This is a genomic window from Caldicoprobacter faecalis, from assembly GCF_900115765.1.
In the GTDB taxonomy this organism is placed as follows: Bacteria; Bacillota; Clostridia; order Caldicoprobacterales; family Caldicoprobacteraceae; genus Caldicoprobacter; species Caldicoprobacter oshimai.
In genome coordinates, this window is the sequence record NZ_FOXR01000005.1 from 57672 (window position 1) to 114671 (window position 57000).

A 57000-nucleotide genomic window follows, 5' to 3' on the forward strand; every position below is an offset into this window, starting at 1 on the left:
ATGTGTTCGGCTATCTTCTTGATCTTGCTCCCCTCAATCAATATATCTCCCTTATCATAGTTTTTATCGGCCATGGTAAGTATCCTGCCATTTTTGATGAGCACGTTCATTTTATCTCCTCCCCCAATTTATATGTCACATGGACGAATCTATATAAGCCCGTGATCAGCAAAGCTAAAGTACTTGCCATCGGCCACAATGATGTGGTCCAATACCTTTATAGATATGGTCTCAAGGGCAGCAACTATCTTTCGCGTCACGTTTAAGTCAGCCTGGGAAGGCTCCAGCGATCCACCGGGATGATTGTGAGCCAAGATGACGCTGTGCGCCTGATGCCGTAGTGCAGCCTCTACAATCAATCTGGGATATACCGGCGCTTGGTCAATGGTACCTTCGTGAACCAGGCAAGGGTGATTGACCCTGTTTTGGGCATCCAGGCACACCACATAGAAGGCCTCATACAGCCTGCCAGAAAACAGCGCGACCAAATACTCTCCCGCCTTGGCCGTGCTATTTAGCTGAGGTTTTTTGCCCCATTTATCTTTGAAATAAATCCTGGCCAGGGACGGTATAAGGGTCAACAGCACAGCGGAATTCTTGCCAATACCAGGCACAGACATCAAATCAGCCGGATCGGCTTCAAACACTGCCGACAGAGAACCATATCTCTTCAGCAAAGCATGGGCCAGTTCGTTGGTATCCTTTCTGGGCACCGAATAAAACAACAAGAGCTCTAAAATCTGATGAGGCTCAAAGCTGTCAAGCCCTTCCCTCAAAAATCTGTTTCTAACCCTCTCCCTGTGTCCCTCATGCACCGGTACCACCCGTCCAAAAAGTAATCGTGTAAAACGCCCGTCAACAGCCCCCTGCGGGCAAAAACTCAAGCAGCGCCAATCTAGACGGCATTAAGAAAATCATTTATAAACCCGGGCAATACAAAACAGGCATGAAACAAATCGCTTGTAAAATATCGCGTGTTTAATCCATTCGCTCGGCTCAAATCGGCTGTTAAATATTGATATGCATTGGAAGCCATTGTAAAGCTCCACAGCCCGCTTGGATACGTGGGAATACACGCCAAATAGGGATTGACATATTTAAACAGACTTCTCAATAGGTTTCTTACCCTTTTCATGACATCCTTGTTGTAAAAAGGAGATCCTGACTGGACGTTTAAAACCCCCTCCGGTTTTAAAGCCTTAAAGCAATCGCTGTAGAATTGATACTCAAACAGCTACCGCCGGCCCTATGGGATCCGACGAATCCACTATTATCACGTCGTATTCCTCTTTTTTGGATTTAATAAACTCAAGGCCGTCCTGAATGAACAATTTCAGACGTGGATTGTCAAAAACAGAGGCGCTTTCGGGGAAAAACTTGCATACAGCATCGATCACATCCCTATCGATCTCAACGAGATGCACCTCTTCAACCTCTTTGTGCTTGAGCACCTCTCGCGCTGCTCCCCCATCTCCTCCTCCTATTATTAACACCCTTTTGGGAGAAGGATGGGTCAGCAATGGAATATGGGAAATCATCTCATTATAGATGAATTCATCCTTCTCGGTAATCTGAATGGCGCTGTCCAAAATAAGCGCACGCCCATAATCCTCCAGTTCCAACACCTGCAACCTTTGATACTTGGTTTGTTGTTCATAAAGCACCTTCTTTACCTTCCAATGGAGCCTGTATCCTGGTGTTTCCTCTTCCACATACCAAATACTCACTCCCTCTCTCTCCTCCTTTCATCCTCCAACAATTTGGTTTGCATGCATTCCTTGCAAAATCCAAATATCTCAAAACTGTGGTCAGTTGGGACAAACCCCTCCTTTATTGGCATGTCCCTAAGCGGGCAATAGTCCACGCACTGTATTTTACCACAGCCTTTGCAAATCAAGTGATGGTGATGTTTCCCACCCATCAGCTCATAATAAGCGGCGCCCTGATCAAATGTTATCTTGCGTACTATGCCCTCCTGCACAAGCATATCCAGATTTCTGTATACGGTAGAGAAGTTGATGCCAGGGTTTATCTCCATGACCTTTTCAAAGATATGCTGTGCCGTGGCCAAAGGCCTTTCCATTTCCATGAACACATCCAGTATAGCCTGCCGCTGCTTAGTAAGCTTATACCCCCGCTGCTTCAGCTGTTCGGTAAATTCGTTTTTATTTCCCATCCACAAAACCCCTTTCCCCAATTTCCAAGCCGTCATAAATACAAAAGCCCTTATATGCTTATATACGCGACACTTCCGCACCATTCCTGCAAAAGTCAACCATTCGTATTTCCCATCTTTCCTGAAAAGCCGAAACCGCCTCCTTCATTCTATCGATAAAAGTCACGTTCCCTTCGTCCAAAATAGCAACAAGGGCAGGACCTGACCCGCTTAAAAACACGCCCTTTGCACCCCATTTCCCGGCATAAAAAAATATATCGTCCCAGTGTGGAATGAGGGCTTTTCTGTAAGGCTGATGCAACCTGTCCTGCGTAGCAACCGCAAGCATTTCTGACCTACCAGTTAAAAATGAGGCAACCAAAATTGCCGTACGGCTTATGTTAAACACAGCATCTTTAACCGGAATGGCGTCAGGAAGTACCTGCCTGGCTTGGACAGTGCTCAACTCAAAATCGGGTATCATCACCGCCAGCTTTATCCCTGGAGGTGGATCCATCTTTACATACAGAACCTCCTCACCTTCCAAACAAGCTGCCGTCATCCCCCCCACTAGGGCAGGAACCACGTTGTCAGGATGCCCGTCAGCCTGGACAGCCAGTTTCAACAGTTCATGCAAGCCCAGCCTAAACCCAGTCAAAGCATTGGCGGCAACCATACCACCTACAATACAGGCCGCACTACTGCCCAATCCCCGAGCAACAGGAATTTCGTTGATTAGGGTCATCCGTATACCTTTAGGGCGATAACCCACCACATCGAAAACCTTCTGCATAGAGGAATACACCAGATTGGTCTGGTCGCAGGGCACCTCATTGCAGCCTTCGCCCACCACCTTTATGTATAATTCTTCGCCGTATTCTTCCACTTCTATTGTGTTGTATATATCAATCGCTATCCCTAGACAATCAAAACCTGGTCCAATATTGGCTGTTGTAGCCGGTACCTTAACCCTTACCACATACTTTTCCTCCTGTTTGAATACTCCCACTTTTCTTTAGGAAATTGTACCACAATTTTAGCTATACTACAACCTTTATCGTCCATTTATACATTGCAAAATATTTTAAAAAGCGTTTTATCCGAAGCCACATCGTTTATATATTTATAGAGAATGATTACTATTCCCGGAGGGGAGTGGTGTGCCGTGTGGTATTACATCTTAGGCGCCATCGTAGTCATTCTCATAGTCGTCTATTTCGTCAAAAAGAAAAATTCTACTGTTATGCAGGAAAACCCATTAGAAAAATATCTGCATCAGGAAGCCATTGTAACCGAACCCATAAGCGACACTCTAGGAACAGGTAAAGTAAAAATTGACGGCATCGAAATCCAAGCCAGACGAAAAGGCCCAGGAGTCATAGACGTGGGTACAAAAGTTGAGATCATTGAAGTGGGCAACAGCACTTGTGTTGTAAAGGTAAAGGAAGAAAACTCACAGACCAACGCAAAAAATTGACAATATACAAAAGAAACTGGTCAATGTGTATAAAAGTCATTCAATAAAACAAAACGGGATGAACCAGGTAGGTATAGCTGGCCTCATCCCGTTTTCTCATTATTTGCAGCTCTCAAACGCATACGCTGTACAAAACACCCCACTTCATCAGGCATATTGAAGCTTACCAACGGCTGGCAGCTGCTTTACAAATTTATAAAAATCCTCATACGAACCCTTATAGGTAGACTCAATGGGTTCATCGGTCCTGTGTATCAGGTAATCGGTAATCAAAAAGGTCTTCATGCCAAGTGAAGCAGCCACAAGGTCTTCCTGAACATCATTCCCCACCATGATGCACTGGTGAGGTTGTTTGCCGATATCTTTTAAAACCTCCTGGTAAAAGGCTACATTGGGCTTGCAAAAGCGGTTATTTTCATAACACGAGATATATATAAAATCCTCTGGCTTAAAGCCTGCCCATTGAATTCGATGAACAATAGCCTTTCTGGGGAAGAGGGGGTTTGTGGCTATGGCCACGTCATACCCCTTTTCTTTCAATATGCGCACGCTCTCCCGCATGAAAGGCACATCCCCCACGCACTTTCGAGTGTTTAAAAAACCCTCATCATAAAAAGCGTCAAACCTGTCTTTATATATGTGAATCTTGTCCTCTCCCACCAGCTTTGCAAAGCTCTCCATAAACACCTCTTCATTGGTCCGCTGTCCGGTGTTGTTGATCATCTCCTTTGTAGCTGCCCATACATATTTGACCAGGCGTTCGGGCTCTATCAAATCGCTAAACACCTTTGACATTTCCTTAAAATACAGCACCGTAAACTCATCTATATCCATGGGAAGCAGGGTCCCATCAAGGTCAAACAGAAAAGTGTCGACCCCCCTCAAGTCCATCCCTCCTCTCACTTGGCCCTGGCCATCACTCCATCCACCAGCCTGTCCATCTTATCTTCAGCATCTTTGAGGCTTTTACCTACAGTGGAGAAATAAAACTTTATCTTGGGTTCGGTGCCAGAAGGCCTTACGGCAAACCACGAGCCATCGGCCAGGGTATAGCGCAACACGTCAGACGGCTGAGACATGGCTATGGGCAACACCTTACCCTCATCTACATGATAAGCCTTTAAATCCTTGTAATCCTTAATAACAGTAACCCTTACTCCTCCCACATCGAGGGGCGGATTGGCACGGAAGTCCTCCATGATGGCCTTTATCCTTTCCATGCCTTCCTTGCCTTCCAGATAGACAGATTTCTGCGTCTCATGATAATATCCAAACCTTTTCCACAGCTCTACCAAACCATCATACAGCGTCATACCCCTCGATTTATAATAAGCGGCCATCTCACAAGCCAGCATAGAGGCTATAATGCCGTCCTTGTCCCTCACAAAATCGCCTGCCAGGTAACCATAGCTCTCCTCGTATCCAAATAAAAACACCTTATCGCCCGTCTCTTCAAATTCCTTGATCTTCTCGCCTATAAACTTAAAGCCCGTATAGGTATCCACCGTCTCAATCCCATATGATTTGGCGATCTCCCGACCCATCTCGCTGGTCACAATGGTCTTGATTACGGCTCCATTGGACGGCAGCTTACCTGCCCTTTGCAGTGACCCAAGCACGTAGTTGACCAGCAATGCGCCCAACTGATTGCCGGTCAGCACCACATATTTGCCCTCTTTATCCTTCACCACAACCCCTAACCGGTCGCTATCCGGGTCAGTACCTATTATTATGTCAGCGTCGTGTTTTTTGGCAAGCTCTATAGCCAAAGCAAAAGCTTCCGGTTCCTCCGGGTTAGGATATTTTACGGTACGAAATTCAGGATCAGGCAACTCCTGCTCTGGAACCACTATGACGTTTTTAAACCCCAGCTCTCCAAGCACACGCCTTACCGGCTTGTTGCCGGTTCCATGCAATGGGGTATAAACGATCTTGAGCTCCTTTCCAACCTCTTTAACCAGCTCCTTATTTATGCAGAGCTGCTTTACCCTCTCGATATAGCGGCTTAGCACATTTTCTCCTATGATGTGGAAAAGCCCCCGGGCCTCAGCTTCTTCCCTGGTGATGGTTTTGATGTCCTCAAAGCGCTCTACGGCATAAACTTCTTTTATGATTTCCTCAGAACGGCTGGGAGGCACCTGTCCCCCATCCTCCCAGTATACCTTGTAGCCATTGTAAGCGGGAGGGTTGTGGCTGGCCGTTATGACCACCCCGGCAATGGCGCCCAGCTCCCTCACGCTAAACGACAGCACCGGAGTAGGCTGCAGCTCATCATATAGATAAGTTTTAATCCCATTGGCGTTCAAGACCAGCGCCGTCTCCAGCGCAAACTCCTTTGACATCCTCCTGGAGTCATAGGCAATCACGACGCCTCTGTTCATGGCTTGTGGCCCTTGTTTCTTTATATAATTGGCCAGACCCTGGGTGGCCCTGCCGACGGTATACTTGTTCATCCGGTTGGACCCCGCACCTATGATTCCACGGAGCCCGCCAGTGCCAAACTCCAAATCCTTGTAAAATCGATCCTCCAGCTCCTTTTCATCGTGGGCTATGGCCGCCAATTCTTCCTTTGTCGCTTTATCTATTACAGGGCTTTCCATCCATAACCTGTATCTCTCTCTGTAATCCATCCAAACTCCCTTCCTTTCTTCTAGCGTATTTCATAAGTTGCCGGTTTTATTGTTCAACAAGCAAGAAAGTTTTATTTATGTAAGCCATGCACATGGTTTAAATATCGCTTAACTCCTTTTCTACCAGACTCTTTAAATACCTTCCAAACTCTTCCTTGAGGTCCTCTCTGCGGAGAGCAAACTCCACTGTGGCCTGCAGATAGCCCAGCTTGTGTCCAACGTCATACCTTTTACCCTCAAACTCATAGGCATATATGGCTTCTTCCGAAGCCAGAGCCTGTAGCGCGTCGGTGAGCTGTATCTCCCCTCCGATCCCGGGCGGGGTATTGGCCAGGTGATAAAATATCCTGGGCGTGATGATATACCGCCCCAGAATCGCCAGTGTCGATGGCGCCTTATCGGGATCGGGCTTCTCAACAAGCCCCTTTACCTTATAAACCCTGTCTTCAATCGGTATGCCGTTGACGATGCCGTACTTGCTGACATCTTCCTTAGGCACATGCTGACATCCAAGCACGGTGGTCTTATATTCATTGTAAACCTCGATGAGCTGCTTTAAACAAGGGGTCTTAGAGTAGACGATATCATCGCCCAACAGCACCGCAAAGGGCTCGTCCCCTATAAAGGAACGGGCGCAGTATATGGCATGGCCCAAACCTTTGGGCTCCTTCTGGCGTATGTAGTGAATGTCCACCATGTTTGAAATATCATCTACCAGCTTGAGCAGGTCTTCCCTATTGCCCTTGCGAAGGGCCTCTTCCAGCTCCAGTGAACGGTCGAAGTGGTCCTCAATAGACCTCTTGTTTCTGCCGGTAACGATGAGAAACTCCTCTATTCCCGACTCAATAGCCTCCTCTATTATATACTGTATAGTGGGCTTGTCAACGATGGGCAACATCTCTTTGGGCTGGGCCTTTGTGGCCGGCAAAAACCTGGTTCCCAACCCGGCCGCCGGAATGATGGCTTTTCTTATCTTCATCCTACATCCCCCATTTCTCTACTACTTTAATCCGTTTTTGCCTTCTGTCCTTTCTGAAAATCATACCAAAGATGATCATCCATCATAATAATATTTTACATCTTATGTTAATTTTTCTCAATAACCAGCCTGTATCCAGTATAAGACTCAAACTCCTTTTTAACATCATCAAAAGCCTCACAATCCCAATCATCCACAGGTACAACCCTAACCTCCTTTTCCAGCTGAAAAAAGCCAGGGTTCTTTTTTAAACGCAATCCCTTTTGCTCCAGCAGCCGCCTTGCCAGCTTGATGATCTCGTTCTGGTTGGGATTAGGGTTGATCCTCATAGGCCATCCAGTCTTCTCCTCAAGCTGCAATATGATGTCCCGGTATCGCTCGCCTATCTCCGGAGAGATAAAGGACAGCTCTATGTAGGGCCCCTTTTCATCCCGCTTCAGCCCCTTTTTGTAAAGCCTGTGGGGCTTTCCTGCAAAGGTTTCTTCTATAAGCCTGAAAGCTCTGTTCTGCTCCATCTGGCCGGGCTGCGCAGCCACCGGCTCAGGTGCTTTTGGTTCTGTGTGCCCTTCAATGACCAGATCAAGGCCGGTTGCCTCGCTGAACCGTTTTCTTATATCCTCAATATCCACATCCCCTTCAATGGAGGCTTTAAAATACCCCTGAGCACGGTAATACGATAAACTTCCCGACAGATAAGCACCCTCAGGCAAAAGGCTTACAAGCAGGTCCTCTGCAGCCTCCAGATTGCACTCCCGGTTAAGCTCAACCCGCCAGCCGGTTAACTTCTCGAACTGCTCGATTTCGTCCCTGTACTTCTGGGCCGCAACCTTGGGAAATTTGAAGTAAAGCAGTGCAACCTTTTCATCAAACCTGGCCCCCTTTTTATACAATCCCGTCTCGGGCGGGAAAAACTCATCCACCAGTGCAAGCATACGGTTAACCTCCATCGGCCCTTGAAGCTCTTGTAACCGCTGGGCAACTTGCTCTTCAGACAGCGGCCGATACAAAAAAGGCCTCCAGCTATCGGATTCAAAATAGTCGGAATGCAACAGTACATCCACCAGCTTGCTTATCTGTTCCTGTGTCGGCTCCTTTCCTGACCAGATCTTGAGCAGCTCTTCGAGGCTGTAAGCCCTCTTTTGCCCGCCGTGCTCCATTATATGCCTCCACAGGATCTCTATATCCCCTTTTTCGGGGAAAGCCTCTCTATTGAGCGAAGGAATTAAAGCCCTTTCAAGCTGCTTTCTGGGGCGCCCGATGTGAAAATCATACGCTTCGCCATTCCTCGGCACATAAACCCTGCCCCAGAAATCGGCCTGTATCTCCTGGCCCAGGTGCTGTATGACCTCTTCCTGCCCGTGGACCAGGAAAATCTGGCGCGGAGACAGGGCATGTACCAACCCTATGAGCTCGGTCTTATCGGCATGGGCAGATAAGTTGTACCTGTCAACCTGGCACTTGACAGGGATCCGCCTTTCACCCAGTGCGAGAAACCTCTCCTCACAAGGAGCGTTTACCAGGTCAAGCAACTGACGGCCAGGGGCTTCCTCATCCTGATAACCCGTTATGGCGATGGAGTTTTTGTCATCCCCCACCAGCTTTTCGGCATACCACTGGCTTGGCCCACCGGTCAACATGCCGGAACTGGATATTATGCAGCATGGTTCCGAAAGCCCCGCTATCACTTCACGCTCTCTGGGGTCGGCTACGGGTTGTATCCAGTCATCAAAAAACACCTCTTTATCCTTCCATACCCTCTTGGCCAAACTGCTGCGGAGATAATTGGGATTCAAGCGGTACATCCTGCACACTTCTCGCACCATGCCGTCAACAAAAACCTTAAACCTAGGCAGCTTCCCCCTGTTCATGGCCCGCTTCAGCATGAGTATAACCTCTTGAGCGCGCCCTATTGCAAAAGCGGGTATCAGCACTTTTCCACCTCTATCTATGACCTCCCCCACCATCTGGATAAGGCGTTCCTCCTCCATCTGGCGGTTGGCATGGAGCTTGTCCCCGTAAGTGCCTTCCAATATGGCCACGTCGGGCCTAAGCTTAGGGATTGAAGCCCCGCTTACCGTATACTGGTTGACCAGCGAGATGTCCCCTGAATAGAACACGCTGCCTTCTTTGCCCTGTATGTAGATGCAGCTTGCACCAACGATGTGCCCTGCGTGATAGAAGGTAACCTTTAGCTCAGCATCCTTAAAGGGCTGTATTGCATATTCGGGCGAAAAACACAGTATCCTGTCCATCATCTGCTTTACGTGAACCTCTGCATAGATAGGGATCTCGCCTTCCTGCTGTTCCATAACCTTTAAGCTGTCATAAAGCAGGATACGTACCAGGTCCTTGGTGGCATGGGTCATATAGATGGGGGCATGAGGATACTCCCTGCTTATCACGGGAAGGGCTCCCGTATGGTCCAGATGGGCGTGGGTGACAAACACGGCATCCACACCGCCCTTTTCTTGAATAACGCGAAGATCAGGAAGACTATCCTTAGATGAGTCCATCCTGACCCCCGCATCTAGAAGAATATTCTTATTGTCTATGCGCAATAGATAGCAGCTGGCCCCCACTTCGGCAGCTCCACCGCAAAAGATCAATTCCATCCATCAACATCCTTCCGTAACGTCCTAGATTTCTTGCTATGATTTGCGCTGATTTACGCATCAAACCACTTCCCGGCTTTCGTTCAAATTATAGCACAATCAACAGGTAAAAACAAACCGCTAGAAAAGGCATAAAAACCTGCCTTGCCCTAAATCCGCCCTTTATACCAAATACTACCATCGAGCTGCTGTATGCCTTACAGAAATATTTTGCTGAACTAACCTGGGAAAATTCATACAAAACATAGCAGTACCAATTGTAAATTTACCCCACAACTGGTATAAATATACTTAACTTCGATCAGGAGGGCAAATCCATGCTCAGAATAAACAACCTGTCCAAGAGCTATAACAGAGGAGCCATCAAAGCCGTTGACAACCTCAACCTCCACATAAAACCTGGCGAGATATTCGGCTTTTTAGGTCCTAATGGTGCGGAAAAGACCACCACGATAAAGATGATAGTAGGCCTTTTAAACCCGGATGAGGGCAGCATAATCGTCAACGGTTATGATAACCAGAAATACTCAATAGAGGCCAAAAGATGCATTGGATACGTACCCGACAGTCCAACAGGATACGACCGCTTGACAGAAATAGAGTACCTCAACTTTATGGCTAATGTATACCAGGTACCATCCAGCCAGCGAAAAGAGAGGATCAATTATTTCTTGGAAATGTTCGACCTCACCGATGGCGCAGAGGACCTGATCAAGAGCCACTCCCATGGCATGAAGCAGAAAATCGCGCTGGCAGGTGCCCTTGTTCACAACCCGGCCCTTTGGATAATGGATGAGCCCATGGTGGGCTTGGATCCCAAGTCCTCCTATCTGCTCAAAGAACTCATGAGACAGCACTGTCAAAATGGCAACACCGTCTTTTTCTCCACCCACATACTGGAAGTGGCAGAAAGGCTGTGCGATAGGATAGGCATAGGCATAATCCACAGAGGTAAATTGATAACGGTGGGCACGCTGGACGAGCTGCGCCGCGGTGAGCAGGCTGAAACCTTGGAAAACATATTCCTGGAGTTGACAGAGCAGTGAAACCGTTTATCAGCTTACCAAAAACAAGCCTCAACGTTAACTTTGGCATTTCAGCTCTACGCTACAGGTTCACAAAGGAAAAGGACCGCCTGTGGGAACCGGTTTTAATAGGTTTGTCCATAATCCTGGGCGGAGGTTCTATAATATCCCTTTATACCATGTTTCTGTGGGGAGGGAGTATACATTGGCAGTAAACTATTTTGCGCAAAAAATGCCTGAAGACAACCCCGAACAATTCGTACGGGAATTGATAGTTTCCCAGGCCGGTGTCATCCAGTCCATAGGCAGAAGGTTCCCTCCCAGCCTGTGAGCCACTTATGGGCTGGTCAAGCAGGGATTAGATGGCTGGGCCTATTTCCTGCTGTACTGCCTGGTATCGGCATTGCTATTTGTGTTGCTGCTATGGTTGGGTAACGTGATATTTTACAAGGGGTTGCTGGCCGGTCAAGAGGTAAGCCGCAAAAGGAAGCACCTGTCAACGGAAAAGATAAGCGCAAAAGCCGACAAAGTCTCAACCCCTGTAGCGACACTGTTCTGGAAGGAATGGAAGCTGTTTATGAGGACGCCCGTCTATGCCATGAACGGGCTGGCAGGTATGGTGATGGTACCTTTTCTCATGTTTATGCCCTTTATAACCAGAGGCGAAGAAATGAAGGAAATACTGTTATATACAAGGCAACCGGAATACCTCATGTTAACCACCCTGGGCGGGGCCGCAGTCGCCTTGTTTACATCGAGCATCAACATCGTAGCGTGTACCTCCATTTCGAGGGAAGGCCGAACGTTTTGGATATCAAAGATAATCCCCGCACCGGCAAAGCAACAGGTTACCGCCAAGCTGCTGCACAGCATGGCCATATCATGCCTGGGCATACTGGTTACCGTCACAGCACTGGGAATGGTGTTCAAACTATCTCTGCTGAGGCTACTTGTAATATTTGTACTGTGCTTGCTGGGCAATCTGTTGCTCAACGCGCTCAACCTGCTCATCGACCTTTTGCGCCCAAAGCTTAAATGGAACGACCCTCAGGAAGCCGTAAAGCAAAACCTGAACGGGTTGTTCAGCATCCTGTTTACCTTTGCTGCTTTAGCGGTATTTGCCGTTCTAACAGTTCTTCTCGTCAAAGCAGGGATTTCGGAATGGTTGATATACGCCATACTGGGACTTGTGATGGGCTTGCTGGCCATTCCCAGCGCAGCATCCCTGTACGCCATGGCAGGAGCTCAGTACAAAAAAATAGAGATATAGTTTACATGATGGTCCTTTTACGGAGATAGCGGTGTATTTCCAACAAAAATTCATCGGCAAACAGCTCGACATTGCGCTGTTCTATCCCGGCACCAATTTTAAGCAGCTGCTTTCTGGTGACTGGCTTGATGGCCGCTATTCGTTCAAGGGTGCTGTCGTCAAAGACCGCCTGGCGCGGCACACCTGCTTTCTTGGCAATCCTTTCCCTCACCCTCTTTAGGACATCGAGAAGCGCCTCGTCTGCCTTGTCATCTCCTCCGGCGTCAGAGACATCCCCTTGAACATTCAGAATGCTCTTTAGCAGGTCATCTATGAACTTTCTCTTGGTCCCATCGGCAGCCGAACCGCACACGCTACAGTTGCCGCATTTAGTAAATGTAGGCTCTTCGTTAAAATACTGGAGAATATTGTACCGCAGACACCTTTTGCTCAAGCAGTATTCCACCATCTTATCCAGCTTTTCAAGCTCCACCTTTTTGTGCTGATCTATCTCTTCCTGAGTGAGCTCAAACTTCCTGCCATTCAAAAATGGATAGACCACTCCGCTTTTCAGCTTTACGTAGTTGTACTCGATCAACTTTCGCAATGCGCTGTGCAGAATTTGCTTTGATATATTGCCTTTAAGTAGCGCTTCAAGGCTGATCCCTTTGTCGCCCGCCTTAAGCACCCTGTTATAGACGCTTTCCACCAGGGTTACAGAGGGATAGTTTATATTTATAAGAGCCCGGTTGAGATGGTAATCGTCCTCAGAATACAAGAGTATACAGCAAGCAAGCTTGCCATCCCTCCCGGCCCGGCCTACTTCCTGATAATAATGTTCCAACGACCTGGGCATATTGTAATGTATTATATACCGTATGTCACTTTTGTCGATGCCCATTCCAAAAGCATTAGTAGCCACCATAACCAAGGTCTTGCCTTGGCTGAAGGCCTCCTGAGCCACAACCCTGTCTCGGCTGCTCAGCCCTGCGTGATACATGCCAGCCGGTACGCCCCTGCTGATCAGCAGCTCATAGACGTCCTCAACGGTTTTTCTGGTAGCGGCATAAATGATGCCCGCCTTGCCAAGATTCTTCTTAACATACCTCAGCACAAACTCCTGCTTGTCCCGTGGCCTCTCGACCCTGAACTCCAAATTTGGCCTGTCAAAACCGCTTACAAACAGCTTATACCTCTTTAAATCGAGTAACCTGATTATATCCTGCTGCACGCGCCGGTTGGCAGTAGCCGTAAAGGCAGCTACCACGGGATTACCCACCTGCTCAATTAAATCTTTAATTTTCAAATAGGCAGGACGAAAATTGTGCCCCCACTGGGATATGCAGTGTGCCTCGTCTACCGCCACAAACGATACGTCCACTTCTTTGAGTATATCCATAAACCCCTCTGAATAAAAGCGTTCGGGGGCAATATACACGATCTTGTACTTTCCCTGGCTTAAGCCATACATCCGCCTGGCAATCTCTTCTTCCGAGAGGATGCTGGTTATAAAAGTAGAAGGGATACCACGCTGGATCAGCTGATCCACCTGATCTTTCATCAAGGATATAAGGGGTGATATCACCAGGGTGGTACCTGGGAAGATGACAGCGGGCAGCTGGTAGCACAGCGATTTTCCGCTCCCGGTCGGAAATATCGCAATGGTATTTTCGCCTCGCAGTATGCTCTCCACCACTTGTCGCTGGCCGGGACGAAAATCATCATATCCAAAGTATTCCCGCAAACATTTGTATAACAATTCTGACTGACTCATCAGAGATTACACCCTTTTGATTCTTCGTTAGCTCGATAGTTGTCGGCTGCCATCCCCTCGCTGAAAACGAACTTTCACTGCTATGGCGAGATCGCTGTGCCATTGCCCCGTCGCCCAGCACAGGGGACCGCTATTAATAGTCTATATATAAACATTTACAAAATCAATAAGTTATCATAAAAATTGCCAATTTGCTGTTTCCTTGGCCAAAAATTTATTAAAATGTTACAAAAACCGATAAATCAAACGCCAACGAGAACTCTGCCCTTAAGGGGCAGCACATCCACTGTCAAGTATCCCTCTTCGATGAAGAACGCTGTCTCACCATTTATCACATCTATTAACTTGCTCACCCCCCATCTTTGCATATCGAGCTTTACAGTATAAGCCCTGTACCGACTGCGGTTTATAATTATAAGCGCAAAGCCATTGCTGCGCTGGCGTCCAAACACATCTTTGCCTTCTCTAATGCAGCGGACAAAAGCGTATACATCTCCCTCATAGTAAATCGGGATAAACTCCCCCGTCCTCAGGGCATCCATGCCGTTTCTCAGGGCAGCAACCCTTTTATACCACTCCACCAGTTCCCTATCCTCACGTCCCCAGGGATAAGTGCGCCTGTTGAAGGGATCGCTATAGCCCGACAGCCCCGCCTCGTCTCCGTAGTATATGCAGGGCACCCCGGGAAACGTCATCTGAAGCAGCGATACTAGCTTGAGCCTTTGGATGGCCAGCCTTTCCTGCTCCTCGGTCAAAACGTAATGGGCTTGTTGGTCCCGCGACAGGGTATGCTGGGGTGGCGCCTCCCCCAAAAGCGTCTTTATCCTAGGCACATCGTGTGATCCTACCAGGTTCATAAGCGAATAAAAGCATTCAACCGGATAATTTTCGTAAAGGCTCATGATGGCCCTGTTGAAATAGGCCGCATCCCACTCCCCTAAAAAAAATTTTAAAACCATATCCCTGAAGGGATAGTTCATCACCGAGTCCAGCTCCTCGCCCAGCAGATATTCCTTTCTCTTGTCATAGCTTACCTTTCTGGAGGCATCTTCCCATACTTCCCCGATTATAACAGCCTCCCGGTCCACCTCTTTTACGGCCTTTCTAAATGCTTTCAAAAACTCATCGGGCAGTTCGTCCACCACGTCCAGGCGCCAGCCTTTTGCGCCCTTCTTAAGCCAATACTTGGCCACAGCGTCTTCATCATGAATAATGTAATTTTGATACGATGGCTCCATCTCGTTTACGTTGGGTAGCGTGTCTATTCCCCACCAGCACTCATACACATCGGGATAGCGTATAAATCGGTACCAGGGGTAATAAGGTGAATCCTTGGACTGGTAAGCCCCCAGCGTGGGATACCTGCCGTTTTTATTAAAATACATGCTATCGCTGCCGGTATGGCTGAATACTCCATCCAGGATGATGTATATGCCTAACTCCTTGGCTTTTTGGCAAAGTTCTTGGAAGATTTCCTCATCCCCAAACATGGGGTCTATCTTTTTATAGTTCCCCACATCGTACTTGTGGTTGGAATAGGCCTCAAAAATGGGGTTGAGGTACAGGGCGCTGACCCCCAGCTCCTTAAGGTAAGGCAATTTCTTTATTATACCCAGCAGGTTTCCCCCAAAGAAATCGTTGCACAATATCTTCCCAGTAACCGGATCCGGCTTATAGTTGGGCACTTCATACCAGTCCTGGTGTATGATGCAATCGTCCCTATAAACGAGCGGTCGTCCGTCCTCGCTCCCGTTATAAAACCGGTCCACAAATATCTGATACATGATGCTGTCCTTGAACCAATCCGGGGTCTTAAAGCCCCGTTTATAGACCGTCACCTGATATGAATAAGGCGGGTAATCTGTGATCTGCCCTACCCCGCCCAGCCCATCAGATTTGCAGCCATAGTAATACACGCCCTTGTCGGTCTCGATTATGAAATAATACCATAGAAGCCCCGGAACTCCGGGGCTTCTGAATTGGCCTTCATACATATATTGATCTTCATACCGCGATATAAGCCACATGGGAATCCTGCTCTCCCCTACGCCGTCCTGCCACAACCTTAAGATAACAGACTTTATATCATTCTGCGAGCACACCTTTACCCGTACAGTGACAGTCTCCTCACAGGGCACTGCGCCAAACGGCTGCCTGTAAGCGGTATCATGGGAATTATGATAAATCCATATATATTCCATATCCGACCTTCCTTTCGACTTGACTTCATAGATATCCATGCCATCCATGCCTGCTTTATGTCCCGCAAATCGAACTTGTGACGGCATTTTCTGCTTATGACCAAATATCACCAGCAGGCCTATATCGATTACCGCCCAGATTTCAACCGGTTATACAGCTCTATATATTCCCTTGCAGAACGATTCCAGCTATAGTCGCATTGCATGGCCCTCCTCATCAGAGCATGCCACACCTCTTTATTGTGATAAAAATTCACAGCTCTCTTTATGGTGTACAGCATGTCATGCGCATTATAGTTGGTAAAGCTGAAACCATTTCCCTCGCCGGTAAATTCATTATACGGCTGCACAGTATCTTTGAGCCCTCCTGTCTCTCTTACAATGGGAATAGTACCATATCTCATGCTGAAGAGCTGCGCCAGCCCACAGGGTTCATACAGCGAGGGCATGAGAAACAGGTCCGAGGCCGCATATATGCGATGCGCCAGGGTATTGTCATAAAAGATGTTGGCTGAAACTTTTTTAGGATAACGGTTGGCAGCGTTTTTAAACATGTTTTCATACTGCCATTCCCCGCTTCCCAGCACCACCAGCTGTATGTCCATTGCAAGTATCTCGTCCAGCACATGAGCTATGAGGTCCAAGCCTTTTTGCGCCACCAGCCTCACTATGATGCTTATCATGGGTACATCCTCACGGACAGCCAGCCCCAGCTGCTCCTGAAGCTTTAACTTGTTCTCGACCTTGTTCTCCAGATGGTCCTGGTCATAGTTCCTGAATATGAGCGGATCAGTGGCGGGATTGTACTCATCGTAGTCCACACCGTTTAATATGCCAAACAGCTCATGACTCCTTGCTCGCAACAACCCATCCAACCTTTCGCCAAAAAAGGGCATCTGTATCTCTTGAGCATAGGTAGGGCTTACGGTATTTATGAGGTTGGCATACACCAGCCCGGCTTTCAGCATATTTACATTTCCATAAAACTCCAACTTATCCGGTGTAAAATACTCATCGCCCAAATCCAGCAAGTCGCCCAGTATTTTCCTATCATAAATGCCCTGGTATCTGAGGTTGTGAATGGTAAACAGTGTGCGGATGTTCTTATAAAAATCATTATGCCGATAATGGGCCTCCAGAAGCACAGGTATTGCCCCTGTCTGCCAGTCATGGCAGTGTATAACATCGGGCATAAAACCGATGTGTGGAAGCACTTCCAGCACGCTTCTACAGAAAAAAGCAAAGCGCTCCACCTCATCATCCGAATAGCCATAGATCCCATCGCGCCCGAAATAATACTCGTTATCGATAAAATACACTGGCACCCCTTTGCGTTCCGTCTCCTCGATACCGCAGTATTGGTTTCTCCAGCCCAGCTTAACGTATATGTGCTTTATATGCCTTATCCTCTCCTTCAGGTTTGCTGGAATCGCTTTATATTTAGGCAGGATAATCCTGGCATCGACTCCGTGACGGCGCAGGGCAACTGGCAAGGAGCCGATCACCTCACCCAATCCTCCTGTTTTTACAAATGGCGCTGCTTCCGAGGCGGCAAACAATACTTTCAGCAATCCTCCTGCCTCCTTTTATCCGTATACTTGAAAAACACTGCCGCAAGGGGTGGAACCGTGATGCTGATGGATTGGCTAAAGCCGTGCCACGGTATATCCTCCGACACAATGGCATAGAAATTGCCCTGCCCCGAACCACCGTAAGCCTGGTCATCGCTGTTAAACACCTCTCTATACTCTCCCAACAAAGGCACGCCTATCCTGTAGCCATGGCGAACCACCGGCGTAAAATTGCACACCACAATCAACCAGTCATCCTGTTCCTTTCCCTTTCTTATGAAGGATACAATGCTCTGGCTGTAGTCATGGTGGTCGATCCAGCGAAACCCCTCCCATCCGTGGTCACATTCCCATAGAGCCCTGTTTTCAAGATAAAAATGGTTGAGCATCTTGACATAATAATGCAGCTTTCTGTGCATCTCGTAATCAAGAAGGTGCCAGTCCAGGCTAGCACCAAAATTCCATTCGGCAAACTGGCCAAACTCCCCTCCCATAAACAATAGCTTCTTGCCCGGATGGGCCATCATATATCCGTACAACAACCTGAGGTTGGCAAACTTCTGCCAGTAATCCCCCGGCATCTTATCCAAAAGCGAACGCTTGCCGTGCACCACTTCATCGTGAGATAAGGGGAGGATGAAGTTTTCCGAAAATGCGTACACCATGGAAAAGGTAAGGTTTTCATGGTGCCATTTCCTGTATATGGGATCCAGCGACATATAACGGAGTATGTCATTCATCCAGCCCATATTCCATTTATAGTTAAATCCCAACCCACCTAAGTATACGGGCCGTGTAACCATGGGCCAGGCGGTGGATTCCTCGGCAATCATGAGCACATTGGGAAAATAGTGAAACACCACCTCGTTCATCTTTCTCATAAACTCGATGGCCTCCAAATTCTCCTTTCCGCCGTACCTGTTTGGAAGCCATTCGCCCCATGACTTACCATAGTCAAGGTAGAGCATTGATGCCACGGCATCCACGCGAAGCCCATCAACGTGGTACACATCAAACCAAAATACAGCATTGGAAATGAGGAAGCTCCTCACCTCATTACGCCCGTAGTTGAATATCAAAGTGCCCCAGTGGGGATGCTCCCCCCTTCGCGGGTCCTCATGCTCATAAAGAGCCGTACCATCAAACCGTATCAGTCCATGTCCGTCCTTTGGAAAATGAGCTGGCACCCAGTCCAGTATTACCCCTATACCGGCCAGATGGCACTCATCCACGAAAAACATGAAATCCTCGGGGGTGCCATACCGTGAAGTCACCGAATAATATCCCGTGGTTTGATAGCCCCACGAGCCATCATAAGGGTGCTCTGCTACAGGTAAAAGCTCTATATGGGTATATCCCATATCCTTCACATAGGGGATAAGCTCCTTCGCCAGTTCCCTGTAGCTTAAAAATCTGTTCCCTTCTTTTCTGCGCCACGACCCCAAATGCACCTCATAGATCAGCAGGGGTTTATCGTATATGGGCGTGGTCGCTCTCTGGCGCATCCACTCATCATCCCGCCACTTATACTTGTACAGGTTGTACACCACTGAGGCCGTACACGGCCTGAGCTCGCTGTAAAAGGCATAAGGATCGGCCTTCAAAACCACCTGGCCGTAAAAGTTTTCTATCTCATATTTGTACAGGTCAAATTCCTTGACTCCCGGAATAAAGAGCTCCCATACCCCCGAATCCCCCAGCCTGTTCATCACATGAGCCCTTCCATCCCAGCAGTTAAAGTCACCCACCACGCTGACCCTTCGAGCATTTGGCGCCCATACTGCAAAGCGTGTGCCCACAACGCCGTCTTTTTCAAGGAGGTGGGCCCCCAGCATCTTATAGCTGTGGTAGTTGGTCCCCTGGTTGAACAAATACAGCTGGTAATTGGTGATTCCAAAGCCGTTTGCTTCCATCCCATCCTCCCTGTACCTCTTGTACATCCTCTACATTTATAAACCCGCAAAAAGATTCCAAAATTTAAGCTATATTTTATGTGGCATTTAGTGCTTTCTTCTTTTTTATTATTTGCTCAAAACGCCGTTTTTTACCCAAAAAAAATAGCTACGCATCATGTGCCGATTAACAGTCACCAGAACCCCATGCGTAAGCCCAATGTGGCTGTGCTTTTCAGCCAAAAACCCGGCCAAAAACAAAAAAGCCAATCAGCAAATTCTGACATGCCCATCTGCTATAGCACAAGACGCGCATGCAGAAATGTGCCGCTGGCCCCTTTATTCATGCCTCTTCAAACCATTACTTACGAAAAGCGGAAACTCTTTTCCAAATCCCCCGGCCCTTTGAGCAGCTGTATCCTGCTCTCCTCAACATGGAGGTTTTCATCAGCCCTAATGCATATCCGCTTCTTCAAAGTAGTCTCAAGCTGCTCCAGAGCTTCTTTGTCCTCTTCCCACGCATGGGCTACGCTGGGATGGACCTCCACCAGCGCTCCCCAGGCTTCATTAGCGCTAAACAGCCTTTCCAGCTCCTTCTCTATCTTGGCGATGACCGTGGCTTCCGAATACACCCTTCCCGTTCCGTTGCAATAGGGGCAAGGCTTTAAAAAAGCCGTTGAAAGCCTGGGCCGCACTTTCTTACGGGTCAGCTCCACCAGCCCCAGGCCAGTCAGCCCTACCAGATTGGTCTTGGTACGATCCTTCTTCAAGGCCTGCTCCAGGACTTCCAGCACCTTTTTCTTGTGCTCCTCTTCGGCCATGTCGATAAAATCTATGATTATTATGCCCCCTATGTCGCGCAGCCGTATCTGGTGCGCGATCTCTTCGGCCGCTTCCAAATTCGTCCTGAAGGCGGTATCCTCCAAGCTGGCCTTGCCGACAAACTTGCCGGTGTTCACATCTATGACCGTCAGGGCTTCTGTTACATCTATTACGATGTACCCGCCGCTTTTGAGCCACACCTTCTTCTGTATGGCTTTTTCGATTTTGGAGTCAATGCCGTAAATCTCGAACAAATTCCTTTGAGCATCGGCGTATTCCACCCTGCCAACGAGCGATGGCGAAATCGTCTTGACCAGCTCAACTACCTTTTGGTAGTGATAGTAATCGTTTATGATCAACCTGTCCACATCTGGGCAGAAGATATCGCGTACGGTGCGATACAGCAGGCTCTCATCCTTATGCAGGAGCCGGGGCACCTGGCCCTCCTTCTCGCTTTCCTTGATCCTCGCCCACAGCCTGCACAACACCTGTATGTCGGGTACAAGGTCTTCCGGCTGCTTGCCCCTGGCCGCAGTTCTCACTATAATTCCCATATTTTCGGGCTTAATAGCTTCGGCAATCTTCCTCAAGCGCTGGCGCTCCTCTTCGTCGTCGATCCTTCTGGAGACGCCGACGTAGTTCAACGTGGGCATGAGCACAACATACCGGCCGGGCAAGGTGATGTGCGTGGTAACCCTGGCACCCTTGGTCCCCATGGACTCTTTTAAAATCTGTACTGTGATCTCCTGCCCTTCCCTGATGATATCCCTGAGCGAAATCTCCTTGATCTCCCTGCCATTGCCTTTGTCTCCAAAGTCGAACACCGTATTATCGGCGTTTATATCCCCCGCGTACAGAAAGGCATTCTTCTCCAATCCTATATCCACAAATGCGGCCTGCATGCCTGGCAGCACATTGACCACTCGCCCGCGGTATATGTTTCCAACCAGTCCTTGCTTTTCATCGTCCTCCATGTAGAACTCCACCAGCTCCCCGTCCTCGAGCACCGCCACCCGGGTCTGGTCATAGCGAATATCCACTACGATCAGCTTTCCCACATCCATCATCCTCTTCCCAGTTCCAATGGGGTTACCCATGCATTTCCCCTGTATAAAAACATGTCCAGCCTATGGATATCTGCAAAGCAACAAGGGTCACCTTCAATGCCAACAAATTCTAGCAACGAACGTATCATCTGCTCTGGGTTCAAGGATTCCTTGCTGCCGGCACTCAGCATAGCTTCCATGATTACTCTTCCTTCTTCCCGGCCGACTATCTCCAGGTGGTATATCATCGGCCGGATGTTGACAAGTCGCTCGCCCCTTTTGCCACTCTTTATAATCGTTATATCTGTCTGCGCCAGAAAATCCTTCAGCGCGTCTTCAAAGCCTTGGCCTGGATCTTTGAGGCTTATAGAATAAAGCGCCCTCTCAACCATGCTCATGAGCGAGGGAAGCGATTCATCGATTACCACCGCCTTCAGCATGGCTATGCCCTGAGGGAGGACGCTGTTCATCCTCAGGCAGAAATCTTCGGGGCCCATATCCGAAGCCAGCATCACATCCATGTATTCCCCCTGGCTGGTCATGCCAACCGGAAGCGGAGGTGCAAAGGCAACCCTGGGCTGCGGGTTATAACCCTGTGAAAAGGCAACGGGTATCTCTGCCCGCCTTAAGGCGCGGTGCAACGTCCTCATAAGGTCTAAATGGGATATATACTTAACCCTATCCTGCTTGGCGTACTTCACCACCATCCTCACTGGCACAACCCTCCCCCTAGCCTTGTTATGCCGCAGCCCCAGCACCTCTCCCTGCAATCAGGCGTCAGCTCGCCCTTTAACGCCTTTTGGTACTCCCTCCACAGGAAGGATGGCGTGACCCCCACATCGATGTGGCTCCAGGGCAATACCTCTTCCCTACTCCTTGCCCTATTGGCATAAAATTTAGGGTCCATGCCGGTATCATCAAAAGCTTTCAGCCAGGCATCGTATTTGAAGTGTTCGGCCCAGCCGTCAAACTTGCAGCCCATCTTCCAGGCTTTTAACAGTACCTTGCCCAGCCTGCGATCCCCCCGAGCAAACACCGCCTCCAAAAAGCTTAAACGCGGGTCATGCCAATCAAACTCCACCGATTTAATGCGAAGCTTGTCCTTGAGAAAGTCTAACTTTTGGTTCAAGCGCTCTACCGGGTCCTGTGCAACCCATTGAAATGGAGTAAAAGGCTTGGGGACAAACGACGCCGCGCTGACGGTTATCCTGAGCCTGCGAGACCTTTGCCCTCCGGTTACGTCAAAATAGCACTGTTTGACCTTTCTGGCCAGGTCTGCAATGCCTTCCAGGTCCTCTTGGGTCTCGGTGGGCAGCCCTATCATGAAGTACAGCTTTACCGTATCCCATCCCAGCTCAAAAGCCTGCCTTACGCTGTTTAAGAGGTCCTCTTCGGTAACTCCTTTGTTTATGACATCCCTCAGCCTCTGCGTTCCGGCCTCAGGAGCAAAAGTCAAACCCGCCTTGCGTACCTTTATCATCTCTTCGATGAGTTCCCGCGAAAACGAGTCGATGCGCAGCGACGGGAGGGAAAAAGACACCTTTTGCGGCCCAAAACGCTCCATGAGCTGCTTGACCAGGTTTTCTAAATCTGAGTAATCGCTGGTGCTCAAGGAAGAGAGCGAGAGCTCCTCATATCCCGTATTGCTGATCAGCTTAGCCGCCAAGTCCATAAGCCTGGAAACCGAGCGCTCCCTCACCGGGCGGTATATAATGCCGGCCTGGCAAAACCTGCAGCCGCGCGTGCAACCTCTGAACACCTCTAGCATAACGCGATCATGCACGATGTCCATATATGGCACTATCATGGTTTCGGGGTAATAAGCCTTATCAAGGTCCTTCACCACCCGCTTCTGAATGACGGAGGGTATCCCTTCACGGTTAGGCTTAATTGATCGGACGGTACCGTCGTCATTATATTCTACATCGTAAAAGCGCGGCACATAAACCCCTGGTATCTGGGCCGCTGCAACCAAAAAATCCTCACGTGTGCCGCCCTGTATTTTCCATTGGCGGTATGCGTCAAGCAGCTCGTTTATCACCTCTTCGCCATCGCCCATGACCACCAGGTCAAAAAAATCGGCCAGCGGCTCAACGTTATAAGCACAAGGCCCTCCCGCAATGATGAACGGATGGTTTTTCCCCCTTTCCCACCATCTAAGCGGAATCCCTGCCAGGTCAAGCATGTTTATGACGTTTGTGTAGCACATCTCATACTGAAGCGTGAACCCCACAAAGTCAAACTGGGCGATGGGATCCCGGGTTTCCAGTGCAAACAGCGGCAGCCCCTTCTCCCTCATCTTTTGCTCCATATCGGTCCATGGCGCAAACACGCGCTCACAGTAGGTGTCTTCCCTTTCGTTCATGAGGTGGTACAGTATCTTCATCCCCAGATGGGACATACCCACCTCGTAGACGTCTGGGAAAGCGAAAGCAAACCGTATCAGCACCTTTGAAGGGTCCTTTTCAACCATGTTGTACTCATTTCCCATATATCTAACAGGCTTGCTGACCTGCCTGAGTATCTCCTCCAGTACAGACTTGTCCATTTGCGATGCCTCCTATACCTCCTTATATATTGGTTATTTGGTTATTATGTTATTATAGTGTATATTTGCAGCTGTATATTGCAGTTTTAGTCGATTTGATCTATTCAAGAAAAACAACTTGTGCCCTGCCGACCAAATCCCTGCCGACCAAATACCACAGCATCTTTGCCCATTTAGCTTTATCACGTTATGGTTGTTCATATATATTTTAGCTTCCTAATCTGTTTCCATTCTTCAAACCACGTAAATTATACCAACATTTTTATTGGTTTCAATTTTCGCATATCCTCCCTTGCGGCAGCAAAATCTGCAAACCAATACAGCAGAAAAGCAGACTGCTGCAACGCTCAGCAGGCACTGTAAAAGGTATGCCAGCCCTATTCAGGATCTGCAGCCAACTAACAGCTAATCAGCCTCTCATGCGACTGGACTGTGCAAGTAGCCTGAATACTGGCACATTAAGCCCGTAATCCATAAGGCCGTTTACAATATCCTTTTCAGTCAAATAGCCCCTGGGCCTGAGCTGCTCGTCAACCAGAACGATGCTGTGATAGCGATGAGGCACAAACTTCTTTATCACTTCCTTCAACGGCAAATCATACAGTACCACCAGCTCCCTGGCTTGAATGGCCCCTTCCCTGATCAAAATATCCTTTTTATAAGTGAGGTCCCTCACCATTACATAGGTGGCCATCCTGTTTTCCTTTAGGGCGGAGTATGCCAGAAAACCTGCCATAATAAACAGGGTGGGGTTAAAGATGCCGTAATAGATGGCATACACTCCCGTCATAACAAGAAAGAGCGCCAGCGCAAACCCGCCTATGGTGGTAATCCTGGTCGCCCTTTTTATTCCCAGCTCCCGGGAAAGGATGGCACGCAAAATCCTGCCACCATCCAGCGGAAAAGCAGGTAAAAGATTAAATCCGGCCAGCATCAGATTGGCCTGAATGAAAAAATCGTAATCCTTTGAAGGAATCAGCCCCAGCTTTTCCAAAGCCATACAGCCCAGCACCAATATCGCGTTGGACAGGGGGCCAACGATGGCTATATATACCTCATCTCGAGGATTGACCTCCAAAAAGCTCTCGATTCTGGCTACCCCGCCAAAAGGCAACAATTCGATCTCGAGCACTCTCAAATGCAACGCCCTGGCCATGACTACATGCGCCATCTCATGTATGAACACCACCAAAAATACGACGGCCAGCCTCGTCCCCTCTCCCAAAATTATGGCTATAGCGATGAGTATGACGAGCAGCTTGTTTATATATATGTTTATGCCAAACAGTATACCTAACTTCATAGCCGATGCACTTATCCAGCTTCACTGAAACACTTTGCTCTCTTCTTGAATGAGCTGGAGGGGGTCCACTGGCTTATCGTCATGCCAAACCTCAAAATGCAGCCTGTATCCTCCTGAAGGGTTTTCGCCCATCTTACCTATCCTATCTCCCTGCTTAACCAATGCGCCCACCTGCACTTGTATATCTCCGCATCCTCCATATAAAGCCACCCAGCCTTCTCCATGGTCAATCTTTACATATTTGCCGTATATTTCATCTTCTCCCACGGCAACCACTTTTCCATCAGCAACCGTATAAACCCAACCCTGCTGCTCAGACAGAATATCTATTCCCTGGTTTGTGACCTTTTTACCCTCATCGTCGTAAACCTGTCCGAAAAAGCCTACCACTTTGCCTTCAGCGGGAGCAGCAAAAACAGGCTGATCCGCCTGGCCATTTCCTTGTTGGTTTCCGGCTCCTTCATCATCTTTTTTAGCATCGCGCTCATTAAATACTGCCTTGAGCCCCGGCAGGTAATCGCCCACAAATTTCAGTTTCCCCAATGACTCGTTTATGTCAAAATCATAGGTTATGGCTTCACGAATCCTGTCAACCGCCCACCTGGTAGCAGGGGTATCAATGCTCTTAAGGAGCATTACCACCACAATAATGACGGCTGCCACCGACATTTTCACCACTAAGACAGCCGACTTGTGCTCTTCATCCAAGGCATCCATTCTCCCGTACGAAGCCCGTCGGCGCACAGGGCGCGGAACAGGCAGATCTATTCTGCGCCGCCTGACCGGCCTGAGTCCCCTTTTTACGTATACCCCTTTGCCCGCTTCCAAACATCATCCCCTCCTCATCAATACAAGTATATTTGGAGGGGACCAAGTTTATGATTTTAAAATACATCGTCATCCTCTTGAGGGGGATTGACAATTAGCCTCCAGTCCAAATCGCCGCGCTCCAGAGCCTTGACCATCACCTCTGCCGTAGCCAGATTGGTGGCCAGAGGAATATTATGCACATCGCACAGCCTCAACAGCGCGTTGATATCCGGCTCATGGGGCTGCGCCGTCAGCGGGTCCCGCAAAAATATGACCAAATCGATCTTGTTGTAGGCCACCCTAGCGCCTATCTGCTGATCTCCTCCCAGAGGGCCCGAAAGGAAACGGTGTACCGGCAGGCCCGTCGCTTCTGCGATCAGCTTCCCTGTGGTACCGGTGGCACACAGCTTATGCTTTGCCAAAATGTGCTTATAGGCTACGCAAAAGTTGACCATGTCCTCTTTCTTTTTATCGTGGGCAATCAAGGCTATATTCACGTCCCTTACCCCCCGCTCAATCTTGCTTACCCCTTAGAAATTTATCTTTTGTCTGCGCATACCCACGTTGAGCACCAAACCGTATGCAATCATATTTGTAAGCATGGAACTTCCACCGTAGCTCATGAATGGAAGGGGTATTCCAGTGACGGGCATCAAGCCCATGGTCATGCCGATATTCTCAAATATATGGAATACCATCATGGATACCACGCCAATGACCAAAAAGCTGCCAAAGCTGTCCTTGGCCCTGGTGGCCAAATATATGGTCCTCAGAACGAGGCACAAGTACAGAAATATGATGGTAGCCCCTCCTATGAAGCCGAGGGCTTCTACAGTCACCGAAAAAATAAAGTCGGTGTTTTTAGCCGGAACGAAATTGAGCTGGCTTAACGTATTGTCGGTCAAAATCCCTTTGCCGTATATTCTACCGGACCCTATGGCGATTATCGACTGGATGACGTGATAGCCTGCGCCCAGGGGGTCCATACCGGGATTTAAAAACACCAGGATACGATTTTTCTGCACGTCCGACAGCAGGCCATACCACATAAGCGGCACAGCGGCAACCCCTGCTCCAATTATGCCCAGCAGGAGCTTATAGTTGATGCCTGCAACGAAAACCATCCCAAACAATATCGCTATAAACACCATGGCCGTACCAAAGTCAGGTTGATCTATGATCAGGGCCAGAGGAATGACAAGCCTGGCCAGCAACGGGAAAAAGTCCCTTAACCGATTTAAGCCCTCCCCTTCATCTTTCTTCTTGGCTATCACCTTGGCCAGAGATATAATTATGGCTATCTTGGCAAATTCTGAAGGCTGGACGTAAAACGACCCAAAGCTGATCCAGCTACGCGCATTGCCAGCGATATGCCCTCTGAAAGACACATAGAGCAGCATAGCCACTACTGTCCAGTATATATAGGGCGACATCTCGGCAAAAAGGTGATAATCGATGCTGATCACCACCAGCATGGCAATGAGTCCAATGCCAAACCACAGCAGGTGCAACTTCACATGATACAGGTTAAAATTTCCAATTATATCAAACAACTGTTGTTCGTCTCCCTCAACTGGCTCCTTCATGGCCACGCCGATGCCTATCAACCCAAAGCCTACCAGCAAGAATATCAAAATCAATATGGGAAAATCAAAATTCTTAATAAGCCTCTTATCAAACATCTGCGTCCCCCATTTACATGCCTTCAAAATTACCATTGTCAACATTATAACATATAGGCAGATATAAAAAAAGAGATTGCGCACCGCAACCTCTAACCCCTGTTGGGCCCCATATTTTTGACCCTTCTTATAGGGATATTTGCCACCAAGGCAGTACTGTATGTATCATCCTCTTGGGGTATACGGGACAACCGTATATCCAACCCCGCCTCCTCTATCTCCATATAATTGGATATGACCTTTATGATGTCATCCTTGATCATATCCAGAAACTTGGGCGAAATGTTGGCACGATCGTGTATCAGCACCAGTTTAAGCCGCTCTTTGGCGATATCCTTGCTCTTGCTTTCCTCTTTTCCAAAAAACTTAAACAAATCGATCATTTAAATCCCCCTCACTAATAGGACCTCTTCTTGCTCATGCTAAACCATCGTTTGAGCTTTGCCAAAAATCCCTCATCCATCTCCAAATCCATGATGGGTACATTTTCGCCCATCAACCTCCTGGCGATGTTTTTATAAGCCTGCCCCGCCAAAGAGCCCTCGTCCAATACCACCGGTTCACCCTTGTTGGTGGAGATGACAACTTTCTCATCGTCAGGCACTACCCCAAGCAGGTCTATTCCCAATATATCGATGGTATCGTCGATGTTCATCATGTCCCCCCGTTTCACCATGTCTATTCTGATACGGTTTATTATAAGCTTGGGGTCCATAAGCTCATTAGCAGCAAGCAAGCCTATTATGCGATCAGCATCCCTAACCGCCGATACCTCCGGCACGGTAACCACTATTGCGCTGTTAGCTCCAGCTATGGCGTTCTTGAATCCCTGTTCAATGCCAGCCGGACAATCGATAAGCACATAATCGAATTCCTCTTTTAGCTGCTGGCACAGCTCCTGCATCTGCTGTGGCGACACCGCCGTCTTATCCTTGGTTTGAGCAGCCGGCAACAGGTACAGCCCTTCAAAGCGCTTGTCCTTTATAAGGGCCTGCTTCAACCTACAAACCTTTTCCACCACATCCACCAGATCGTAAACAATCCTGTTTTCCAACCCCATAACCACGTCGAGGTTTCTAAGGCCTATATCGGCATCCACCAGCACTACCTTTTTGCCTGCCAGCGCCAGAGCCGCCCCTATATTGGCCGTTGTGGTGGTCTTGCCGACCCCTCCTTTCCCCGAAGTTATCACTATTACCTCTCCCATATATGTCCACTCCCCCTATACATCTTTATCCTGATACATGCCATTTTCTTTTTTCAATATACCAAGTTTACCATACCAGCGGTTATATAAAGTTCACATAGTTCAACAAAAATCACCGTCAACAAAAGATATCTCTTACATTATATACTATTTTCCTCTCCCGGGTAAATAAGGCTCTATTACTAGAGTATTATCCTTGACATAGGCTATCTCGGGATAAGAAGGTTTTACGGCGTCATCTTCCGGTGGCCTTGCAATGATCCCACCAATCCTTACCTGGGTGGGCTGAAGGCTGAAAGCCACCACCACCGCATTGTAGTTGCCAGTGGCGCCGGCATGGGCCACCCCTCTCAAAGTCCCCATCACTAGGATATTTCCACCGGCAATTATCTCCCCGCCTGGATTGACATCCCCGATCACCACCACATTACCCTCATAGTATATTCTCTGCCCATTTCGCACCGTACCTCTTACGAACCGCGTCATACCTTCCTCTATTCCGTCGAACGATTCAAAATGATCGGCGGAAGGAAGGTCAGTATTCGCCATCTCAAATGTAATACTTCCCACTTCGATTTCCCGGGAAATCAAATCGACAATATTCTGCTGCTGTTGTGGCGTCAACCTCCTGCCAGTAAATATCAAATTTATCTGCGAATTTCCAAAAAAATGCTTGCTGGATTTTATTTTTTTCTCCAGCTCATCCATGATTTGTTCCACATCGCTGTCAGCATTGATATAGACCTTCAAGCCCCCTTTTACCCCTTTGAATACCACCGGACTCTGGTTCATCTCCTGCGTTCCTCCACAGCCTTAAATGTTACATCCTCCAATATTCGCCAAACAAACCAAAAATCCTGCAAAAAATATAAAAATGTTTACTGCTTCAGCTGATTTACCTCGTCCACTGTGCTGAACTGGCTTTGCGTATTTTTCAATCTGTAGTATTCCTCGATTATCCGTCGTGCCACTATTGCCGCGTTACTGGAGGTACGCCCATTGGGTATCATCACAACTATAGCAATCTCGGGATTTTCATAAGGGGTATAAGCCCCAAACCAGGCCACATTTCTCATTTCCTGTTCAAGCCGTTTTTGTGGATCCTTATCGGCACCGCGAATTACTCTAGTTTGAGCAGTTCCCGTTTTACCAGCTACCACTATACTGGAGTCCATACCAGCAAAATAACTGACAGCCGTACCTGCTCCTCCTCCAGCAGATGACCTGTCATTTACCACCTTGTACATTCCCAGCCTTGCAGCCTCTAAATACTCAGGTTTTATATCCAGATCGTTTACCACCACCGGCTGTGTCTCGTGCAGCACATCGCCTTCCGGCGAAACTACCTTCTTGAAAACATGGGTCTCCAGCACCTTACCTCCATTGGCTATGGCAGCGATATACCTTGCTACTGCCAGAGGTGTGACCTGCACATCGGCTTGACCTATTCCGGTCCTCACAGTATCCTCTGGCGTCCATCGCTTATGCCACAGCGCCCCATACTTTATGTTATTTGCGAGATTATCGAGCTTTTTATTTTCATCTTTACTCTTAAAATAGCCCAGCTCATCCCGGAGAATCTTCTTTATCTCAGAAATCGGGGTTTCGTAAGGCAGGTCAGCCAGACGATCTACGTGTTCCTTCTGCGTTTCAGGGTCTACCCCCTTAAAACAGCCAGCACTTTTCATGAAAGCCTTTATATTGGATACGATCAGAGGTCTGCGGTTAATCGGCCTTTTTTCTGGCCCTCCTATCGAAGATTCCACATCCCCTATTTCCAGGCCAGTATGCCCTTCCAACCCAAATAAGCGCCCCCATTTATTTATTTTATCTATGCCCAATCGATCGGCCATTTCATAGAAATAATAGTCACACGAATGCTTCAAAGCATCTACAAAATTCTCATGACCATGTACTCCTGGCCTGGCCCAGCACCTAGGGCCACTGCCGCTGTATTTAGTATACCTATAAGCATCATATATCTGTTCATCTAGGCTAGTCTTACCTTCCATCAAAGCAGCAATTCCAATCATCATCTTTATGACTGACCCCGACGGGAACCTCTCCTGAAAAGCAACAGCCGTCAATGGTTTCCCCGGTGCATTCAGAATCCTCTGGTATTCCTCATTGGAGATAGCGGGAATAAACAGATTCAAATCAAATGAAGGATAGCTTGCCATGGCCAGTATTTCACCCGTATGCACATCCAATACCACAGCCGCCCCTCTATTGGCATAAGGCGCCTGTCTGTCTCCCTCATAGGGTGGCAGACCTGCCGCCATCTTGTGTATCTCTTCTCCTAAGATATCCTCCACAGCTTTTTGCAATCGGCTGTCAAGGGTAAGGACTACATCATTCCCATCCTGCGGTGGCGTCTCGCTCAGCACCCTGACCACCTTGCCTGCGGAATTGACCTCTGCCCACAGCATGCCGTGTTTGTCCCTGGTGCTAGCAGTAAGCCATTTCTCGGCGTACTTCTCTATGCCCATTTTACCAATGCGATCGACAGACAAGTCGTAACCCGCTTCTCTCAAATCAATACCTTTACTCTTGTATTCCTCGATATCCTCGTCGCTTATCCTGCCGACATATCCTATGATATGTGCCGCCACATCGCCCATTGGATAGTAGCGTCCCATCTCCACCGATATCTGCAGTCCCGGCAACTCACTGGCATAGGTCTCAAGCTGGGCCACCGTCTTTTGACTTACATCGGTGGCAATCCTGATGGGATTGGCGCGATACCTGTTCATGTAGATGTCCAATCTCACAGAAATTATATCCCTGGCGACATCATCCGGTAGATCATCATCGATCTCAAACCTTTCCCTCAGATGTTTAAGCATATCAGCAGCTGGTAGGTCAACTTTTATGCCGGCGTCAGACTTCCATCTTTCAAAATCCCTTTTTTGGCTCTCGGGCGATTTGTTTTCCCATATATAATATAGCCTTCCGTTTTTATCTATTTTTATGGGTATGTTATCCATCAGGCTGGTAGTATCCCCGTTTTGCTTTATTATGCTAACAACCCTGTAAATCAAATCATTGAGCTGTTTATCCCCTGTGGGCATCCTCTGTTTATCCAGCTCTACAACAAACATCTGCTTGTTCATGGCCATAGGAATGCCATTTCTATCCAAAATATTTCCTCTGCTACCTCTAAGTGGAATCTCAACCGATTTTCGCTCCATGGACAGCGCATAGTAAGTTTCCCCTAGTTCTACGGTGAGATAGGCAAGCCTGAGCAGAAGCGTACTGAACCCCAATATGCATATCAACCCAAACAAAAAAAAGCGGTTTTTAAACCATTTAAGCATTCCTTGACCCCCTCTGTGCCACAGTTCAGCTCGCAATCAAGCATAAATTCTCAGTAGATATTTTATCATGGTTCAAACAAACAAAAAAGAGGTAATATTTTACCCCTTTCAATCGAAATGCCAGCGCCGATTCATAAATTTATATTTATACAGCTTGTTCATGTAGTAATATACAACAGGCGTTATAGCCATGCTGTACACCATCTCTGGCAGGACAACCTTTAAAAACAGCCGCTGAAATGAAACATCCATTCCTGCAAAATACATCCATAAAAAGGCAAACAGCCCTCGAAAAATCGTCGCTACGCCCACAAAAAATACATGAATCAATGATTTGCCTGCAAAAACTTTTCCATAAATCAGGCCTACAAGGTATCCGATCAGCATATACTGCAAAGCATAAAAACCTATATTTTGACCAAATAGAATATCCTGTAACAACCCCCCGCACAGCCCTACCACGGCTGACGTAGGATTGCCTGTCAGAAGCGCAAACGAGATCACAAGCACCATTAACGAATCCGGCCTAACGCCATACACTTCGATAAAAGGAAATAACGATGATTGAACAATCAAATTACCCAACAGGATACCAGCTATAACCCAAACCTTCATATCACTGCTATCTCCAACTCCATAAAAACGATATTATGTTCCGCTCTTCTTTATTCAAAAGCACAGTAAAAAATCGTGAGAAAAATCATCACAACAAAAATCACTCATCAGACCTTGCCTTAATTATCAGTACCTCTTCCAAACGCTGAAAATCAACTCCCGGCTTTATAATAGCAGTTTTGTAAAGGTCTTTTTTATAACGCACCACTTCTATCACTTCGCCAATGTAAATCCCCTTGGGGAGAAAATCGCCCAGCCCCGATGTAATCACCTTATCCCCCTCGCTCACTTCTGAATCCAATGGAAGATATACCATACTGCAGGTGCCATCCTCTGCCCCAAAGGCATTGTTGCCCTTCACTATGCCATTGTCTCTGGTTCTCTCGACTATGCCGCTTATCGAACTTTGAGCATCCACGATCGAGCGCACCTTTGCCCAGTTAGGCCCCACTTCTATGATGCGCCCAACCAGCCCGCGCTCGGTTACAACTGCCATATTTACCGCTATACCCTGATTTCTACCCTTATCTATGGTAAATACATTAAACCAGTTGCCGGGGTCTTTACCCGTGACCCTAGCACCTGTAACAACCAGCTCCTCTCTTTCTACAGCAAAATCCAGCAGCTTCTTCAAGCGCTGATTTTGTCTTTCCAGCTCGTTCATCCTGAGCAGCTCCTTCTCCAGCTGCTCCACCCTTTCCTTAAGGCGCTCATAATTCTCTCTCAAATTACGCCTCTCTTTTATCTCCGCAAGGGAGCCATAAATAAAAGAGGCAGCCCTGTATATTACTTTTTGAACAGGTGAAATGACCTCTCCCACAAGCCCTTCTAGGAAGCTCGTGCTTCCCCGTGATTGAGAGGTAAAAATAGCCATGGCTAATAAAAAAACAGAGAGGGCCACTACAACAGCCAGCGAATGCCTCCGCAAAAATTGAAGCAAAACCATCACCATCCCATCTTTAAGCCAAATTCTTGGATGAGATGGTCACCCTTCTTAAAACCTCTAATTCTTCCAGTGCACGTCCAGTACCCACAGCTACACAGTCCAGAGGCGCCTCTGCAATATGGACTGGCATGCCGGTCTCCTGGGCTATGAGCTTATCGATGCCATCGAGGAGAGCTCCTCCCCCGGTTAGCATTATACCCTTGTCCATAATATCGGCAGCCAGTTCAGGCGGAGTCTTCTCCAGCGTGAGCTTAATGGCCTCCACGATCTGGCTTACGGGCTCCTTCAAAGCCTCAAGAATCTCAGAAGACGTAATCCTTAAGGTTTTCGGCAACCCGGTCACCAGGTCCCGACCTCTGACCTCCATATCCTGCTCTTCCTCTTTGGGATATGCAGAACCTATAGTGATCTTTATCTCCTCGGCCGTCCGCTCACCTATCATCAAATTGTATTCTTTTTTAATGTAGAATATAATGGCATCATCTATCTTGTTGCCACCTATCCTCAAAGACCTGCTGGTTACAATCCCGCCTAGCGAAATTACCGCTACCTCGCTGGTACCACCGCCAATGTCCACCACCATGCTGCCCGTGGGCTCATGCACCGGCAGCCCTGCACCTATGGCCGCGGCCATGGGCTCTTCAATCAGGTAAGCTTCACGAGCACCCGCCTGCCTTGCCGCTTCATACACAGCCCTCTTCTCAACCTCGGTAACACCAGACGGAACCGAGATGACTACTCTGGGGTGCACCACGAGAGGCCTCTTCATGGCCTTTCTTATGAAATACTTCAACATCTCCTGGGTGACATCGAAATCGGCTATAACGCCATCACGCATCGGCCTTATAGCAACGATGTTTCCAGGAGTTCTACCAATCATCCTCTTGGCTTCTTCACCAACAGCCAGTACCTCTCTGGTATCGCTGCGAATGGCCACCACAGAGGGTTCACGGATAACTATTCCCTTCCCTCGAATATATACCAGAGTATTGGCAGTTCCTAGATCAATTCCCAAATCCCTGCTGAATATGTTCAATACTCCCATACCATCCATTTCTCCTTCCAACCACATTGTTTTTTGAGCGCTAAATTAATTATTGCCAATAATTGCATTTTTGATAACTTGTGCTAAACAGCTCGCTCAGTAAACACCTCAACCTCAAACTCCTTGAGTATCACCCAAAGGCGATGGATGGGAAGCCCCACGACATTGTAGTAGCATCCCTCTATCCTCTTTATAAGCATACCACCAAGCCCCTGAATGCCGTAAGCGCCCGCCTTGTCCATGGGTTCTCCCGTTCGAATATAACCCTCAACATCTTGACGGGTCAGGGGAGCCATCTCAACCAACGTCTTCTCGTAAGCAGTCACACATCTACGGGTAGGCATCTCCATAACAGCCAGCCCTGTTATGACCTCATGAACCTGCCCCTGCAGCTCCATAAGCATCTGGAATGCCTCATCCTCATCTTTGGGCTTGCCCAACACCTTGTCGCCTTTGACCACAATGGTATCTGCGCCTATTATCAAGGCACAGCCTTGCACCCTTTTGGCAACACTTTCAGCCTTTTTAAGGGCTAACTCCACAGCCAGTTGATGAGGAGGAAGATTCTCAACTACTTTTTCCTCTTGGCCACTGGGAATAACTTCAAACTTTAACCCCATTTGTGCAAGCAAATCGCTCCTCCTAGGCGATGAAGAAGCTAGTATTATCCTCATCTGCTGCTTATTGCCTCCTGCTGTTTAAAGAATTCTCGATTTGAACATGGATGATATATACCATGATGTACTTTTAGGCATATTTACTTCAAGACTTAAAATAAAATAGAAGGCCCAGCAATACGCCCAGGATAGTGCCAAAATTGACGGTAAAGGTAACTCCCAGCACCAGATGTATTATCTCCAAATCAAGCACCAGGGGATTATCCTCAGTACCAATTTGAAGGGACTCTGTAAATAGGGGTATATCGAAATATGCAGCCAAAATCCTTCCTGCCACGCTGCCAATAATAATACCTGCTAGCAAAAACAAAAACAATACCCAGCCCCTTCTCGAGCTTCCCCTTCTCATCACCTGTAATTCCTCCTTTTAAGGGCAGCCATTTCCTACTCATCCTCATGATTAGTATAACATCTTCTCGATTGAATACAAGATGTTTATATAAAAAATTCCCCTTTAACACGACAAATTTCAACCCTTAATTCAACCGCTCTTCTATCAAACTCGCCAACCTCTTAGCGCTGTCCTCTATTTCCCTTTGGTCAGCCCCCTCGATCATAACTCTGATGAGAGGCTCTGTCCCCGACGGACGGATGAGCACCCTGCCTGCCCCCTTGAATTTAGCTTCAATTCGCGATATCTCCTCTGCTATGACCGGATCGTTCATGTAGCTGTTCTTCTTCTCGGGATTAACCTTTGCGTTCACTAGGACCTGAGGGAACCTTTGCATGATCGAAGCCAGTTCAGATGGTCTCCGGTTCTTTCTCTTAACAACTGACAACAACTGCAGCGCTGTTAAAATGCCGTCTCCCGTGGTACTGTGGTCCAAAAATATTATATGGCCTGACTGTTCGCCTCCAATATTGTATCCGTTTTTAAGCATCTCCTCCAGAACATACCTGTCCCCTACTTTAGTCTTTACAAAGCCACACCCCGCCTTTTCAAGGGCAATATCGAAACCTATGTTGCTCATGACGGTGGCCACCACCGTATTGCGCTTGAGCACGCCCCTTTCTTTCATATCAAGAGCGCAAATCACCATTATTTGATCCCCGTCCACCAGCTCTCCGTTCTCGTCCACGGCAATCAGCCTATCGGCATCACCATCAAATGCTAACCCTATATCCGCACCGGTCTTTACCACAAACTTCTGAAGCCCCTCGGGATGAGTGGAACCGCAATTGCAGTTTATGTTAACGCCGTTGGGAGTGTCGTTTATGACTTCCACTTCAGCGCCCAATTGCGAAAAGACCATGGGCGCCACTTTGTACGCAGCACCGTTGGCGCAATCCAGAGCCAGTTTCAAACCGCTCAAATCGACGTCTACGGTACTTTTTAGAAAATTTATATAATCCTGTATTGCATTGGGAACCGGCACCTTTCTGCCTATCTCGCTCCCTATAGGCGAAGGAATATCAACCTGTTTTTGCCCTTTGATGATAGCCTCTATCTCATCCTCCAACTCATCAGGGAGCTTGTATCCATTGCTATCAAAAAACTTGATGCCGTTATACTCCATTGGATTGTGAGAAGCGGAGATAACCACTCCGGCATCCACTCCGTAATGCCTTGCAAGGTAGGCAACACCAGGTGTGGGTATGACGCCCGCCACCAGAGCTTCACCGCCTGCCGAGCAAATACCGGCCACCAATGCCGCTTCCAGCATATCCCCGGACAGCCTGGTATCCTTTCCAATCAAAATTTTAGGCCTCTTTTTGCCCTTTGATAACACATACGCCCCTGCTTGCCCCAGCTTGAATGCCAGCTCACAGCTTAGATCCTTATTGGCCACTCCTCTTACTCCATCGGTACCAAACATCCTTGCCATATCCATGACCCCCTATCAAAAATAAAGATAAACATCACTCAAACTCTTCCATTATATATCTCTGAGCCGATACCGAAGCAACGGCCCCATCTGCTGCAGCCGTTATAATCTGCCACAACGGCTTTTGTCGCAAATCGCCGGCTGCAAAAACCCCCGGTATATTGGTAGCCATAGTCTCATCGGTTATCACAAACCCGGCTTCATTCATCTTTAGCTTACCCTGTATCAAAGCATTGTTTGGCTGTATCCCAATTGCAACAAACAGCCCATCCACCTTCAGCTCTTTCTTCGAACCGTCTTTTACGTTTCGCACCAGCAGCCCTTCTACTCCTTTTTCACCCAGTATCTCATCAACCACCGAATCCCACAGTATCTCAACTTTGGGATTTGCAAACAGCCTGTCCTGCAATATCTTCGAAGCCCTTAGCGCATTGCGCCTGTGTATGAGATAGACCTTTGTAGCGTGCTGTGCCAAGAAGAGTGCATCCTCCACCGCGGTATCGCCACCGCCTACAACCGCCACATATTTTTCCTTGTAAAAAGCGCCATCACAGGTAGCACAGTAGGACACCCCTCGGCCCCGGAACTCGTCCTCCTTGGGCAGGCCAAGCTTTTTAGGTTGCGCACCCATGCAGAGTATGAGCGCCTTGGCCTGATACTCCCCCTTGTCGGTCACCACCTTTTTAATTCTACCCTCCAGCTCAAGCTCCACTACCTCGTCATACAATATTTCCAGCCCGAATTTTCGGGCATGAGATTCCATTTTCATGGCGAGGTCCGGACCGCTGATTGGTTCATCAAACCCCGGGTAGTTTTCCACCAAATATGTAGTGGCCATCTGCCCACCCGAAAACATCTTCTCAAACAGCAGGGCATCCATCCCGCCTCTCTTGGCGTACAGCCCGGCAGTGAGACCAGCCACGCCACCCCCTACGATGATTATGTCCTTCAACATAATTTTAAACCTCCTTGTTCTTGGAGATCATACGTGAATATGCATCTCGTTCCATCTACAAGTCAATCTTTCAGCATCACACCGTCAAGAGTTTTTATTAATGACCGTAGACTTTGCGCAATAAACCGCTTTGATATATTCAAAGCATTAACAGAATTATTATAACCCAAAACCCACGCAATGTGAACCATCTTTGATTGCTGATAATGCCGAAGTTCAAGAAGAAGAAAGACAAGCAGTCATATACAAAGAACAATCAGATACTTCCAAATAGGAATGAGACGATAAGGGTGGATTTTGAAGAAGGATTTATTTATCTTCCGAAGATATCAGTTACAGTTGTTAAGACGAAATCGGGCAGGTACTATGTAAGCATACTTGTGGAGGTACAGGATCCGAGGAACGAAATAAAGGAGCCCAGTAATTTAGTTTGTAGAATAGATTTAGGCTTACAGCACTTTGCAGCGATTGCAAATGACGCAGGGGTATTCAAGGTTGAGTATCCAAAGTATCTTATTAAAGCCGAGAAGAGGCTTAAGAGGTTGCAGAGGCAGCTGTCAAGGAAGGAGAAGGAATCCAGGAACAGGGAGAAGGCGGTAAAGAGGCTAGCTAGGGAGCATGAATATGTAAAGAACAGCAAGGAAGATTTTTTGCACAAAATGCAGAAGCGTACATGACAGAAACGAGAATGCGGCCAAGAATTTGAGGGGATATGGTGCGGCTTTGATAAAAGGAGTAGGGTAGGGACTACCCGAATTTACGCCTGTGGAGATTGGACCTCTACTGCGGAAGAAGTTTTTCTTCTGCAGCAAGTCTGGTCAATGAAGCAGGAAGCCACCACCTCCATAGGTGGGCGGTATTTCAATAAGGTTGTACAGTCGTATTCCTCAAAAATATGCATAAAAAGGCCGCCACGAGAACAATCTCTGGCGGTCTGCTTTTGGTCCTATCTCTTGGAGAACTGAGGCGCTCTTCGCGCACCTTTCAAACCGTACTTCTTTCTCTCTTTCATTCGCGGATCGCGCGTCAGGAATCCGGCTTTCTTAAGTATCGGGCGGAAACCCTCGTCAACCTTCAACAATGCCCTGGAAATACCGTGCCTGATAGCACCGGCCTGTCCGCTAAAGCCGCCTCCTTCAACCTTTGCGATGACGTCAAACTTACCTAATGTGCCTGTCAATTCCAAAGGCTGCCTCACCATAATCCGCAGAGGTTCCATTCCAAAGTAATCTTTGATATCGCGGTCATTGATAATGATTTTGCCTTCTCCTGGGATAAGCCGTACCCTGGCTACAGAGGTCTTTCTTCTACCTGTTCCATAATACTGTATGTTAGCCAACGCATATCTCTCCTTTCCCGACCTTCATTACAGTTCAAGTATTTCGGGCTGTTGAGCCTCGTGCTTATGGTTGGGCCCTGCATACACCTTCAGCTTTTTAAGCATCTTCCGCCCCAGCCTGTTGTGGGGCAACATCCCTTTTACGGCATGATATATGACCAATGTAGGCTTACGCTCTAAAAGCTGTCTGTAGGGAATCTCTTTTAATCCTCCAGGGTACAGGGAATGGTGGCGGTACATCTTCTTATCGAGTTTTTTACCCGTAAGCTTAACTTTCTCGGCATTGATAACTATCACATAATCGCCAGTATCCACATGGGGAGTATAAATCGGCTTGTGTTTACCCCTCAATATTTTGGCTATTTGAGACGCCAGCCTACCCAACGGCTTATCGGTTGCATCCACAACATACCATTTCCTTGTAACTTTATCCGGTTTAGCTACAAAAGTCTTCATGGCTTTTCCTCCTATTCCACTCGATTATCTAATCTAGTATGTCACCATACAAATCTTCTAGTTAACCAACATCTTTTGGGGAAAAATCATCTTTCACTTCTTATCAAATTACCTCTCCTTCAAGCAGCCAATTTATTAAAAACGTACTATAAAATATAAGCATGCTATCACATTCAATTGCACTGCCCTACTGCAGATTTATCAGCAGCACAAAATACATGTACTTACCTTCACGCTCAATCATTTTTCATAAACAGCCAGGGCTAATAGAGCACATTAAAACTAGGTTATATTGTAATACAAGGCCTTCAGCCTGTCAAGGCCAAAATATCAATTGATTTTAAAGAGCCTTCAAAAATTTTCTAACAATTCAATCAACACCTTCAACCGCTCTAGCGTATCTATATAGGCATAACGCTTAATAGCGACTATCAATAATAGACCTTTTCAAGGCACAACCCGTGGGCAGGTACTGTTGGCCCCGCCTTGTCCCTATCCCCCGACTCCAGGATGCGCTTCATATCAGATTCCAACATCCTGTGCCGCCCTATCTCTATGAAGGTTCCTACAAGGATGCGCACCATGTTGTACAAAAACCCATTCCCTTTAATATGGAAATGGAGATAACAAGGCGGTTCCCAAACCCAGTAGGCCTCGTATACCGTTCTCACGGTGTTTTTCACGCCGCTGCCAGCACTCTGAAAAGCCTTGAAATCGTGAGTGCCTATAATATATTTTGCTGCGGCATTCATTGCTTCCACGTCTAAAATGTCAGGAACGTGATAGTAATAATTCCTGGCTATGGCAGGAGCGTGTGGACGCATGCATATCGAATACCTGTACTGCTTTGCCTTAGCCGAATACCTGGCATGAAATTCATGAGAAACTTCTTGCGACTCAAGCACGCGAATGTCGGGGGGCAGTACTGAATTCAAGGCAAAGCTGAAGCGCTCAGCAGGAATCCTCGAGGCTGTAAAAAAGTTGGCCACCTGCCCCCGTGCATGCACACCGCTATCGGTCCGCCCCGCACCTATAACCGTAATCCTTTCCTTGGTCAGCTTGTATAAAGCCTCCTCTACCACCTGTTGAATGGACAATGCATTCTTCTGCCTTTGCCAGCCAGCATAGTTGGTACCATCATACTCCAGCACGATTTTTATGTTCCTCATACTTTCATACTCCTGTATTCAGTACATCCCGCTGCAAGGCTGAATAACCAGCCAGCCCGCTACCATATCCAGAAAACTACCATGCGTCCTTGATCGTGGCAGGTCATTCAAACCGCCAAACTTTGTCAAAATTAAATTTCACTCATCACAGCGTTCCGATGTTCTCTGAAATTTATCTGAATCAATATATCTGATAAACATATCCGAGTCAATAGCCCATTTGACAGCCGCTTTAAGGCTCATTACAGTACATAGCTGTCCAAGAGTATGCCTACTACCAACAGCAGGGTCACGGCCACCGCCAGGTAATCCCTCCTGGCCGCTTTGAGCACCTTCATGCGTGTTCGATTTTTGCCACCGCGATAGCAGCGTGACTCCATCGCCATGGCCAATTCATCGGCCCTTCTAAAAGCGCTTATAAACAAAGGCACCAAAAGCGGTACCAAAGCTTTGGCCCTTTGGAATAGATTACCGCTCTCGAAATCCGCTCCCCTGGCCATTTGTGCCTTCATTATCTTATCGGTCTCCTCCAGCAAAGTGGGGATAAACCGTAGGGCAATGGTCATCATCATAGCTAGCTCATGAGCCGGGAAGCGAACGACCTGAAGCGGCTGCAACAAGCGCTCGATACCGTCGGTCAATGAAATAGGGGAGGTGGTCAGAGTAAGCAACGAGGTCCCAATGACCAGCAATATCAAGCGCAGAGCCATGAAGACCCCCTGCCTTAAACCCTCCTGGGTAAATTTAAGGACCCAAACCTGAAACAGCACCTTATTCCCGGGAGTGAAGAAGACGTTTATGAAAAACGTCAAAACTATTATGAACAGGAGAGGCTTGAGCCCTCTCAAAATATATCGGATTGGCACTTCTGAAAGCCACATTGCAAGTGCTATATACGCAAAAATCAGCGCATATCCCAGATAGGTTTTAGCAAAAAATATTATTACGATAAAAACAAAGGTCAGTATTATCTTAACCCGTGGATCAAGCTTATGTATGGGCGATTGGCCGGGGAAAAATTGACCTATGGTAATATCTTTAATCATTTTTTCTTCCCCCTCACCCTCTCTAAAATGACCTTGACAGCTTGCTCCACGGTGTAAATGTTGTCGGGTACATCCATGCCTCTGGCTTTCAAGCCCCTCATCACATGCGTTATTTGGGGAATCCCCAGCCCCATAGCATGAAGCTCATCCACATGTGAAAATACCTCTTCTGGCTTGCCCATCAAAGCTATTCTGCCCCTGTTCATCACTATAATCCTATCGACCAGCCTGGCGATGTCCTCCATGCTGTGCGAAACCAAGATGATGGTCATACCCCGCTGCGCGTGCAAATTCTTTATCTGGCCTAAAATCTCGTCCCTTCCTCTGGGGTCCAGACCGGCAGTAGGCTCATCTAGGATGAGGATTCTGGGCTCCATTGCGAGAACCCCTGCAATGGCAACTCGCCTTCTCTGTCCCCCACTTATCTCAAAAGGCGAGCGATCCTTCACGGCTTCAAAATCCAACCCCACCAGGGCCATGGCCTCTCTTACCCTTCTCTCCACTTCGTCCTCTGGAAGGTTCAAGTTTCTGGGACCAAAGGCAATATCCTGGTATACCGTTTCCTCAAACAGCTGATGCTCGGGATATTGAAACACCAGTCCCACATGCTGTCTGAGCCTCTTGGGTACCTTGCTCTCACTCGTGATCTCAATATCGTCCACCACAATTCTGCCCTTGGTTGGCTTTAAAAGCCCATTGAGGTGCTGTACCAATGTAGACTTTCCCGAACCTGTATGCCCAATAAGCCCCACAAACTCCCCATCCTGAATCTCAAAGCTCACGTCATCCAGAGCCAGCGACTCAAAAGGGCTACCCGGCATATATACGTGCGTTAAATGCTCAACTACAATCGGCATATGGCATCCACCATCTCTTCCACTTTTAAGACGTTCAAGGGTACATCCAGCCCTTCAGCCCTGAGCCTGTAAGCCAGCTCGGTCACCTGCGGCACATCCAGCCCTATCTCCTTTAAAACCTCAACTTGGGAGAATACTTCCTGTGGCGTCCCCTGCAGCACTATCTTACCCTGTTCCATTACGATAACTCTGTCAGCATCGACCGCTTCTTCCATATAATGGGTTATATGGACAACCGTGATGCCCTCATGCTTGTTCAAATACTTCACCGTTTCCATCACTTCACGCCGTCCCACCGGGTCCAGCATGGCGGTTGGCTCGTCCAGCACAATTATTTCAGGCTTCATGGCAAGGATGCCGGCTATGGCAACTCTTTGCTTCTGACCACCGGAGAGATAGTGCGGAGCCGCCTGGGCATACTCCTGCATTCCCACGGCCTTGAGAGCCTCGGCCACTCTCCTCTGTATCTCCTCCGGGGGCAGGCCCAGGTTTTCAGGCCCAAAGGCCACGTCCTCCTCTACTACTGTGGCCACCAGCTGATTATCGGGGTTTTGGAAGACCATGCCTGCCGTCTGCCGTATCTCCCACAGCTTATCCTCGTCTCTGGTATCCATTCCTTTTATCCAGACCACGCCACTGCTGGGACGCAGCAGCGCATTGAGATGCTTGGCCAGCGTGGATTTCCCTGAGCCATTGTGGCCAATGATTACCACAAACTCCCCCTTTTGGATGTCAAGAGTCACCCCATTTAGAGCCGCAATCTCCTCACCCTCAAAGCTCAAATATTCAAATTGTACATCCTGCAACCTAATGATGGGCTCCATAGCTTTCTCCTTAAAGATTTTAACTTCATGATAAAAATTATGGATTAAATGTAACACTTAATCCACCGTCAAAATCAATCTACCAGCTCTATGAGCACCTGTTCGGCGCCGTCCCCTCTTCTGGGACCTAGCTTGATAATCCTGGTATAACCTCCAGCACAGTTCTTTTCCTCATTTCTGGCCCTGTATTTAGGCCCATATTCATTAAACAGCTTCTCTATAAGAGGATGCTTTATCTCTCTCATGCGCTGCTTGTATTCCTTCTTGGTCTCCTCACGGGTCTTGGGTTCGCGCAAGTCATAGAGGAAAGCCATCATCTTTCTTCTAGCGTTCAATTTAGAAGGTGCATCGTTGGTAACCTCTATAGTAACGGTCTGGCCCTTTTCGTTGTTGACCTGTTTTTGTACCTTTACCGTCTTATCATACTCATTCACGGCAAGGTGAATGAGCTTTTCAGCAATGCGACGCACTTCCTTGGCCCTTGCCTCAGTAGTAACTATTTTTCCATGCCACAGCAATGCAGAAACCTGATTTCGAAGCAGTGCACGCCTTTGGTCGCTGGGCTTGCCCAACTTTCTCTGTTTGGCCATAGTATCGCCTCCTTTTCACGTGGTGTTTGCAATCTCGTAGGTCATTCTTCTTTCTTTTTCAGGCTCAATCCTAAAGCCTTTAATTTCTGTTGCACTTCTTCCAGGGATTTCTTACCCAGGTTCCTCACCTTCATCATGTCCTCTTCTGTCCTCTGAATAAGCTCCTGCACCGTGTTGATCCCGGCACGCTTCAAGCAGTTGTAAGAGCGAACAGAAAGGTCAAGCTCTTCTATGGTCATCTCAAGCACTTTTTCTTTCTTATCTTCTTCTTTTTCTACCATTATCTCGACATCATTTACATGGTCAGTTAAATTGACAAACAGAGCTAAATGTTCGCTCAATATCTTGGCAGCCAGGCTGGTTGCTTCGTCGGGCTTTATGGTACCGTTTGTCCAAACCTCCAGCGTCAGCTTGTCATAGTCGGTAACCTGCCCAACGCGAGTATCCTCCACCGTGAAATTTACCTTTCTGATGGGGGTAAATATCGAGTCAATAGGAATGATGCCAATGGGCTGCCCCGGCTTCTTATTCTTCTCTGCCGGCACATAACCCCTGCCTTTCTCAACGTTCATCTCCATATAGAGCTTTCCATCTTCGTTCAGAGTGGCTATGTGCAAGTCAGGGTTTACAATCTCCACATCGGCATCAGTAATGATATCACCCGCTTTTACTTCACAAGGCCCCTGGGCATTTATGGTCAAAACCCTCGGCTCATTGGTCTCCATCTTTATACACAGCTCTTTAAGGTTGAGAATTATCTCAACCAGGTCTTCCTTCACGCCCGGTATTGTGGAAAACTCATGGAGCACGCCATCTACTTTAATGAAAGTAACAGCGGCCCCTGGCAACGAAGACAGCAGCACCCTCCTTAAGGAATTGCCAAGGGTGATGCCAAACCCTCTTTCCAGGGGTTCCACCACGAATTTGCCGTAGCGGTTGTCTTCGCTCATTTCCACAATCTCTATTCTCGGCTTCTCAATTTCAATCATTCAAATAAACCCTCCTCATAACATTGTTGAACTATACCTATCCGAGGGTGAGACGCTTTTCAGCTTATGACAAATCATCACTTGGAGTACAGCTCAACGATCAGGTGCTCCTGAATAGGCACATCAATATCCTGGCGTGTAGGTAACGCTGTTACTGTCCCTTCCAATTTGTCAAAATCAACGGACAACCACGGAACTATATTACCAGCCGGGCCTTGCTCACGCAGGGCTTTAAAATGCTCCATTTTGGCAGCGCTCTTTTCGGCAACGGCAATTACATCACCTACATCCACAAGATAAGAAGGAATGTTCACCCTCTTACCGTTTACAGTAAAATGCCCATGACGTACCAGCTGGCGCGCCTGAGCACGGGAGCTTGCAAATCCCATACGGTATACTACGTTATCCAACCTTCTCTCCAGTATCTGCAGGAGATTTTCGCCCGTTACGCCCTTCATGCGCTCAGCCATCTCAAAATACCTTTCAAACTGCCTCTCCAATACGCCGTATATCCTCTTGACCTTCTGCTTTTCACGCAGCTGAAGCCCATATTCCGAAAGCTTTTTTCTATTCCTTCCGTGTTGCCCCGGAGGGAAAGGCCTTCTTTCGAAAGCGCATTTATCGGTATAGCAACGGCTTCCTTTCAAATAAAGCTTCATGCCCTCGCGCCTGCAAAGCCGGCATACAGGTCCTGTATATCTTGCCATTCACTTAACACCTCCAAACATTTTATTATACCCTTCTGCGTTTGGGCGGCCGGCAGCCATTATGTGGTATGGGAGTAACGTCCTTAATGAGGCTTACCTCTAACCCAGCAGCCTGCAGCGAACGAATAGCAGCTTCCCGTCCCGCTCCCGGGCCTTTTACGTGTACCTCCACCGTCTTTAATCCATGTTCCATGGCAGCCTTAGCGGCCGATTCAGCTGCTAACTGCGCCGCATAAGGAGTGCCTTTTTTGGTCCCACTAAACCCTATAGTACCACCGCTTGCCCACGTAATCGTATTCCCTGCAGTATCAGTTATGGTCACAATGGTGTTATTGAAAGTCGATTGAATATGGGCTATTCCTCGTTCTATATTTTTTCTCTCACGTCTCTTTTTAGTTTTACGTGCTTGCTTTGCCATTCCTCACACGCCTCCTTGCAGCTTCTTCTTCCTTGTGCCAATACCCGGTCTCGGACCTTTTCTCGTCCGTGCGTTGGAGCGCGTCCTCTGCCCGCGAACCGGCAAACCTCTCCTGTGCCTTATCCCTCTATAACAGCCAATTTCTATTAATCTCTTTATGTTGAGGGCAACTTCCCTACGAAGGTCGCCTTCGACCTTTACATTTTTGTCGATATAATCCCTTAACTTGGCTACTTCTTCTTCGGTTAAATCTTTTACCCTGGTATCGGGATTAACGCCAGTAGCGGCCAAAATCTCATTGGCTTTGGCTCTCCCAATGCCATAGATATATGTCAGAGCAATTTCTACCCTTTTGTCCCTGGGCAGATCAACACCGGCAATACGCGCCATTGTTACACCTCCGTACTCTAATTATTCCATTTTTTCATATTTCAAAACATCATGGGATTATCCCTGTCTTTGTTTGTGCTTGGGATTTTCACAAATCACCCTTATTTTACCTTTTCTCTTTATTATCTTGCATTTCTCGCATATGGCTTTAACCGATGGTCGCACTTTCATTGCTGTATCCCTCCTTTATTTAAGACGCCAAGTAATTCGGCCACGAGTGAGGTCATATGGCGATAGTTCGACCGTTACCCTGTCGCCGGGCAAAATGCGTATGAAGTTCATGCGAAGTTTCCCGGACAGGTGGGCTAAAACCCTGTGGCCGTTTTCCAGCTCCACCTGAAACATCGCATTAGGTAACGCTTCCACCACAGTGCCCTCAACCTCAATTACATCTTCCCTGGCCAAACAGCTCACCCTCCTATTGTTCATATCCCAACGCTTCCAAGCTCTTTCTGAGCTCAGCATCAAACACTTTTTTACCGCTTAAAATTTTTTCTCTCACATTATACACCACATGCGGCTTTGCTTCCAGATGCTTTATCTTTTTTTTCTTGGGTTTGTCTATTGACCTGGTTCTGCCATTTGCAATCCACACATAGTTTTCATCAATTCTGCCTATGATTATAAAATGTTTGCCTTTGTCCCGCCCCGCTTTGGCCAACACCACTCTCCCTATATCCATATCATCATGCATTACATTCACCCACTTTTACTGAGTTAATATTTCGGGGTCACCATCAGTGATAGCAATGGTGTGCTCATAGTGGGCTGACAGGCTTCCGTCCTGCGTCACGACGGTCCACCCGTCATCCAGTATGACCACCTGATCAGTCCCCTCATTGATCATGGGTTCGATAGCCAAAGTCATTCCCGGGCGTAGCCGCACGCCTCTACCTGGGGGGCCATAATTGGGCACTTGAGGGTCTTCATGCATGTTCTGACCTATCCCATGCCCCACAAAGGCCTTAACCACAGAATAACCTTTACTTTCTACAAAAATTTGAATGGCGTGGGATATGTCAGAGAGGCGGTATCCTGGCCGGGCATATTTCAATCCTTCATAGAATGCTTCTTCAACGGTTTTGATCAATTGTAGGGCACGAGGATGCACGTTCCCAACAGCATATGTCTTTGCCGCGTCTCCATGATAGCCTTTGTACATTACTCCTATATCTACACTGACAATATCCCCATCCTGTAGCTGAACAGGACCAGGAATACCATGAATCACCTGATTATTTATCGAGGTACATATGCTGGCTGGGAACCCATGATATCCTTTGAACGAAGGAATTGCATTGTGGCGGTATATATATTCCTCCACCAGTCTATTCAGCTGAGCCGTTGTCATCCCTACCTCAATGCTCTTTGCAACCAGCTCATGGGCCCCCGCTACAATCTTCCCAGCTTCACGCATGATCTCGAGTTCTTTTTTAGATTTTATGATGATCATATGGCAACCCTACTTTAAGAAACCTCGGTAATGCCTCATAAGCATCTGGGCTTCCAGCTGTTTCACTGTTTCAAGAGCCACACCTACCACGATGAGGATGGCCGTCCCACCAAAATACATAGGCATGTTAGTCGCTGCCGATGCAGCAATGGGAATTATGGCGACCGCTACCAGGAACAATGACCCCACGAGAGTAATGCGGTTGGATATACGTGCAAGGTAGTCAGCGGTTGGCTTGCCTGGCCTTATACCCTGGACAAAACCGCCATACTGCCTCAAGTTGTTTGCAATCTCAACGGGGTTAAAGGTAATCTGCGTATAGAAAAAGGTGAAGAATATGATAAACAGCGCATACAAAACCCCGTAGAGAGCGGTTCCCTGATGAAAATATTTTTCCACCCATGCGTTGAATCCACTGCCAGGGAAAAATTGCGCTATAATTTGGGGCAAAGATAATATCGACACCGCGAATATGATGGGGAGAACGCCAGAGGAATTAACCTTTAGCGGTATATGGGTGCTTTGCCCGCCGTATACCTTACGCCCAACAACGCGCTTGGCATACTGTACGGGTATTCTCCTTTCCCCGGAATCCACAAATATTACCGCGGCGACCAACAAGATAGCGAATACTACGACTATTGGCAAGCTCCAGGGGCTTATAGTCTTGGCCACAAAAGCCAGCTGCCACAGCGATACCGCTGCCACCGGAAGCCTAGATATGATGCTGGTAAATATAAGGAGAGATATCCCGTTGCCTATCCCCTTATCGGTAATCTGCTCACCCAGCCACATCAAAAAGGCCGTCCCAGCAGTCAGGGTCAAAGCTACAATGATATACCCCAGAAGATTTCTATTCTCCAGTGCTTCCCCTGCAAGTCCGTAGGTAATACCGATAGCCTGTATGAAAGCAAGAACCACGGTGGCGTAACGGGTATACTGCGCGATTTTCTTTTGCCCCTCCTGGCCCTCTTTGGCCAGCTGTTCAAGCCTGGGGATAGCGACCGTAAGCAGCTGCATTATGATGGACGCGTTAATGTATGGGGTTATACCCATAGCAAATATGGTGAAGTTGGCAAACGCTCCTCCCGAGATGATGTCCAGCAGCCCCAGGAGAGTATTTCCCTCCACCAAATCCCTTACATAGCTGCTGTCAATCCCGGGAACCGGTATGAAGCTCCCCACCCTGTAAACCAAGAGCATGAGGAGCGTATAGATAATCTTTTTCCTAAGGTCGTCTATCCGCCAGGCATTCTTCAAGGTTTCAAACACTTTAAATCACCTCTGCTTTACCTCCAACAGCTTCAATCTTCTGTTGGGCTGTTTTGCTGAACTTATGGGCCCTGACTATCAAGCTCTTGGTAAGCTCGCCGTCCCCTAAGATCTTAACACCATCCTTAATCTTCTTTATCAAACCTTTTTCCTTCAAAAGCTCGGGGGTGACCACTGTACCGGGTTCGAATATCTCCAGGTCGCCAACATTTACCTCGCTGTATACCTTGGCAAAGATGTTGGTAAACCCTCGCTTGGGAATGCGCCTGGTCAATGGCATCTGTCCGCCTTCAAAACCTGGTCGAACCCCTCCGCCGCTTCTGGCTTTCTGTCCCTTATGGCCGCGCCCGGCTGTCTTGCCATGTCCCGAACCGATTCCTCTACCCTTTCGCTTTGGCTTTTTGTTGCTGCCCTCTGGAGCCCTCAATTCATGCAGTTTCACCTGATACACCTCCCCGTTACTCCTCTATCTCTTCAACTTCTACTAGATGCTTGACTTTCTGTATCATTCCCCGAATAGTAGGGTTATCCTCATGAATCTTTTGACTCCTTATCTTCCTAAGGCCCAGAGCCCTAAGGGTTGCAATTTGATCCTGCGTGCAGCCAATAGTACTGCGCACCTGGGTTACTCTCAGTTTACCCATCGCTTACTACCTCCTTAACCTAGTATCTCCTCGACCGACTTACCACGGAGCCTGGCAATTTCCTCAGGCGTTCTCAACTTGGACAACCCTTCCATCACGGCATATGCCACGTTGATGGGATTGTTGGAGCCTATCGATTTTGTCAGAATATCGCGAATACCCGCCAGCTCCAACACAGCGCGCGCAGGACCACCTGCTATAACTCCCGTACCTTCACGGGCAGGTATCAAGATTACCTTGCCTGCACCAAACTCGCCTATCACCTCATGAGGAATGGTGGTATTGATAATGGGAACTTTAATCATGTTCTTCTTGGCCTTTTCAACAGCCTTCCTGATAGCATCAGGAATCTCGGCTGCTTTGCCAAGACCTATTCCCACATGTCCGTTTTCATCCCCCACAACCACAAGGGTGCTAAACCTAAAGTTTTTTCCGCCCTTCACAACCTTGGATACACGATTGATGCTCACAACCCGTTCTTTAAGATCCAACTTACTAGCATCTATCCGCTGCATGCGTTACCCTCCTTTAAAACTCCAGTCCGGCTTCTCGCGCACCAGCCGCTACTTCTTGTACTCTTCCATGATATTTATAACCTCCGCGATCAAATACAACTTTTTTTATCCCTTTCTCCAGGGCTCGTTTGGCGATCAACTGGCCAACCATTCTGGCAGCCTCTTTTTTGGTTTTGCCAACGATCTTGTCTCTCAACTCTGGATCAAGGGTGGAGGCTGATACCAGGGTATGCCCTATCTCATCGTTGATTATTTGCGCATAGGTATGCTTCAGGCTTCTAAAAACATTCAGGCGTGGTCTCTCTGCGGTGCCTTTGACTTTTTTTCTAATGCGCATATGCCGAACTTTCCTGGCTTCATTCCTGTCTACCTTTTTAATCACGCCGCGTCACTCCTTCCCCTATTATTTACCAGCCTTACCCTGCTTTTGTATTACTCTCTCGTTTTCATATCTTATGCCTTTACCCTTATAGGGTTCAGGGGGCTTTACGCTCCTGATCCTTGCTGCCACTTCCCCTACCTTTTGCTTATCAATTCCCTTAACTATGACCTTATTGGGAGCAGGTACTTCAAACTCAATACCAGGCTCCTCATTTATCTCAACCGGATGGGAGTATCCAACCGACAACACCAGCTTCTTGCCCTGCTTTTGAGCCCTGTAACCTACCCCTACAATCTCTAGGCTCTTTTGGTAGCCTCTGGTTACACCCTCAATCATGTTTTGAATCAGGGTACGGCTCAAACCGTGCAGGGCTTTGTGAAATTTCTCGTCAGTTGGACGTTCCACCCTCACCATGTTTCCATCGACAATTACTTTCATATCCCTGTGAATGCGCTGGGTTAGTTCGCCCTTCGGCCCTTTTACGGTAACGTTGTTATTGGAATCCACGCTCACTGTGACTCCAGAGGGAATGATTACAGGCCGTTTCCCTACTCTTGACATTTCAAAACACCTCCATTCCGTTAAAGTTACAGCAACTTACCAGATATAGCAGAGCACTTCTCCTCCCAATCCTTCCTTGCGTGCCTGTTTATCGGTCATAATGCCTTTGGACGTAGAAATGATGGCAATGCCCAATCCGCCTAAAACTTTGGGGACCTGGTCCTTTTTCACGTATACCCTCAAACCGGGTTTGCTTATCCTCTTAAGCCCGGTAATAACCCCTTGCTTGTTGGGACCATACTTCAGGGTAATCCGCAGGATGCCCTGCTTTCCGTCTTCGATCTCGGTGAAGTCCCTGATATATCCCTCTTCCAGCAGTATCCGAGCTATCGCTCTCTTAACGTTTGAAGCTGGTACATCCACCGTCTCATGCTTAGCTATCAAAGCATTGCGAATGCGTGTGAGCATATCCGCGATTGGATCGGTCACCATGTTTCTTTACCTCCTTTCAGTCTCTCCTGCTTACCAGCTTGCCTTCCTGACGCCTGGTATTTGTCCCTTATGAGCCAGTACCCTGAAACACAGGCGGCATACTCCAAACTTCCTCAAATACGCACGAGGCCGGCCACACAAACGGCAACGGTTATAAGCCCTTGTCGAGTACTTGGGCTTTTTTTGCTGCTTTACAATCAACGCTTTTCTGGCCACTCAACTTTCCCTCCCTATCACTGTTTTGCAAATGGCATACCCAGTAACGCTAAAAGCTCCTTTGCCTCTTCGTCGGTCTTTGCAGTGGTAACTATTATAACGTCCATTCCCCTTATCTTCTCGACCTTATCGTAGTTTATCTCAGGGAATATGAGCTGCTCCTTTATTCCTAGAGCATAGTTACCGCGGCCATCAAAGGATTTGGGCGAAACGCCCCTGAAGTCCCTTACACGAGGGAGCGCTATGTTGAACAACCTGTCCAGAAACTCGTACATCCGATTACCGCGCAGGGTTACTTTAGCGCCAATCTTCATACCTGCTCTCACTTTAAAAGCCGCCACTGATTTTTTGGCCACAGTAGCAACCGGCCTTTGCCCCGTTATTGCTGCCAGCTCCTCCATAGCGCTTTCCAGGAACTTAGGGTTCTCCTTGGCATCTCCCACTCCCATGTTTATTACGACCTTTTCCAGTCTGGGTACTTCCATGACGTTTTTATACCCGAACTTTTCCATCATAGCTGGAACGACAGTTTTCTTATACAGCTCTTTCAATCGTGGCTCCACACCATTTCCCTCCCTTCAAAGACCTAGTCATTAAAAGTCTCACCGCATTTCTTGCAAACCCGTACCTTTGTACCATCTTCCAGTATCTTGTGCCCAACGCGCGTCCTCTGGTTGCACTTGGTGCATACCAGCATAACCTTGCTGGCATATATGGGCGCTTCAGTGCGAATTATTCCACCCGGCTGATTTACCCCTCGAGGTTTCTGATGGCGGGCAACTATATTGACCTTTTCCACAATCACCTTCCCCTGTTTAGGAAAGGCTGCAATTACCTTGCCCCGCACATTCTTGTACTTTCCTGATATCACCTCAACCAGGTCGCCTTTTCGCACATGGAGCTTACTTCTAGCTGCCAACTTAACCCACCTCCTTTACAGTACCTCAGGAGCTAAAGATACTATCCTCATAAAATCCTTATCCCTCAATTCTCTGGCGACAGGTCCGAAGATTCGAGTACCTACAGGCTGCTTTGCCTCGTTGATGATCACCGCAGCGTTGTCATCAAACTTGATGTACGAACCATCGGGCCTTCGTAGCCCCTTCTTTGTACGCACTATAACTGCCTTTACCACATCGCCCTTTTTAACAACACCGCCGGGCGTGGCGCTCTTTACGGAAGCCACTATGATATCGCCTATATTCCCATACTTTTTGCTGGAACCGCCCAACACCCTGATGCACATGATTTCCTTTGCACCAGTGTTGTCTGCTACTTTAAGGCGTGTTTGTTGCTGCACCATCTTCGTCCCCTCCTTCTTCGAGCGGCAATGGCTCTGCCATCTGAGCTCTCTCGAGTATCTCCACTACCCTCCACCGCTTTTCCTTGCTGAGCGGTCGGGTCTCCATGATCATTACCTTGTCGCCAACTCGGCATTCGTTATTTTCATCGTGAGCCTTAAACTTCTTGGTGCGCTTTATTACCTTGCCGTATAGGTCGTGCCTTACCTTTCTTTCGACAGCCACCACAACAGTTTTATCCATCTTATCGCTGACGACAACGCCTATGCGGACCTTCCTTTTGCCTCGAGTTTTCTGCGCCATACAGCCCCTCCTTTCTAACATTTTTTATTACATCTCAGCAGCTTTTAACTCTCTTTCGCGAAGGATAGTCTTAATACGGGCTATATCCCTTTTCACTTCGCGTATTCTCATTGGATTCTCCAGCTGTCCGGTGGCTAGCTGAAAGCGGAGATTAAACAGCTCACTCTTCAGCTCATTTAGCTTTTCCTTTAGCTCCTCGTTGGTCATCTCTCTCCACTTGCTGGCCTTCATAATGCCTCACCACCTAACTCTTCTCTTTTAACAAACTTGCACTTGATAGGCAGCTTGTGACCAGCCAAACGCAAGGCCTCGCGCGCAACATCTTCCGGTATTCCCGCGATTTCAAACATGACGCGTCCTGGCTTGACCACAGCTACCCAATATTCGGGTGAACCCTTCCCGCTACCCATTCGGGTCTCAGCAGGTTTTTTGGTAACAGGCTTGTGTGGGAAAATCTTGATCCACACCTTTCCGCCTCTTCGGATATATCGGGTAAGGGCAATACGCGCGGCCTCAATCTGATTGCTGGTGATCCAACCAGGCTCTAGGGCCTGCAACCCGTATTCACCATAAGTAACGGTATTACCCTTGGTGGCTTTCCCCTTCATCCTTCCACGCTGCTGTTTGCGATACTTTACTCTCTTAGGCATTAACATCGGTATTTCCCCCTTCTGCTTTTGGTAAATCCTTGTTCTTGGGTTTTGGGAGAACATCTCCTTTATAGATCCATACCTTCACGCCAATGCGCCCATATGTGGTATGAGCTTCTGCAAATCCGTAATCAATATCCGCTCTCAATGTCTGAAGCGGTATGGTGCCCTCATGATATCCTTCGCTTCTTGCAATCTCTGCTCCGCCCAAACGCCCCGATACCATGGTCTTTATACCTTTGGCACCTGCTTTCATAGCCCGCGCAATGGCCTGCTTCATAGCACGCCTGTAAGAAATCCTCTTCTCAATTTGGGCGGCGATGTTTTCTGCCACCAGCTGGGCATCAAGCTCCGGCACCTTGACCTCAATAATGTTGATCATGACGCTTTTCTTTGTAAACTTCTCCAGCTCGTTTTTCAAGGCCTCGATGCCGGCTCCACCTTTCCCTATAACAATCCCCGGCTTAGCAGTGTGGATATTGATCCTTATCTTATTGGCAGCCCTTTCGATCTGAATTCTAGAAATGCCAGCTGTATAAAGTTTATTTTTAATCAGTTCTCTTATCTTTACATCCTCTATCAGGGTATCGGCAAAATATTTCTTGGGAACAATCCATTTGGCGTCCCAATCCTTAATGATACCAACCCTTAAACCATGGGGGTGTACTTTTTGACCCACGAAATTATCCCTCCCTACTTCTTGATCTCATCTAGCACGACGGTAATATGGCTGGTCCTCTTACGGATCATATAAGCCATACCCCTGGCACGCGGCCTTATTCGCTTCAGAGTGGGCCCCTGATCTGCGTATATCTCAGCAACGTACAGATTGTCCTGACTCATGTTCATATTGTTCTCCGCGTTAGCAATAGCGGACTTCAGCACCTTCATAACCGGCCTTGCAGCGGCCCTGGGCGTATTAGCCAGTATGGCCAAAGCCTCATTGACTGTTTTCCCCCGGATCAAATCTATCACCGCTCTCACCTTTCTGGGGGACATCCTGATGTACCTTGCAATAGCCCTGGGGCGCGTATCTTTGTTTTGTTCGCGAGCTTTTGCTTTTTCTCTGATCCTGGTAGCCATGCGTACCGCCTCCCTTCATTAAAATGGTCACAATGCTTACTTCAGTGACGTGGACTTTTCAGTATGGTCACCGTGCCCTCTAAACGTCCTGGTAGGAGCAAACTCGCCCAACTTATGCCCCACCATTTCTTCCGTGATGTATACCGGAACGTGCTTGCGCCCGTCATGAACCGCTATAGTATGGCCCACCATCTCAGGCACAATTGTGGAATCTCTGGACCAAGTCTTTATAACGGCCTTTTTGCCGGATTCATTCATAGCCCTGATCTTTTTAAGCAAGCTTTCACATACGTACGGCCCTTTTTTCTTTGAACGACTCATACATCCGCCTCCCTTCATCCAACCAAACTGCGTTTAAACTAACGCCTGCGCTTGATAATATACTTATCGGATTCCTTGTTCTTTTTCCTGGTCTTATAGCCCAAAGTAGGTTTACCCCATGGTGTAACAGGTGCTGGTAGTCCAATAGGTGCTTTGCCTTCGCCACCGCCATGAGGATGATCCACCGGGTTCATAGCAGAACCGCGTACTGTTGGACGTATGCCCATATGACGTTTACGACCAGCCTTCCCGATCGAAACATTCTCATGATCCAGGTTTCCAACCTGTCCAATGGTAGCCCTGCAATCCAAATGTATCATCCTTATTTCTCCAGAGGGCAACCTGACATGGGCATAATCCCCTTCCTTTGCCATCAGCTGAGCGGCTCCGCCAGCAGCCCGTACCAATTGCCCCCCACGGCCCGGATACAGCTCTATGTTGTGAATGATGGTTCCCACAGGAATATTCCTTAAAGGCAGGGCATTTCCTACCTTGATGTCAACATTTTCACCCGACATCACAGTGTCGCCAACTTTTAAGCCTAAAGGAGCTATGATATACCTCTTTTCGCCATCCTTGTAATGGAGCAGGGCTATATTGGCAGTCCTGTTGGGGTCATATTCGATAGCCGCCACTTTAGCAGGGATGTTATCCTTATCTCTCTTAAAATCAATTATTCTGTATTTCCTTTTTACTCCACCGCCTCTGTGCCTGACGG

The 57000-nt window shown here is 47.9% G+C and carries 69 protein-coding genes and 1 pseudogene (2 of these 70 running past the window's edge); 5 read left to right on the plus strand and 65 right to left on the minus strand.

From position 1 onward, the window contains the following. From BM241_RS03395 to thrB, 6 genes are all read right to left on the minus strand, one after another. A protein-coding gene (locus BM241_RS03395) for an amidohydrolase (RefSeq protein WP_092282040.1) crosses the window boundary here: on the minus strand, positions 1-110 show its start. 1054 nt of this gene lie to the left of the window's left edge; the window shows 110 of its 1164 coding nt (coding positions 1-110); it begins with the start codon at positions 108-110; the stop codon falls past the left edge of the window. A 39-nt stretch (positions 111-149) separates the two neighbouring features. Further along, positions 150-815: a RadC family protein gene (radC, locus tag BM241_RS03400; RefSeq protein ID WP_025748385.1), complete on the minus strand. Its 666-nt coding sequence runs from the start codon at positions 813-815 to the stop codon at positions 150-152. An 80-nt stretch (positions 816-895) separates the two neighbouring features. Continuing rightward, a complete protein-coding gene (locus BM241_RS13100; protein ID WP_092282041.1) occupies positions 896-1234 on the minus strand; it encodes a spermine/spermidine synthase domain-containing protein in 339 nt (112 codons plus the stop codon). After that, positions 1227-1727, minus strand: coding sequence for a spermine/spermidine synthase domain-containing protein (locus BM241_RS03410; RefSeq protein WP_092282042.1), 501 nt, complete (start codon positions 1725-1727; stop codon positions 1227-1229). Before BM241_RS03410 ends, BM241_RS13100 begins: the two co-directional genes overlap by 8 nt. Further along, positions 1724-2176, minus strand: coding sequence for a Fur family transcriptional regulator (locus BM241_RS03415; protein ID WP_025748387.1), 453 nt, complete (start codon positions 2174-2176; stop codon positions 1724-1726). The genes BM241_RS03410 and BM241_RS03415 overlap by 4 nt, the downstream gene beginning before the upstream one ends. Positions 2177-2234: 58 nt before the next feature. Further along, positions 2235-3134 carry a homoserine kinase gene (thrB, locus tag BM241_RS03420; protein ID WP_025748388.1) on the minus strand — a complete coding sequence of 300 codons (900 nt, stop codon included), beginning with the start codon at positions 3132-3134 and terminating at the stop codon, positions 2235-2237. A gap of 186 nt (positions 3135-3320) precedes the next feature. Here thrB and BM241_RS03425 point away from each other — a divergent pair, with 186 nt between their 5' ends. Further along, on the plus strand, positions 3321-3632 hold the full coding sequence (locus BM241_RS03425) for an NfeD family protein (RefSeq protein ID WP_025748389.1): 312 nt from the start codon (positions 3321-3323) through the stop codon (positions 3630-3632). A 147-nt stretch (positions 3633-3779) separates the two neighbouring features. On the opposite strand, the gene BM241_RS03430 is transcribed toward BM241_RS03425, so the two are convergent. The 4 genes from BM241_RS03430 to BM241_RS03445 all read right to left on the minus strand — a co-directional run bounded on the left by BM241_RS03430 (position 3780) and on the right by BM241_RS03445 (position 9853). Further along, the gene (locus BM241_RS03430; RefSeq protein WP_025748390.1) at positions 3780-4517 is read right to left on the minus strand and encodes an HAD family hydrolase; all 738 of its coding nucleotides are present in this window, start codon (positions 4515-4517) and stop codon (positions 3780-3782) included. A gap of 14 nt (positions 4518-4531) precedes the next feature. Further along, positions 4532-6262 (minus strand): phospho-sugar mutase, encoded by a 1731-nt coding sequence (locus BM241_RS03435; protein WP_025748391.1) that lies wholly within the window; start codon positions 6260-6262, stop codon positions 4532-4534. Positions 6263-6359: 97 nt separating this feature from the next. Next, positions 6360-7241 (minus strand): UTP--glucose-1-phosphate uridylyltransferase GalU, encoded by an 882-nt coding sequence (galU, locus tag BM241_RS03440; RefSeq protein ID WP_025748392.1) that lies wholly within the window; start codon positions 7239-7241, stop codon positions 6360-6362. Positions 7242-7348: 107 nt separating this feature from the next. Continuing rightward, the gene (locus BM241_RS03445) at positions 7349-9853 is read right to left on the minus strand and encodes an MBL fold metallo-hydrolase (protein WP_025748393.1); all 2505 of its coding nucleotides are present in this window, start codon (positions 9851-9853) and stop codon (positions 7349-7351) included. Between the two features lie 317 nt (positions 9854-10170). On the opposite strand from BM241_RS03445, the gene BM241_RS03450 reads away from it, so the two are divergent. The 3 genes from BM241_RS03450 (at position 10171) to BM241_RS03460 (ending at position 12148) form a co-directional block, all read left to right on the plus strand. Then, positions 10171-10899, plus strand: coding sequence for an ABC transporter ATP-binding protein (locus BM241_RS03450; RefSeq protein WP_025748394.1), 729 nt, complete (start codon positions 10171-10173; stop codon positions 10897-10899). A gap of 184 nt (positions 10900-11083) precedes the next feature. Further along, complete coding sequence (locus tag BM241_RS12895) at positions 11084-11209, plus strand: hypothetical protein (protein WP_278291982.1); 126 nt, start codon at positions 11084-11086, stop codon at positions 11207-11209. A gap of 105 nt (positions 11210-11314) precedes the next feature. Beyond that, positions 11315-12148: a hypothetical protein gene (locus tag BM241_RS03460; RefSeq protein WP_092282043.1), complete on the plus strand. Its 834-nt coding sequence runs from the start codon at positions 11315-11317 to the stop codon at positions 12146-12148. A 1-nt stretch (position 12149) separates the two neighbouring features. Here BM241_RS03460 and BM241_RS03465 read toward each other — a convergent pair whose 3' ends face one another. From BM241_RS03465 to trxB, 22 genes are all read right to left on the minus strand, one after another. After that, positions 12150-13901: a RecQ family ATP-dependent DNA helicase gene (locus tag BM241_RS03465; protein ID WP_025748397.1), complete on the minus strand. Its 1752-nt coding sequence runs from the start codon at positions 13899-13901 to the stop codon at positions 12150-12152. A 242-nt stretch (positions 13902-14143) separates the two neighbouring features. After that, complete coding sequence (locus BM241_RS03470) at positions 14144-16141, minus strand: glycoside hydrolase family 13 protein (protein ID WP_242948239.1); 1998 nt, start codon at positions 16139-16141, stop codon at positions 14144-14146. A gap of 89 nt (positions 16142-16230) precedes the next feature. Continuing rightward, complete coding sequence (gene glgA, locus BM241_RS03475) at positions 16231-17673, minus strand: glycogen synthase GlgA (protein WP_035147237.1); 1443 nt, start codon at positions 17671-17673, stop codon at positions 16231-16233. Then, positions 17667-19586: a 1,4-alpha-glucan branching protein GlgB gene (gene glgB, locus BM241_RS03480; protein ID WP_025748400.1), complete on the minus strand. Its 1920-nt coding sequence runs from the start codon at positions 19584-19586 to the stop codon at positions 17667-17669. The genes glgA and glgB overlap by 7 nt, the downstream gene beginning before the upstream one ends. Positions 19587-19930: 344 nt before the next feature. Further along, entirely contained in the window at positions 19931-21484 is a 1554-nt protein-coding gene (locus BM241_RS03485) for an Rne/Rng family ribonuclease (protein WP_242948240.1), read from the minus strand. Beyond that, entirely contained in the window at positions 21451-22152 is a 702-nt protein-coding gene (locus BM241_RS03490; RefSeq protein ID WP_143094045.1) for a TIGR03936 family radical SAM-associated protein, read from the minus strand. The genes BM241_RS03485 and BM241_RS03490 overlap by 34 nt, the downstream gene beginning before the upstream one ends. Further along, positions 22143-23981: a TIGR03960 family B12-binding radical SAM protein gene (locus BM241_RS03495; protein WP_092282045.1), complete on the minus strand. Its 1839-nt coding sequence runs from the start codon at positions 23979-23981 to the stop codon at positions 22143-22145. Before BM241_RS03495 ends, BM241_RS03490 begins: the two co-directional genes overlap by 10 nt. Positions 23982-24390: 409 nt before the next feature. Beyond that, positions 24391-25284, minus strand: coding sequence for a site-2 protease family protein (locus tag BM241_RS03500; RefSeq protein ID WP_092282046.1), 894 nt, complete (start codon positions 25282-25284; stop codon positions 24391-24393). Positions 25285-25305: 21 nt separating this feature from the next. After that, the gene (locus BM241_RS03505; RefSeq protein WP_025748405.1) at positions 25306-26112 is read right to left on the minus strand and encodes a M23 family metallopeptidase; all 807 of its coding nucleotides are present in this window, start codon (positions 26110-26112) and stop codon (positions 25306-25308) included. A gap of 56 nt (positions 26113-26168) precedes the next feature. Then, complete coding sequence (gene mgsA / locus BM241_RS03510) at positions 26169-26591, minus strand: methylglyoxal synthase (protein ID WP_025748406.1); 423 nt, start codon at positions 26589-26591, stop codon at positions 26169-26171. 33 nt (positions 26592-26624) lie between these two features. Then, on the minus strand, positions 26625-27776 hold the full coding sequence (gene rodA / locus BM241_RS03515; RefSeq protein WP_025748407.1) for a rod shape-determining protein RodA: 1152 nt from the start codon (positions 27774-27776) through the stop codon (positions 26625-26627). A 92-nt stretch (positions 27777-27868) separates the two neighbouring features. Further along, positions 27869-28159, minus strand: coding sequence for a cell division topological specificity factor MinE (gene minE, locus BM241_RS03520; RefSeq protein WP_025748408.1), 291 nt, complete (start codon positions 28157-28159; stop codon positions 27869-27871). A 14-nt stretch (positions 28160-28173) separates the two neighbouring features. Next, positions 28174-28983: a septum site-determining protein MinD gene (gene minD / locus BM241_RS03525; RefSeq protein ID WP_025748409.1), complete on the minus strand. Its 810-nt coding sequence runs from the start codon at positions 28981-28983 to the stop codon at positions 28174-28176. A gap of 147 nt (positions 28984-29130) precedes the next feature. After that, complete coding sequence (minC, locus tag BM241_RS03530; RefSeq protein ID WP_025748410.1) at positions 29131-29775, minus strand: septum site-determining protein MinC; 645 nt, start codon at positions 29773-29775, stop codon at positions 29131-29133. 86 nt (positions 29776-29861) lie between these two features. After that, entirely contained in the window at positions 29862-32300 is a 2439-nt protein-coding gene (locus tag BM241_RS03535; protein ID WP_025748411.1) for a penicillin-binding transpeptidase domain-containing protein, read from the minus strand. Between the two features lie 108 nt (positions 32301-32408). After that, positions 32409-32915, minus strand: a complete 507-nt coding sequence (mreD, locus tag BM241_RS03540; RefSeq protein ID WP_025748412.1) for a rod shape-determining protein MreD — start codon at positions 32913-32915, stop codon at positions 32409-32411. A gap of 100 nt (positions 32916-33015) precedes the next feature. Continuing rightward, the gene (mreC, locus tag BM241_RS03545; protein ID WP_051456401.1) at positions 33016-33861 is read right to left on the minus strand and encodes a rod shape-determining protein MreC; all 846 of its coding nucleotides are present in this window, start codon (positions 33859-33861) and stop codon (positions 33016-33018) included. Positions 33862-33874: 13 nt separating this feature from the next. Next, the gene (locus BM241_RS03550; protein WP_035147246.1) at positions 33875-34906 is read right to left on the minus strand and encodes a rod shape-determining protein; all 1032 of its coding nucleotides are present in this window, start codon (positions 34904-34906) and stop codon (positions 33875-33877) included. Between the two features lie 83 nt (positions 34907-34989). Beyond that, complete coding sequence (locus BM241_RS03555; protein ID WP_025748415.1) at positions 34990-35580, minus strand: Maf family protein; 591 nt, start codon at positions 35578-35580, stop codon at positions 34990-34992. An 88-nt stretch (positions 35581-35668) separates the two neighbouring features. Continuing rightward, positions 35669-35932: a DUF4321 domain-containing protein gene (locus tag BM241_RS03560; RefSeq protein ID WP_025748416.1), complete on the minus strand. Its 264-nt coding sequence runs from the start codon at positions 35930-35932 to the stop codon at positions 35669-35671. Positions 35933-36059: 127 nt separating this feature from the next. Next, positions 36060-37409 carry a phosphoglucosamine mutase gene (gene glmM, locus BM241_RS03565; protein WP_092282047.1) on the minus strand — a complete coding sequence of 450 codons (1350 nt, stop codon included), beginning with the start codon at positions 37407-37409 and terminating at the stop codon, positions 36060-36062. Between the two features lie 34 nt (positions 37410-37443). Further along, complete coding sequence (trxB, locus tag BM241_RS03570; RefSeq protein WP_025748418.1) at positions 37444-38361, minus strand: thioredoxin-disulfide reductase; 918 nt, start codon at positions 38359-38361, stop codon at positions 37444-37446. A 209-nt stretch (positions 38362-38570) separates the two neighbouring features. Between trxB and BM241_RS03575 the strand changes: the two are divergent. Further along, positions 38571-39032: pseudogene (locus BM241_RS03575) on the plus strand (RNA-guided endonuclease InsQ/TnpB family protein); the annotation flags it as partial. Between the two features lie 278 nt (positions 39033-39310). Here BM241_RS03575 and rpsI read toward each other — a convergent pair. From rpsI to rplB, 33 genes are all read right to left on the minus strand, one after another. Further along, on the minus strand, positions 39311-39703 hold the full coding sequence (gene rpsI, locus BM241_RS03580) for a 30S ribosomal protein S9 (protein ID WP_025748420.1): 393 nt from the start codon (positions 39701-39703) through the stop codon (positions 39311-39313). Positions 39704-39730: 27 nt separating this feature from the next. After that, positions 39731-40159 (minus strand): 50S ribosomal protein L13, encoded by a 429-nt coding sequence (gene rplM / locus BM241_RS03585; protein ID WP_025748421.1) that lies wholly within the window; start codon positions 40157-40159, stop codon positions 39731-39733. Positions 40160-40590: 431 nt separating this feature from the next. Beyond that, positions 40591-41328 (minus strand): tRNA pseudouridine(38-40) synthase TruA, encoded by a 738-nt coding sequence (gene truA, locus BM241_RS03590; protein WP_092282048.1) that lies wholly within the window; start codon positions 41326-41328, stop codon positions 40591-40593. Between the two features lie 242 nt (positions 41329-41570). Continuing rightward, positions 41571-42374, minus strand: a complete 804-nt coding sequence (locus BM241_RS03595) for an energy-coupling factor transporter transmembrane component T family protein (RefSeq protein ID WP_025748423.1) — start codon at positions 42372-42374, stop codon at positions 41571-41573. After that, entirely contained in the window at positions 42371-43231 is an 861-nt protein-coding gene (locus BM241_RS03600) for an energy-coupling factor transporter ATPase (RefSeq protein WP_025748424.1), read from the minus strand. The genes BM241_RS03595 and BM241_RS03600 overlap by 4 nt, the downstream gene beginning before the upstream one ends. Next, entirely contained in the window at positions 43219-44055 is an 837-nt protein-coding gene (locus tag BM241_RS03605) for an energy-coupling factor transporter ATPase (protein ID WP_025748425.1), read from the minus strand. Before BM241_RS03605 ends, BM241_RS03600 begins: the two co-directional genes overlap by 13 nt. A gap of 74 nt (positions 44056-44129) precedes the next feature. After that, positions 44130-44645 carry a bL17 family ribosomal protein gene (locus BM241_RS03610; RefSeq protein WP_025748426.1) on the minus strand — a complete coding sequence of 172 codons (516 nt, stop codon included), beginning with the start codon at positions 44643-44645 and terminating at the stop codon, positions 44130-44132. 41 nt (positions 44646-44686) lie between these two features. Then, on the minus strand, positions 44687-45634 hold the full coding sequence (locus tag BM241_RS03615; protein ID WP_025748427.1) for a DNA-directed RNA polymerase subunit alpha: 948 nt from the start codon (positions 45632-45634) through the stop codon (positions 44687-44689). A 77-nt stretch (positions 45635-45711) separates the two neighbouring features. Continuing rightward, positions 45712-46341: a 30S ribosomal protein S4 gene (gene rpsD / locus BM241_RS03620; RefSeq protein ID WP_092282049.1), complete on the minus strand. Its 630-nt coding sequence runs from the start codon at positions 46339-46341 to the stop codon at positions 45712-45714. A 25-nt stretch (positions 46342-46366) separates the two neighbouring features. Beyond that, positions 46367-46759, minus strand: coding sequence for a 30S ribosomal protein S11 (gene rpsK / locus BM241_RS03625; protein WP_025748429.1), 393 nt, complete (start codon positions 46757-46759; stop codon positions 46367-46369). A gap of 3 nt (positions 46760-46762) precedes the next feature. Beyond that, positions 46763-47149 carry a 30S ribosomal protein S13 gene (rpsM, locus tag BM241_RS03630; RefSeq protein ID WP_025748430.1) on the minus strand — a complete coding sequence of 129 codons (387 nt, stop codon included), beginning with the start codon at positions 47147-47149 and terminating at the stop codon, positions 46763-46765. Between the two features lie 57 nt (positions 47150-47206). Then, on the minus strand, positions 47207-47320 hold the full coding sequence (gene rpmJ, locus BM241_RS03635) for a 50S ribosomal protein L36 (protein ID WP_025748431.1): 114 nt from the start codon (positions 47318-47320) through the stop codon (positions 47207-47209). 15 nt (positions 47321-47335) lie between these two features. Next, positions 47336-47554 carry a translation initiation factor IF-1 gene (gene infA / locus BM241_RS03640; protein WP_025748432.1) on the minus strand — a complete coding sequence of 73 codons (219 nt, stop codon included), beginning with the start codon at positions 47552-47554 and terminating at the stop codon, positions 47336-47338. A gap of 13 nt (positions 47555-47567) precedes the next feature. Beyond that, positions 47568-47843 (minus strand): KOW domain-containing RNA-binding protein, encoded by a 276-nt coding sequence (locus tag BM241_RS03645; RefSeq protein ID WP_025748433.1) that lies wholly within the window; start codon positions 47841-47843, stop codon positions 47568-47570. 15 nt (positions 47844-47858) lie between these two features. Beyond that, positions 47859-48602: a type I methionyl aminopeptidase gene (map, locus tag BM241_RS03650; protein ID WP_025748434.1), complete on the minus strand. Its 744-nt coding sequence runs from the start codon at positions 48600-48602 to the stop codon at positions 47859-47861. A gap of 9 nt (positions 48603-48611) precedes the next feature. Further along, positions 48612-49874 carry a preprotein translocase subunit SecY gene (gene secY / locus BM241_RS03655; protein ID WP_092282050.1) on the minus strand — a complete coding sequence of 421 codons (1263 nt, stop codon included), beginning with the start codon at positions 49872-49874 and terminating at the stop codon, positions 48612-48614. Between the two features lies 1 nt (position 49875). Then, positions 49876-50316 carry a 50S ribosomal protein L15 gene (gene rplO / locus BM241_RS03660; RefSeq protein WP_025748436.1) on the minus strand — a complete coding sequence of 147 codons (441 nt, stop codon included), beginning with the start codon at positions 50314-50316 and terminating at the stop codon, positions 49876-49878. 16 nt (positions 50317-50332) lie between these two features. Beyond that, the gene (gene rpmD / locus BM241_RS03665; RefSeq protein ID WP_025748437.1) at positions 50333-50518 is read right to left on the minus strand and encodes a 50S ribosomal protein L30; all 186 of its coding nucleotides are present in this window, start codon (positions 50516-50518) and stop codon (positions 50333-50335) included. A 14-nt stretch (positions 50519-50532) separates the two neighbouring features. Then, positions 50533-51033, minus strand: a complete 501-nt coding sequence (gene rpsE / locus BM241_RS03670; protein ID WP_025748438.1) for a 30S ribosomal protein S5 — start codon at positions 51031-51033, stop codon at positions 50533-50535. 13 nt (positions 51034-51046) lie between these two features. After that, complete coding sequence (rplR, locus tag BM241_RS03675; RefSeq protein ID WP_025748439.1) at positions 51047-51415, minus strand: 50S ribosomal protein L18; 369 nt, start codon at positions 51413-51415, stop codon at positions 51047-51049. Positions 51416-51436: 21 nt separating this feature from the next. Then, a complete protein-coding gene (gene rplF / locus BM241_RS03680; protein ID WP_025748440.1) occupies positions 51437-51976 on the minus strand; it encodes a 50S ribosomal protein L6 in 540 nt (179 codons plus the stop codon). A 36-nt stretch (positions 51977-52012) separates the two neighbouring features. Beyond that, positions 52013-52408 carry a 30S ribosomal protein S8 gene (gene rpsH, locus BM241_RS03685; RefSeq protein WP_092282051.1) on the minus strand — a complete coding sequence of 132 codons (396 nt, stop codon included), beginning with the start codon at positions 52406-52408 and terminating at the stop codon, positions 52013-52015. Between the two features lie 30 nt (positions 52409-52438). Further along, positions 52439-52624 (minus strand): type Z 30S ribosomal protein S14, encoded by a 186-nt coding sequence (locus BM241_RS03690; protein ID WP_025748442.1) that lies wholly within the window; start codon positions 52622-52624, stop codon positions 52439-52441. Between the two features lie 17 nt (positions 52625-52641). Beyond that, entirely contained in the window at positions 52642-53187 is a 546-nt protein-coding gene (gene rplE, locus BM241_RS03695; RefSeq protein ID WP_025748443.1) for a 50S ribosomal protein L5, read from the minus strand. A gap of 23 nt (positions 53188-53210) precedes the next feature. After that, a complete protein-coding gene (gene rplX, locus BM241_RS03700) occupies positions 53211-53543 on the minus strand; it encodes a 50S ribosomal protein L24 (RefSeq protein WP_025748444.1) in 333 nt (110 codons plus the stop codon). 15 nt (positions 53544-53558) lie between these two features. Further along, complete coding sequence (gene rplN, locus BM241_RS03705; RefSeq protein ID WP_025748445.1) at positions 53559-53927, minus strand: 50S ribosomal protein L14; 369 nt, start codon at positions 53925-53927, stop codon at positions 53559-53561. Then, positions 53902-54228: a 30S ribosomal protein S17 gene (gene rpsQ / locus BM241_RS03710; RefSeq protein WP_025748446.1), complete on the minus strand. Its 327-nt coding sequence runs from the start codon at positions 54226-54228 to the stop codon at positions 53902-53904. The genes rplN and rpsQ overlap by 26 nt, the downstream gene beginning before the upstream one ends. A 27-nt stretch (positions 54229-54255) precedes the next feature. Further along, the gene (gene rpmC / locus BM241_RS03715) at positions 54256-54459 is read right to left on the minus strand and encodes a 50S ribosomal protein L29 (protein ID WP_025748447.1); all 204 of its coding nucleotides are present in this window, start codon (positions 54457-54459) and stop codon (positions 54256-54258) included. After that, positions 54456-54884, minus strand: a complete 429-nt coding sequence (gene rplP / locus BM241_RS03720) for a 50S ribosomal protein L16 (protein WP_025748448.1) — start codon at positions 54882-54884, stop codon at positions 54456-54458. Before rplP ends, rpmC begins: the two co-directional genes overlap by 4 nt. Continuing rightward, positions 54871-55557, minus strand: coding sequence for a 30S ribosomal protein S3 (rpsC, locus tag BM241_RS03725; RefSeq protein WP_025748449.1), 687 nt, complete (start codon positions 55555-55557; stop codon positions 54871-54873). Before rpsC ends, rplP begins: the two co-directional genes overlap by 14 nt. A gap of 14 nt (positions 55558-55571) precedes the next feature. Continuing rightward, positions 55572-55961: a 50S ribosomal protein L22 gene (gene rplV / locus BM241_RS03730; RefSeq protein WP_025748450.1), complete on the minus strand. Its 390-nt coding sequence runs from the start codon at positions 55959-55961 to the stop codon at positions 55572-55574. A 36-nt stretch (positions 55962-55997) separates the two neighbouring features. Next, positions 55998-56282, minus strand: a complete 285-nt coding sequence (gene rpsS, locus BM241_RS03735; protein WP_025748451.1) for a 30S ribosomal protein S19 — start codon at positions 56280-56282, stop codon at positions 55998-56000. Positions 56283-56320: 38 nt separating this feature from the next. Continuing rightward, positions 56321-57000, minus strand: partial view of a 50S ribosomal protein L2 gene (gene rplB, locus BM241_RS03740; RefSeq protein WP_025748452.1) — the 3' portion only. 148 nt of this gene lie beyond the right edge of the window; the window shows 680 of its 828 coding nt (coding positions 149-828); the start codon falls outside the window, past its right edge; it ends in the stop codon at positions 56321-56323.

Bases quoted from the DNA above. Each gene is read 5' to 3' on its own strand.
- truA (WP_092282048.1), bottom strand. From the start codon at position 41,328: ATGAGGAACATAAAAATCGTGCTGGAGTATGATGGTACCAACTATGCT.
- rplP (WP_025748448.1), bottom strand. From the start codon at position 54,884: ATGTTAATGCCTAAGAGAGTAAAGTATCGCAAACAGCAGCGTGGAAGG.
- mreC (WP_051456401.1), bottom strand. From the start codon at position 33,861: ATGGTTTTGCTTCAATTTTTGCGGAGGCATTCGCTGGCTGTTGTAGTG.
- glgB (WP_025748400.1), bottom strand. From the start codon at position 19,586: ATGGAAGCAAACGGCTTTGGAATCACCAATTACCAGCTGTATTTGTTC.
- rpsK (WP_025748429.1), bottom strand. From the start codon at position 46,759: ATGGCAAAGCAAGCACGTAAAACTAAAAAGAGACGTGAGAGAAAAAAT.
- BM241_RS03645 (WP_025748433.1), bottom strand. From the start codon at position 47,843: ATGCATGATGATATGGATATAGGGAGAGTGGTGTTGGCCAAAGCGGGG.
- BM241_RS03500 (WP_092282046.1), bottom strand. From the start codon at position 25,284: ATGAAGTTAGGTATACTGTTTGGCATAAACATATATATAAACAAGCTG.
- BM241_RS03535 (WP_025748411.1), bottom strand. From the start codon at position 32,300: ATGCTTAAATGGTTTAAAAACCGCTTTTTTTTGTTTGGGTTGATATGC.
- minC (WP_025748410.1), bottom strand. From the start codon at position 29,775: ATGAACCAGAGTCCGGTGGTATTCAAAGGGGTAAAAGGGGGCTTGAAG.
- rplV (WP_025748450.1), bottom strand. From the start codon at position 55,961: ATGGCTACCAGGATCAGAGAAAAAGCAAAAGCTCGCGAACAAAACAAA.
- BM241_RS03445 (WP_025748393.1), bottom strand. From the start codon at position 9,853: ATGGAATTGATCTTTTGCGGTGGAGCTGCCGAAGTGGGGGCCAGCTGC.
- map (WP_025748434.1), bottom strand. From the start codon at position 48,602: ATGATCATCATAAAATCTAAAAAAGAACTCGAGATCATGCGTGAAGCT.
- galU (WP_025748392.1), bottom strand. From the start codon at position 7,241: ATGAAGATAAGAAAAGCCATCATTCCGGCGGCCGGGTTGGGAACCAGG.
- BM241_RS03600 (WP_025748424.1), bottom strand. From the start codon at position 43,231: ATGCCGATTGTAGTTGAGCATTTAACGCACGTATATATGCCGGGTAGC.
- BM241_RS03615 (WP_025748427.1), bottom strand. From the start codon at position 45,634: ATGATTGAAATTGAGAAGCCGAGAATAGAGATTGTGGAAATGAGCGAA.
- rpmJ (WP_025748431.1), bottom strand. From the start codon at position 47,320: ATGAAAGTGCGACCATCGGTTAAAGCCATATGCGAGAAATGCAAGATA.
- rplM (WP_025748421.1), bottom strand. From the start codon at position 40,159: ATGAAGACTTTTGTAGCTAAACCGGATAAAGTTACAAGGAAATGGTAT.
- BM241_RS03550 (WP_035147246.1), bottom strand. From the start codon at position 34,906: ATGGGAGTATTGAACATATTCAGCAGGGATTTGGGAATTGATCTAGGA.
- rplN (WP_025748445.1), bottom strand. From the start codon at position 53,927: ATGGTGCAGCAACAAACACGCCTTAAAGTAGCAGACAACACTGGTGCA.
- BM241_RS03435 (WP_025748391.1), bottom strand. From the start codon at position 6,262: ATGGATTACAGAGAGAGATACAGGTTATGGATGGAAAGCCCTGTAATA.
- rpsD (WP_092282049.1), bottom strand. From the start codon at position 46,341: ATGGCAAGATATACAGGACCTGTATGCCGGCTTTGCAGGCGCGAGGGC.
- BM241_RS03555 (WP_025748415.1), bottom strand. From the start codon at position 35,580: ATGAGGATAATACTAGCTTCTTCATCGCCTAGGAGGAGCGATTTGCTT.
- rpsE (WP_025748438.1), bottom strand. From the start codon at position 51,033: ATGCAGCGGATAGATGCTAGTAAGTTGGATCTTAAAGAACGGGTTGTG.
- BM241_RS03450 (WP_025748394.1), top strand. From the start codon at position 10,171: ATGCTCAGAATAAACAACCTGTCCAAGAGCTATAACAGAGGAGCCATC.
- BM241_RS03610 (WP_025748426.1), bottom strand. From the start codon at position 44,645: ATGGCCAAACAGAGAAAGTTGGGCAAGCCCAGCGACCAAAGGCGTGCA.
- rpmC (WP_025748447.1), bottom strand. From the start codon at position 54,459: ATGAAGGCCAGCAAGTGGAGAGAGATGACCAACGAGGAGCTAAAGGAA.
- rpsM (WP_025748430.1), bottom strand. From the start codon at position 47,149: ATGGCGCGTATTGCCGGTGTTGATCTGCCCAGGGACAAAAGGGTAGAA.
- BM241_RS03415 (WP_025748387.1), bottom strand. From the start codon at position 2,176: ATGGGAAATAAAAACGAATTTACCGAACAGCTGAAGCAGCGGGGGTAT.
- BM241_RS03560 (WP_025748416.1), bottom strand. From the start codon at position 35,932: ATGAGAAGGGGAAGCTCGAGAAGGGGCTGGGTATTGTTTTTGTTTTTG.
- minD (WP_025748409.1), bottom strand. From the start codon at position 28,983: ATGGGAGAGGTAATAGTGATAACTTCGGGGAAAGGAGGGGTCGGCAAG.
- BM241_RS03495 (WP_092282045.1), bottom strand. From the start codon at position 23,981: ATGGACAAGTCTGTACTGGAGGAGATACTCAGGCAGGTCAGCAAGCCT.
- BM241_RS03605 (WP_025748425.1), bottom strand. From the start codon at position 44,055: ATGGAGCCCATCATTAGGTTGCAGGATGTACAATTTGAATATTTGAGC.
- rodA (WP_025748407.1), bottom strand. From the start codon at position 27,776: ATGTTTGATAAGAGGCTTATTAAGAATTTTGATTTTCCCATATTGATT.
- mreD (WP_025748412.1), bottom strand. From the start codon at position 32,915: ATGAAGGTTTGGGTTATAGCTGGTATCCTGTTGGGTAATTTGATTGTT.
- rpsS (WP_025748451.1), bottom strand. From the start codon at position 56,282: ATGAGTCGTTCAAAGAAAAAAGGGCCGTACGTATGTGAAAGCTTGCTT.
- BM241_RS03470 (WP_242948239.1), bottom strand. From the start codon at position 16,141: ATGGATATCTATGAAGTCAAGTCGAAAGGAAGGTCGGATATGGAATAT.
- rpsQ (WP_025748446.1), bottom strand. From the start codon at position 54,228: ATGGCGCAGAAAACTCGAGGCAAAAGGAAGGTCCGCATAGGCGTTGTC.
- rpsH (WP_092282051.1), bottom strand. From the start codon at position 52,408: ATGGTGACCGATCCAATCGCGGATATGCTCACACGCATTCGCAATGCT.
- BM241_RS03465 (WP_025748397.1), bottom strand. From the start codon at position 13,901: ATGAGTCAGTCAGAATTGTTATACAAATGTTTGCGGGAATACTTTGGA.
- rpmD (WP_025748437.1), bottom strand. From the start codon at position 50,518: ATGGGTAAACTGAGAGTAACCCAGGTGCGCAGTACTATTGGCTGCACG.
- glmM (WP_092282047.1), bottom strand. From the start codon at position 37,409: ATGGCAAGGATGTTTGGTACCGATGGAGTAAGAGGAGTGGCCAATAAG.
- rplF (WP_025748440.1), bottom strand. From the start codon at position 51,976: ATGTCAAGAGTAGGGAAACGGCCTGTAATCATTCCCTCTGGAGTCACA.
- BM241_RS03485 (WP_242948240.1), bottom strand. From the start codon at position 21,484: ATGGGTAACCCCATTGGAACTGGGAAGAGGATGATGGATGTGGGAAAG.
- BM241_RS03595 (WP_025748423.1), bottom strand. From the start codon at position 42,374: ATGATTAAAGATATTACCATAGGTCAATTTTTCCCCGGCCAATCGCCC.
- minE (WP_025748408.1), bottom strand. From the start codon at position 28,159: ATGATCGATTTGTTTAAGTTTTTTGGAAAAGAGGAAAGCAAGAGCAAG.